Here is a 53,840-nt window from a genome sequence, read left to right as displayed (position 1 = left end):
TGAACGACGAGGCGCTGGTGAACTTCGCGCACGCCTCGTACAAGAAGGTGCGCGACGTCGCGGTGGCGGTGATGAAGCGGGCCTACGGCCACGCACCGCGCAGGATGTACTTCGTCGGCAGCTCCGAGGGCGGGCGCGAGGGCCTGACCATGGCGCAGCGCTACCCGCGCGACTTCGACGGCATCTTCGCCCGCGTGCCGGTGATCCACTGGACCGCGCTGCAGCATGCGGGCCTGCGCGACGGGCTGGCGCTCACCAACGGCGGCTGGCTGAACCCGGCGCGGGTGAAGCTGGTGCACGACGCGGTGCTGGCCGCCTGCGACGCCGCGGACGGGGCGGTCGACGGCATCGTCTCCGACCCGGTCGGTTGCCGCGGCCGCTTCGACGTGACCAAGCTGCGCTGCGGTGCGGTGGTCAGCGACGGCTGCCTCACCGATCCGCAGATCCAGGCGGTGCGCACGCTGCACTCGTCGCTGGACATGGGCGTGGAACTGGCCCATGGCCAGCGCATCTACCCGGGCCGCGGCCCGAGCGGCGAGAACACGCCGTCCTCCGGTCCCACCGGCGGCTGGCAGGCCTGGTGGACCGTCACGCAGGAGCCGGCCTTCCCGCCGGTGCAGGAGAACGGCATCGCGTGGTTCTACGGCGCGGGAGCGATCCAGTACTTCTACGCCCGCAATCCGCAGGCCGACCTGCGCACCTACAAGGTCGCGGACCACGTGGCGCGCATCCGCGAGGTGTCGGAGCTGATGGATTCGACCAACCCCGATCTGTCGGCCTTCCGCGAAGCGGGCGGCAAGCTGATCCTGCTGGAGAACATGGGCGACTACGCGCAGAGCCCTTACGCCGGCATCCTGTACCACGAGACCGTGGTGAACCGCCTGGGCCAGCCCGCGGTCGATTCCTTCTTCAAGCTGTTCACCGCGCCCAACGTGGACCACGTGGGCACCGGCGCGCCGTCCAATGCCGACCTGTTCGGCGCGCTGGTGGCCTGGGTGGAAGAGGGCCGCCCGCCCGCCAAGCTGACGCTGGTCGAACAGGAAGTGAGGCCGCCCTTTGCGGTCAAGCGCAGCCGGCCGCTGTGCGAATGGCCGCAGGTGCCGCACTACCGTGCCGGCGACATGAACGCCGCGCTCAGCTATGCCTGCGCGCGACTCGAGAGAAAAGGAGGCTGACATGCCTTTGGACAAGCCCTACGCCGGCATCCCCGGCACGACCATCTTCGACGCCGACCAGAGCCGAAAGGGCTACTGGCTCAACCAGTTCTGCATGTCGCTGATGAAGGCGGAGAACCGCGAGAAGTTCAAGGCCGACGAGCGCGGCTACCTGGACCAGTGGGCGATGACCGAGGACCAGAAGCAGGCCGTGATGGCGCGTGACCTGAACCGCTGCATCGCGCTGGGCGGCAACATCTACTTCCTGGCCAAGATCGGCGCCACCGACGGCAAGAGCTTCCAGCAGATGGCGGGCTCCATGACCGGCATGAGTGAAGAGGCCTACCGCGACATGATGATCGGCGGCGGCCGCCCGGCCACCTGGACCGGCAAGGATGGAAAGAAGTAAATGGCCCGCATCACCGCATCCGTCTACACCTCGCACGTGCCCGCCATCGGCGCGGCCATGGACCTGGGCAAGGACAAGGAGCCGTACTGGCAGAAGGTCTTTGCCGGCTACGACTTCTCGCGCCAGTGGATCAAGGACAACAAGCCCGACGTGGTGTTCCTGGTCTTCAACGACCACGCCACGGCGTTCAGCCTCGACATCATCCCGACCTTCGCGATCGGCACGGCCGCCGGCTACAAGGTCGCCGACGAAGGCTGGGGCCCGCGCCCCGTGCCCGACGTCGAGGGCGCGCCGGACCTCGCCGCGCACATCGCCCACTCGGTGATCCAGCAGGACTTCGACCTGACCATCGTCAACAAGATGGACGTGGACCACGGCCTGACCGTGCCGCTGTCGCTGATGTGCGGCCAGCCCAAGGAATGGCCGTTCAAGGTGATCCCCTTCGCCGTCAACGTGGTGCAGTACCCGGTGCCCAGCGGCATGCGCTGCTTCCGCCTGGGGCAGGCGATCCGCAAGGCGGTGGAGAGCTTCGATGAAGACCTCAACGTGCAGATCTGGGGCACCGGCGGCATGAGCCACCAGCTGCAGGGCCCGCGCGCCGGCCTGATCAACAAGGAGTGGGACAACCGCTTCCTCGACCGCCTGATCGCCGACCCGGAGGGCCTGGCGGGCATGAACCACATCGAGTACGTCAAGGAAGCCGGCAGCGAAGGCATCGAGCTGGTGATGTGGCTGATCGCGCGCGGCGCGATGGCCGACGTCGCCGGCGGCCCCAAGCCCACCGTGAAGCACCGCTTCTATCACGTGCCCGCGTCGAACACGGCCGTCGGCCACCTGATCCTGGAGAACAACAAATGACGAAACCCGTCCGCATCGCACTGGCCGGGCCCGGCGCCTTCGGCATCAAGCACCTCGACGCCCTCAAGCTGATCGACGGCGTGGAGATCACCTCCATCATCGGCCGCGAACTGCCGAAAGCAGAGGAGGTCGCCAAGAAGTACGGCGCCAAGCACGTCACTACCGAACTGGGCGAAGCACTGGCCCGCCCCGACGTGGACGCCGTGATCCTGTGCACGCCCACGCAGATGCACGCCGAGCAATCGATCGCCGCGCTGAAGGCCGGCAAGCACGTGCAGGTGGAGATCCCGCTGTGCGACCGGCTGGAAGACGGCAAGGCGGTGGTGGAAGCGCAGAAGAAGTCTGGCCGCGTGGCCATGGTTGGCCACACCCGCCGCTTCAACCCCAGCCACCAGTACGTGCACAAGAAGATCGAGGCCGGCGAGTTCCACATCCAGCAGATGGACGTGCAGACCTACTTCTTCCGCCGCACCAACATGAACGCGCTGGGCCAGCCGCGCAGCTGGACCGACCACCTGCTGTGGCACCACGCCGCGCACACGGTGGACCTGTTCGCCTACCAGTGCGGCAGCCCGATCGTGAAGGCCAATGCGGTGCAAGGCCCGATCCACCCGAACCTGGGCATCGCGATGGACATGAGCATCCAGCTGAAGGCGGCCAATGGCGCGATCTGCACGCTCAGCCTGTCCTTCAACAACGACGGCCCGCTGGGCACCTTCTTCCGCTACATCGGCGACACCGCAACCTACATCGCGCGCTACGACGACCTGTTCAACGGGAAGGAAGAGAAGATCGACGTGAGCAAGGTCGACGTGTCGATGAACGGGATCGAACTGCAGGACCGCGAGTTCATCGCCGCGATCCGGGAGGGGAGGGAGCCGAATTCGAGCGTCGCGAAGGTGCTGGCTTGCTATGAGGTGCTCGACCGGCTGGAGAAGCAGCTCCAGTAACACGCGGCGCAGGTGACCTGCGCGGCCTCCAGCAGCCCGCCCCATGAAAGACCTGCACCCGAGCACCGGCGACTCACCGGCAGGAGCGCCGGGTCCAGTCACGGCTGACTCGGAGCCGGTCGGCTTTCCGAGGGTCTACGCCGTGGTCAAGTGGGCGGTGATCGTTGGCCTGACCCTCATGGCGATCGTGGCCGCGGCATTCTGGGCCATGATCCTGGGCGGATTCGCTGCCTCCGGATTCCGTGCAACCGACCCGGCCGGTGAACGGAGTGAGACCTTGGTGATGCGTTAACGACCACAACGCCAAGGCCATGTGCCGGATGTTCTACCACCTGACGCCGGAGCAACGTGCCCAGGTGGTGAGGTCACGCAAGTGAGCCCACTCGCACCGTGCTGCCCGATGGTCGGCCACATCTCCGCTTCGACCCCAGCCACCAGTACGTGCACGACAGTGTGCCGAAGCTACTTGCCGCTGCGCCTTTGCGTCAGGGTGAAGCCGAAGTGGTTCTTGTGCCAGCGCGAGAATGCGCTGAGCGCCGAGAACCCGAGCAGGTCCGCAACTTCGGTGCAGGGGCGCTTGCTTCCTTCGAGGTAGCTTTCGGCAAGCTCGCTGCGCACTTCGTCCAGGAGCGACGAAAACGTCTTGCCGTTCTGAGCAAGATGCCTGTGCACCGTCCGGCGATCGACACCCAGGTGCTGCGCCACCTTGTCCACGCTGCAGCGGCCCAGCGGAAGCGTCTCGCGCACGAGCCAGCCGACCTTGTCCGCGAGCGTCATGTCCGGCCGCGAGGTCATTGAATCCAGATACTGGCGTGCATAGCGGGCCATGACCGGATCGGCGGACGGGAGCTGCCCGGCCAGGTCCTCCGCCGCGCAGGCGATGCCATTGAATTCGGCGTCGAAGTCGACGATGCGCCCGAACATGGCGATGTGTCCGGACTGGATCGCAGGCGGCGAGTGCATGAACAGCACGCGCCGCGGCTTCCATGACGGGCCCAGCAACTCCTGCAAGATGCGGAACAGGTAACCCACGAAGAGCTCGATCCCCTGTCGGCGAGGCATCCGCGTACCCGGAACGATGTCGACCCGCAGCATCACGAGCTCGCCCGCGTCCTCGATGCGGATCGATAGCAGTTCGCTGTGCAACTGCAAATAGCGGCCGAGCGTTTCGATGGCGCGCCGTGCCGTGATTTCCTCTCGCACGACCAGGCTGAACGGACCCAGGTTCGACAGGCGTCGCGCCTTGGAAAGCCGCAACCCGAAGTCTTCGACCTGGCTCTCCGCGGCCGAGGTCTCCAGCAGCTTGGCCACCGCTGCCGCATCGATCCGCACGTCGGGGTCCGAAAGGCACGAAGGATCCAGGCCGCACCGGCGCATCAGGCGATTTGGATCGAGTCCCACCGAGCGCGCCAGTTCGGCGTACCCGATCAAGGTTGCACTGCGAATGGTGGAGCGCATTTTTCGGGCTTTCCGGCGTGTCTCGAACGGTAAAGAGAATGTCCCGTCAGGTCAAGCGTCGACGCTGGGTCCACGAAACAATTCTTCCCATGGTGCCTCGCTTCGCGGCCACCGACACAAGGAGACAAATCTTGATCATTCATTCCCTTCGGATCGGCGTGGCGGCCTGCCTGTGCGCGGCAGCCACCCTCGCAGCCGCCCAGACCTGGCCCGACAAACCCATCCGCATCGTCGTGCCCGCACCTGCGGGCGGCAGCATGGACGTGATCGCGCGCACCCTGGGCGAGGCAATGCAGCGCGACCTCGGGCAGCCGCTGATCGTCGACAACAAGCCCGGCGGGATGGGAATGCTCGGCGCCAACGAGATGCTGGCGGCGCCGCACGACGGCTACACCGTGATGGTGCACCTGAACGGCGTCGTGTCCGAGATTCCGTACCTGGGCAAGCCACGCTTCGACCCGTTCAAGGACATCAAGCCGCTCGCGGAACTTGCGCGCAGCGGGCTGTTGTTCGTTGGCGGACCGCAGCTGCCGGCCAGGACGCTCAAGGACGTGATCTCGTACGTGAAGTCCAACCCCGGCAAGGTCAGCGTCGCCTCGTACAGCGCCGGCACGGTGTCGCACACGCTGGGCGCGGAGCTCAACGCGTTGGCAGGCCTCGACATGCAGCACGTGGGCTACAAGGGCTCCGCCCCGGCACTGCAGGACGTCATGGGTGGCCATGTGCCGCTGATGTTCGACGGCCCCGCAACCTCGGTGCCCATGGCCAAGGCCGGCAAAGTCAAGGTCTTCGCGGTCACCTCGGCACAGCGCATGCCGGCGCTGCCCGACGTGCCGACCTTTGCCGAGCAGGGCTTCCCCGGCATGACGCAGGTCGTCTGGGTCGGCCTGTGGACCGCCAGCGACGTGCCGGCCCCGGTCCAGGTCCGACTGCGCGACGCAGCGCTCAAGGCGCTGCAGCAGCCCGCGGTGCGCGAGCGCCTGGCGGCCCAGGGCATGGAGCCCGGCCAGCCTGCCACCCCCGACGAACTCGCCAAGTCGCTGCGTGAGGCCTCCGAGCGCCAGGGCGCGCTCCTGAAATCCATCAACTTCAAGCCGGAATAACCACCATGCAATTCCTCGACGACTCCCTCCTTCCCGAAAACCAGCAGCCCCTGGTCATCCAGGTCGCGCCTTACGGCCCCGAGTGGATTCCCGCCGACTCCAGCGACATTCCGGTGTCGATGGACGAGCAGGTCCAGAAGGCGGTCGACTGCTACAACGCCGGCGCGACGCTGCTGCACATCCATGTGCGCGAAGCGGACGGAAAGGGCTCCAAGCGCCTGTCGATGTTCAACGAACTGATTGCCCGCCTGCGCGTTGCGGTGCCGGACATGATCCTGCAGGTCGGCGGCTCGATCTCCTTCGCGCCGGAGAGCGAGAGCGAAGCAGCCGAGTGGCTCAGCGACGACACGCGCCACATGCTCGCGGAGCTGTCGCCCAAACCCGACCAGGTGACCATCGCGATCAACACCAACCAGATGAACATCTGCGAGCTGTTGACCGCGGACGACGTCGCAGGGACTTCCCTCGCGAATCCGGCCTACCAGCAGGCCTACCGCGAAATGACGATTCCCTCGGGCCCCGGCTTCGTCGAGGAACACCTGCGCCGGCTGCAGGCCAATGGCATCCAGCCGCTGTTCATGCTCGGCGACGTGGGGCAGCTCGAGTCCGTCGAGCGCCTGATCCGGCGCGGCATCTACACCGGTCCCCTGACCATGAACTGGGCGGCGATCGGCGGCGGCATGGACGGTCCCAACCCCTACAACCTGATGGAGTTCATCCGCCGCGTGCCCGATGGCGCCGTGCTGACGATCGAAAGCATCATGCGCAGCGTGCTGCCCCTGAATGCGATGGCGATCGCCATGGGACTGCACGTACGCGTGGGCATCGAGGACAACCTGTGGGGCCGCAAGGGCGAACGCATGACTTCGGTGCAGCAGGTCGAGCAGATGGTGCGGCTGGCGCGCGAACTGCATCGCGAAGTGGCCACCGGCAAGCAGGCCAAGGCCATCCACAAGATCGGCGAGCACTACCAGAGCGTCGACGAAACGCTGGCGAAGATCGGCTACGCGCCGAACCGCCAGACCGGCGAACGCGGCGCTCCGCTGCGCCGCGTGGCCTGAGACAGGAAGACCCATCATGGCGAATTCCCATCGACCGCTCGCAGGACGCGTCGCGCTCGTCACGGGCGCAGGCCCGGGCCTCGGCCGCACACTGGCAACCGCCCTGGCGGAAGCAGGCGCCAATCTGGTCGTCTGCGACATCAATGAGCAGAACCTGGCCGATGCGCGCACCGCCGTCGAGAAGACCGGCGCGCAATGCCTGACCGTGCGTTGCGATGTCTCGGACAGCGCCTCCGTGCAGCGCATGTTCGCCCAGGCGGCGGAACGCTTCGGCACCGTGCACATCCTGGTGAACAACGCAGCGCTGACGCCCAACCGCAAGAGCGACGACGTGCGGCGCAATCGCCACTACACCTACCTCACGACGCCCGTGCCGCGGCAGTCGCTGGAGTTCACCAGCAACATCACCGACGAGGAATGGCACCGCTGGTGGGGCGTCAACGTACACGGAACCTTCTACTGCACGCGGGAAGCGCTCAAGCTGATGGAGCCGCAGAAGTACGGCCGCATCATCAACATCGCCTCGCTGTCCGGCATGTCGGGCCTGTCCGCGCACAGCCCGCACTACAGCGCGACCAAGGGGGCGGTGATCGCCTTCACCAAGGCGGTCGCCGCGGAAGTGGCCGGCAGCAACATCTACGCGAACGTGATGGCGCCGGGCCTGGTCCACACGCAGGAGGTCGACGCGATCCTGCAGACGATGGGCGAGGAAGGCCGCAATCGCTTCATGCAGCTCGTTCCCTCCGGACGGATGGGAACCCCCGAAGAGTATGCCGCCACGGTGGTGCACCTGGCGGGCGAGCACTACCTCGTGGGGCAGGTCATCTCGCCCAACGGCGGCATGTTGATCTGAGCACCCCGAAGGACAAGGAGACAAGCATGGACCAAGTGAAAGTATTGAAGGGCATTGCCCGCGCCAAGGGCTGGGCCTGCGGCGAAGCGCTCGTCAGCGAGATGCGATTCGGTTGGGGCTACAACACCGTCGCCAACGAAAGCGGAATCATCGGCGCGTACGAGAACCCGCTCAATGGCCAGTGCGTGAAGGGCAGGATCGTGGTGTACCCGACCGTGTCGGGCACGACGCTGGGCTCGGTGGGCCTGTACTACAAGTGCCAGGTGTCCAAGGTCGGGCCGACCGGGATCATCTGTCGCAACGTGCACGACATCGACATCGCGGGCGCCATCGCCGGCGAGATCCCCGCGGTGGACTGCCTCGACGGCGATCCCCTCGAGGAAATCCGCACAGGGGACTGGGTGGAGATCCGCGCCGACGAGGTCGGCAAGGAAGCCACCGTCACCATCACGCGCAAAGCCGCAACCCCCCGTTTGACCGCAAAGGCACTCACATGAAGCTCGATAGAACGCAGCAGGAAATGCTGGATGGCAAGCACGGCGAGGAGCGCCGCTTTGCACTGGAAAAACTGGTGGACTTCGGCAACGCCGTCGGCGCCGAGGAGATGGTGCCGCTGTCCTTCGTCCTCAACGTCTGCCCGATCGAAATGAAGGACCGGTCGCATCCCGACCTCTCCACCTTCGACATGGGGCACAGCCCGCTGTACGACAAGTTCATCGCGATCAAGGATGCCCGCGTCGCCGACGAGAGCAAGACCATCTGCCTGAACGACCCGTACCTGGTCCAGATCGACAAGTACGAGGAACCCGGCTACCCGTGGAACTTCTCGTGGGGCGACGGCAGCTACAAGCTGCCCAAGGACATCTACGACGGCTACGTGCGCGGCCATGACGCGCTGAAGAAGCACGGCTGGGTCATGTCGCAGTCGTGCAATTCGCACCTCACCACCCGCACGCCGCGCTACGGCGAATACTGCGCCTCCTCCGAATCCAGCGTCGCCGCCTACCTGAACACCTTCGTCGGCGCGCGCAGCAACCGGGAGAGCACGGTCAACACCGTGTACGCCGGCTATACCGGCTATCTGCCCAAGTACGGCATGCTGCTCGATGAAAACCGGCTCGCGAAGGTGATCGTCGAACTGACCGACGAGGTCAAGGAAAAGATGACCGATCCGGCGGACTGGGCGGCCCTGGGCGCCGTCATCGCCGACAAGAGCGGCAACCGCATCCCGGCCGTCGTCAACATGCCCGAGCTGCTGAGCCCGACTGCGGGCAAGTGCCTGTCGGGTTGCGTCTCCGCCGGCATGAACGACCCGATGCTGCACATCATCGGATCCGGACTGCCGGAGTCGCGCACGCTGGAAGCCGCTTTCGGTGGCAAGGTCCCCGCGAACGTCGAGCGGCAGATCGTCACGCTGGACGACGTGCGGGACTACTACCGCAAGCTCGACTCCGCCAAGAGCGACAAGGTGGACATCGTCGTCTTCGGCTGCCCGCACCTGACGTACGACGAGATCCGCCAGATCGCCCGCCTGGTCGAAGGCCGCAAGGTGAGCCCGAACGTGCACATGTGGGTCCAGACCGATACGCCTTCCTACCAGATGGCGAAGCACAACGGAGAGGCCGCGATCATCGAAGCCGCCGGCGGCAAGATCTACCACTCCACGTGCATGGGCATGAACCCGGTGCGCACCTGGAGCCACGACCTGAACATCGCGACCAACAGCTTCAAGTACGTCAAGCTCGGTGGCGGCTTCGGACAGGGCTGGCACTTCGGCGCGGTTCCCGATCTCATCGACGCTGCCGTCACCGGCCGTTTTGTTTCCACCCGCTGGTAAGGAGCCACCATGAACGCAATCATGATGCAGCAGCCGCTGCTGATCTCGACGCTCCTCACCCATGCGGAGCGTCACCACGGCGAGCAGGAAATCGTCTCGCGCCGGGTCGAGGGCGACCTGCATCGCCAGACCTACAAGGACCTCGCCCAGCGCGCGCGCCGCATGGCCAACGCGCTAGCCGCCAAGGGCGTAGGCTTCGGCGACCGCGTCGCGACGCTCGCATGGAACGGCCACCGCCACATGGAGCTGTATTACGCGGTGTCCGGATCGGGCGCGGTGCTGCACACGCTCAATCCGCGCTTGCATCCGGACCAGGTCGTGTGGATCGCCGATCACGCGGAAGACACCGTCCTGTTCTTCGACCTCACGTTCCTGCCGCTGGTCGAGGCGATCGCACCGCGCGTGAAGACCATCAAGACCTTCGTCGCCATGACCAGCCGCGATCGCATGCCGCAGGCGACCACGATGAAGAACCTGCTGTGCTACGAGGACCTGGTCGAAGCGCATGCGCCGGAATTCACCTGGCCGGTGTTCGACGAGAACACCGCCTCGTCGCTTTGCTACACGTCAGGCACCACCGGCAACCCCAAGGGCGCGCTGTACAGCCACCGCTCCACGGTGCTGCACACCTACGCCACGGCCATGCCGGATGCACTGGACTGCTCTTCGAGCGACACCATCCTGCCGGTCGTGCCGATGTTCCACGTCAACGCCTGGGGCCTGCCGTATGTGGCCTGCATGGTGGGCGCCAAGCTGGTGTTCCCCGGCCCGTGGCTCGATGGCAAGTCGCTGCACGACCTGTTCGAAGGCGAAGGCGTGACCATGTCGGCGGGCGTGCCCACCGTGTGGCAAGGCTTGCTGACCCATGTCGACGCGAACAACTTGCGGTTCAGCACCATGAGGCGCACCGTGATCGGCGGATCGACATGCCCGCCGGCCATGATGGACGCCTTCGAGGACAAGTACGGCGTGCAGGTGATCCACGCCTGGGGCATGACCGAGCTGAGCCCGCTCGGCACCGTGGGCAAGCTCAAGGGCAAGCACGCGGGGCTGGACGCGCCGCAACGCCGCGCACTGCAGGCCAAGCAGGGGCGGTCGCTGTTCGGCATCGACATGAAGATCGTGGGCGAGAACGGGGAAGAACTGCCCCGCGACGGCCAGGTCTCGGGCGAGCTGATGGTGCGCGGGCCGTGGGTCATTTCCGCGTACTTCCGCGGCGACGGCGGCGATCCGCTGATCGACCGCTGGTTTCCGACGGGCGACGTCGCGACGATCGATGCCGACGGCTTCATGCAGATCACGGACCGCAGCAAGGACGTCATCAAGTCCGGCGGTGAGTGGATCGGGTCGATCGACCTCGAAAACATCGCGATGGCCCACCCGGCCGTGGCGATGGCCGCATGCATCGGCGTGAAGCACCCGAAGTGGGACGAGCGCCCGCTGCTGGTGGTGGCCAGGAAGCCCGGTGCCGAGGTGACGCGCCAGGAACTTCTCGCCTTCTTCGACGGCAAGATCGCCAAGTGGTGGACGCCGGACGACGTGGCTTTCGTCGACAGCATTCCTCTGGGCGCGACGGGGAAGATGCTGAAGAACCGGCTGCGCGAGACGTTCCGGGATCACCGGTTGCCGACAGCCTGAGGCCGGCAGATGCCCACCATCCCTTCCATGGCCGTCTGGCCGGCACGCGGCCGCCTGCTGTTTCCCGGCCTGCTCGCCTGCGGTGTGGTCACCGCCGCGGCCGGCTTCCTGTCTGAGCACTACGGCGCGCCGGAGATACTGTTTGCGCTGCTGCTCGGGATGGCGATGAACTACCTGGCCACCCAGGGGCCGTGCGCGCCGGGCATCGAGTTCACGGCGCGCACGCTGTCGCGGGTCGGTATCGCGCTGCTGGGCCTGCGGATCACCCTGGACGAAATCGGCGGGCTCGGCTGGCCGCCGGTCTTGCTCGCGATGGTCGCCGTCGTTGCCACGATCTCGGTGTCGATCCTCGCTGCGCGGGCATTGGGCTTCACGCACCTGTTCGGGCTGTTGAGCGGAGGCGCGACTGCGATCTGCGGCGGTTCGGCGGCGTTGGCGCTGGTGGCCGCGCTGCCACCGCATCCGCAGAAGGATCGCGCGCTGATGTTCACCGTCGTGAGCGTGGCCATGCTGTCGACGCTGGCCATGCTGGTCTACCCGCTGCTCGCGACCGCCCTCGGGCTGGACGCACGACTGGCCGGCGTCTTTCTCGGTGCATCGATCCACGATATTCCGCAGGCGGTCGGGGCCGGCTACGGCATGTCGAAGGAAACCGGCGACATCGCCACCCTCGTCAAGCTTGCGCGGGTCACGATGTTGATGCCCGTGATCCTGCTCACCGTGCTGCTGACCCGCTCGCGCGGTGCCGCGGCAAAAGGGCAGCGCACTTCGCTGCTGCCGTGGTTCATCGTCGCCTTCGCGCTGATGGTCGTCGTCAACAGCACCGGCTGGGTGCCGCATGCGGTCATCGCGTCCGGCGGCACCCTTTCGCGCGCATGCCTGGTGGCGGCGATCGCCGCGATCGGCATGAAGACGCAGTTGCGCGAATTCATCAACGTGGGCCTGAAGCCCATCCTGCTGATGGTCGGCGAAACCATCTTCCTCGCGGGCCTCGTGCTTGCGATGGTGCGTTGGGCAGCCTAAGCGCCGGTGCTTGAACTATTCGAATGAAGGAGACAAACCCATGAATTTCCCAGCTGCCGGCGCCAGGCCGAACGACGGTTACCTGCTCGGGCCGCGCCAGGCGTGGTTCGCCTACGCGATGACCATCGGCCTGATGCTCTTCGACTACATCGATCGCCAGGTCATCGTTTCTCTGTTCCCGTACATGAAGACGGATTGGGGCCTGTCGGACAAGCAGCTCGGCGCCCTGGTCTCAGTCCTTTCGATCTCCCTTGCCGCCTGCGTGCTTCCGGTGTCGCTCGTGGCCGACCGCGTGAGCCGCGTCAAGAGCATCGTGACGATGGCCACCGTCTGGAGCATTGCCTCGATCTCGTGCATGTTCACGCGCAACTACAGCGCGCTGTTGGCGGCGCGCGCCGTGGTCGGCGTCGGCGAGGCCGGTTACGGCCCGGTGGGCGCCGCACTGATCGCGACCCACTTCCCCGATCGGTTGCGGAGTGCGCTGCTGGGCGGCTTCATGGCCGCGGCTTCCGTGGGGTCTGTGCTGGGTGTCGCGCTCGGCGGCGTCATCGCGGCGCGCTGGGGCTGGCATGCAGCCTTCGGAGTGGTCGGCATTCCTGGCCTCGTGCTGAGCCTGCTCTACTTCAAGGTGCGCGACTACCAGACGGTCGACGTCGGCACGCCATCCCAGGGAGCCACGCGCTCGGCCACCGGCGTCGCCCGCGCGGCCTTCGGTGCACTGAAGCGGTCGCCGACGCTGCTGTGGGTGGGCCTCGGCAGCGCACTGCAACTGATCGTCCTGTCGTCGATGTGGGCCTGGCTGCCGAGTTTCCTGAATCGCGTGCACGGGTTCGCGCCCGACCAGGCCGGAGTGCGTGCCGCGCTCTTCGTGCTGTGCGGTGCAATTGGCAGCGTGGCCTGGGGCGTCGTGTGCGACCAGGCCGCAAAGCGGTATCCGCGCGGCCGGGTGCTTGTGATGGGCGTACTGTGCCTGATGTCGACCGCCGTCCTTGGCGCCGCGTTCGGGCTGCCGCTGCTGGGCGTGCAGCTCTCCAACCAGGCGCAGTTCGGACTGTTTTGCCTCGGCGGCTTCTTCGCAACCTGTACCGCCGGCCCTTCCGCCGCCATCATCATCAATGTCATCCACCCTGGCTTCCGCGCCACGGGCGCGGCGATCCTGGGCCTGGCCCAGAACCTGTTCGGCCTGGCGATGGGACCTTTCATTGCGGGTGTGCTGTCCGACGCTTACGGGCTGCAAGCGGCATTGGCAGTGACCCCGGTGTTCGGGATCGCTGCGGCCTGGTTGCTGGTGATCGGTTCCCGTACCTATGAGCGTGATGTCGAGCGGTCCGCCAACCCGCTGGTCGACGACGCAGACCTGGTTGCCCCAGAACTTGCAGCAGCTTGCCGTTGAACGGTTTCCAACACGGCTTCCCCAGGAGGATTGAAGTGAAAGACACGAACAGCACCGTATCCGTCGAACCCATCGTTCACGAGGTCATCGCGCCGCACTTCGGCGCGGCCATCGGCGGCCCGACCGACAGGAAGGCCGCGCCCGCGGCGCCCTTCGTGCACATCCCGGAATGGGTGTCCCCGCAGATGCGGGCATTCATGCGCATGCTGGAGGACCCTGCGAATACGCTTCCGCCCTTTCCTGCGCCGGACGACATCGAGGCATGGGATCAGACGGCCGCCCGGATGGAGGAGCAGTGGATCCAGAAGTACGCGCCGTACATCAAGTCGGTGGATGCAGCCATCAAGGAGATCTCCCTGGGCGGGGTGCCCTGCTACGACATCCGTCCGAAGAACCTGGTGGATGACAGCAAGGTGCTGGTCTACATGCACGGCGGCGCCTATGTGGTCTATCGCGCCGGCGGATCGATGCTCGGGCGCGGAGTCACGGCGGCCGACAAGTGGAATGTGCGCGTCGTCTCCATCGACTTCTCGCTTGCGCCGCGGCGCAAGTTCGACCAGATCACCGATGAGTGCGTCGCCGCAGTCAGCGCGCTGGTCGATCAGGGCGTTCCCTTGAAGAACATCGCCTTCTATGGCGATTCCGCCGGCGGCAGCCTGGCGGCGGCCGTCGTCCTCAAGATGCGCGACCGCGGGCTCGGCATGCCGGCCGCATTGGCGATGGTCTCGCCCTGGCTGGACGTGACCCTCGACCCCGACTCGCTCGTGTCGCTGCAGAACCAGGAGACGAGCTATGTGATGCAGCACGTCAGGGCGGCGGGCGCCGCGTGGGCGGCGCCGGAGGACCAGAAGAACCCCTATGCCTCCCCGGTGTACGGCGATTTCACGAAGGGCTATGTCCCGACGATGATCCAGGGCGGGCTGAAGGAAATCCTCCTGAGCGGCATGGTGCGCATGTACGAAAAGCTGGAAGACGCGGAGATCCCGGTCAAGCTCGACCTGTGGGAGGCCATGCCGCACAACTTCCCCGACCGGGTGCCAGATGCGCCCGAATCCATCCGGGCTCGCAAACGGATGGGAGCGTTCCTGCGCGGGCATCTCGGATTGAGCTGATTCTGCTGGCCGACGAGCCGTTCACGCGCGCCGGCGTGTACGCCAGCACGGCGATCCATGCCTTCCAGAACCTCTGGGCGCAGAAGACCGGATTTCCTCCTGCGTCTTGAATGGGCTGGCGCACCGGTCTGGCGCCGCGTCGCTCACCCGGACGGTCTCCTGGCCCGCTGGCCTTTCGCCGCCCCAGTCGCTACAGTGCGGGCCAGCCGGGCACCGCCCGACGCTGCAGCCTTCCATGAGGAGACACGATGCGCGCACTGCTCGCTGCGTTATGCCTGACCGCCCTCGCCGGGTGTGCCCAGATGCCGGCCGGCTCCGCGGGGGCCGAAGCCTTGAACATGCGCCTGGTCGGGACCAGCGATCTGCAGGGGCGCACGGCCTACCAGCCCACGATCCAGCGGCAAGGCGACCGCTGGATCGCGTACGTCGGCCACCACGGCGACCGCAGGCCCAATCCGGTGTCTGGCCGGATCGAGGACAACGGCACCTCCATTGTCGACGTCACGGATCCGGCGCGCCCCCGTTACCTGGCGCACATCCCGGGCGAGGAGGGCAAGGCCGAGCAAGGGGGCGCGCAGATGGTGCGCATCTGCCCCGGCGCCACGCTGCCCAGGGCCGACCCGTCCAAGTTCTACATGCTCCGCGTCTTCGGCAACCAGGCGCACGAGATCTGGGACGTGACCGCGCCGGAGCGGCCGTCGCTCCTCACGCGCATCGGCGGCAATCTGAAGGGCACGCACAAGAACTGGTGGGAATGCGATACCGGCATCGCTTACCTCGTGGGCGGCAACCCGCAGTGGCGCACCACGCGCATGACGCAGATCTACGACCTGTCCGATCCTGCCAGGCCCGTCTTCATCCGCGATTTCGGCCTGGTGGGACAGCAGCCCGGGGCGACGGGCCCGGTGCCGATCTCGGTGCACGGCCCGATCTCCACGGGGCCGAAGGGCAATCGGGTGTACTTCGGCTACGGCACGAGCACCGACGGCGTGCTGCAGATCGTGGACCGGGAGAAGCTGCTGAACGGGCCGAAGGAAGCCACGCCGGAGAACCTGCTGGCGCCGCAGGTGGCGCGCATCGACCTGCCGCCGATGCACGGAGCGCACACCGTGTTCCCGCTGCTGCAGGTGGACGTGCCGGAGTTCGCGCGGAACCTGCTCGGGCGGGTGCGGGACTTCATCGTGGTGACCGACGAGGCGATCCAGAAGGAGTGCCTCGAAGGGCGGCAGATGGTGTGGGTGGTGGACATCACCACGGAAACGAAGCCGTTCGGGGTTTCCAACTTCACCGTTGCGGAGGCCAGCGGCAATTTCTGCTCGCGCGGCGGCCGTTTCGGCACGCACTCGTCCAACGAAAACATGACGCCGCTGTACTACCGGCGGCTGATGTTCTTCGCCCACTTCAACGCCGGCGTGCGCGTGCTGGACGTGCGCAACCCGTTTGCGCTGAAGGAAGTCGCGTACTACATCCCGGCAATGACGGAGAACACCGTCGTGCTCGAAACCCCGGCCAGCCAGCGCGCGAGTGGACTGCCGTTCACCGCCGTCTCCGAGCGGCGCGCCATCCAGACCAACAACGTCGAGGTGGACGACCGCGGCTACATCTACATCGTGGACCGCGCCAACACCGGGATGCACATTCTGGAACTGACGGGCGCGGCGCGCGAGATCGCGGACTGGGGCAAGGCGGCGAAGTGAGCGCCTGGCGGCCTCGCTTCGTCGCCGCCAGTTTCACTTGCCGAACCACTTGGCCACGTGCTGCCACGCGCACAGCATGAAGCCCGCGCACGCCGAGCAGTCGACCGCCGCGCTGAAGGCCGGCAAGCACGTGCAGGTGGAGATCCCGCTGTGCGACCGGCTGGAAGACGGCAAGGCCGTGGTCGAGGCGCAAAAGAAGTCCGGGCGCGTGGCCATGGTCGGCCACACCCGCCGCTTCAACCCCAGCCACCAGTACGTGCACAAGAACATCGCCGCGATCCGGGAGGGGAGGGAGCCGAATTCGAGCGTCGCGAAGGTGCTGGCTTGTTATGAGGTGCTGGATGGGTTGGAGAGGCAGTTGGAAGGGTGAACTCCGCTATCTCTCTAAGGTGCTTTCTGACTGGACAATCGCTGCATGTTGGACGCCAGGAAATGAGTGGCAAGAAGACCTGGGCGCGCCCTCTGGGCTTTGGTTGGCGATCAAGCCATGGTCACATCTGCGCGCCGATCATCCAGGGGACGGTTTCTTCATTCCCGATGCCGAGTACCTCGCTCCTGGACTTCTCGCCCGATGCGACGCGAAGCATCAGCGCGAAGATGTCCCGGCCTTTCGATTCGAGCGTCGCACTCCCGTCCATGACATCGCCACAGTTGATGTCCATGTCATCCTTCATCCGCATGTACATCTTCGTGTTTGTGGCCAGTTTGATGGACGGCGCTGGCTTGGCTCCGAAGCATGACCCCCGGCCAGTGGTGAAGGCGACGAGGTTCGCACCGCTTGCAATCTGGCCCGTGGCTCCCATGGGGTCGTAGCCAGGTGCGTCCATGAAAACCAGGCCATGGGCCTTGATGGGCTCAGCGTAGCGATACACGCCCATCAGAGCGGAGGAGCCGCTCTTGGCGACCGCCCCGAGCGACTTCTCGAGGATGGTCGTCAAGCCGCCCGCCTTGTTGCCGGGGGTCGGATTGTTGTCGATGCTGCCCGCCTCCCTTTCCGCGTATTCCTCCCACCACTTGATCAGGTCCACGATCCCTTGACCTACTTCGGGTGACACCGCGCGCCGCGTCAGGAGGTGTTCCGCGCCATAGATCTCGGGCGTTTCGCTGAGGATGGCAGTGCCACCCTGGGCGACCAGCAGGTCGACCGCAATACCGAGAGCCGGGTTCGCCGTGATGCCCGAGTAGCCGTCCGAGCCCCCGCACTGGAGTGCAACCGTCAGGTGGGATGCGGGTACCTCTTCGCGCCGGCACTGGTTCGCAAGCGGAAGCATGGACTCGACCGCAGCAATGGCCGCTTCCACCGTATTGCGCGTGCCGCCCTTCTCCTGAATCACCAGCGGGGTGACCAGTTTTCCGGCCTCGATTCCCTCGGAGAGGAACATCGCGTCCATCTGGTTTGCTTCGCAACCCAGACCGATCACGACCACGCCGGCAAAGTTGGGGTGCTTCACGAACCCTCCGAGCGTGCGCCGCAGTTGCTGCACACCCTTTCCCTTGTGGTCGATACAGCAGCCAAAGCCGTGAGTGATCGGCACGACACCGTCGACATTGGGAAAGTGCTTCAGCGCATCGCCCTTCGAGAAATGCTGCACCACGAGTTTGGTTACCGTGGCGGAGCAGTTCACGGTGCTCACGATGCCTATGTAGTTCCGTGTTGCGACGCGGCCGTCGGCACGGAGGAAACCGCGGAACGTGGCCGGATTCGCGGCGGGCACCGCAACCTTCGCGTCCACGCCAAAATCGCGATCGCGGCTGAACGTGCCGATCGCCAGGTTGTGCACGTGGACATGCTCTCCGCGTTCAATCGGTCTGGTGGCGAACCCGATGATTTGCCCGTAACGCAAGACGGGATCGCCGGCAGCGAAATCCGAAAGCGCCAGCTTGTGTGCCGCCGGCACGTCGGATTGCGCGACAAGATCATCGAATTCGGCGAGCACGGTGCCCAGGTCGATCGCGTCGCGGGCGATCGCAACGTTGTCGTCTGGATGAAGCTTCAGTGCGAGCGAGCCGGCGTCCATGGTTGCTTTAGCCCGCCTTGATGTTGTTGCGTCGGGCCACTTCACCCCAAAGCTTGTAGTTCTCTCGCGTTAGCGCGGCGAGTTGTTCGGGGCTTCCGCCGGCAACGATGTCGCCGTTCTTCCTGATCGTGTTGACCACTGCAGGGTCGGTGAGCGCAGCATTCAATGCAGCATTCGCCTTCTGGACGATCTCGGCCGGAAGCTTGGGCGGGCCATACAGACCGACGAACACGGTCACGACGAAGTCCTTGACGCCGAGTTCGGCTGCGGTCGGCACATCCGGCAAGGCCGGAAGGCGAGACTTTCCGGCGACCAGGATGGGGCGCAGCTTGCCCGATGCGATGAACGGAATGAGCAGCGAGGCCGCATCGATCATGCAGGGCACCTGGTTGCCGATCAGATCCTGGATGGCCGGCGCGCTGCCCTTGTAGGGCACATGGGTCATGGGCGGAAGTCCGGCGCGCTCGCGCAGGTACTCCATGGCAAGGTGCGTGTTGCCGCCGTTGCCTGAAGATGCGTAGCTGAATCCCTTGCCGGCGCTCTCAGACTTCGACCAGGCCACGAACTCCCGCAGGTTGTGGACAGGCGTAGCTGCACTGACGCACAAGACCAGCACCGACTCGAGGATGGTCCCGATCGGCGTGAACTCCGTGGGGTCGGGTGAAGGAGTCGGGAACGTGTGGGGATTGATCGTGAAGCTGGTGTTGGCGACCAGCAGCTTGTAACCGTCCGCCGTCGACCGCTGCACTTCGGAAGCAGCAAGGTTGCCGCCCGCGCCAGCCTTGTTTTCGACGATGACCGATTGCCCGAGGGAAGTTCTCATCGTCGCCTGAATGTGTCGCGCTCCGGCGTCGGTCAGCCCGCCCGGTGGGTAGCCGACGAGAAGAGAGATGGGCTTGGTGGGCCATTGAGGACCCTGCGCAAGCACCGCCGCAGGGGCAAAGGTCGAGATTGCCGCGCCAGCTGCGGTCAGCTTCAGGGCTTCGCGTCGGGACATGAGTTTCATGGGGTACCTTTCAGTGAGGAACGACTAGAAAGAGACGTTCTCCGCTCCCTTGAGTTGCAGGATCTGCCGCGCGTCCGCGGGGGTGGCTACCGAGAGAGACATCCCCTCGAGAATGCTTCGCATGCGGCGGACCTGGTCGGCGTTCGTCATCGCCAACTTGCCGGGACCGTCCCAGAGAGAGTCCTCCAGCCCCACCCGTACGTGGCCTCCCATGGCCGCGGCCTGCGCCCCGATGGTCATCTGCGCGCGACCTGCGGGAAGGACTGACCACTGATACGTGTCGCCGAAGAGCCGGTCGGCCGTGCGTCGCATGTGAAGCACGTCTTCGGGATGCGCGCCGATGCCTCCGAGGATGCCGAACACCGACTGGATCAGGAAAGGCGGTTTGATCAGGCCGCGATCGATGAAATGCGCAGCGGTGTAGAGATGGCCGATGTCGTAGCACTCGATCTCGAAGCGCGTTCCGTTGTCGCTGCACGATTGAAGGATGTGCGCGATGTCGGTGAAGGTGTTCTTGAAGATGCGGTCGTGGCTTCCGGCGAGGTAGGGCTTCTCCCATGCATGGCTGAACTCCTTGAAGCGCTGAAGCATCGGGAACAGGCCCATGTTCATGGTGCCCATGTTCAGGGACGCCACTTCCGGCTTGAACTCGTGTGCGGGCCGCAGCCTGTCTTCGAGCGACATCGTCGGAGCGCCTCCCGTAGTCAGGTTGATCACCACGTTGCTGGCGGCCTTGATACGAGGCAGGAACTGCCTGAAAAGCGCGGGGTCCTGCGACGGGCTTCCGTCGGTGGGGTTCCGGGCATGCAGGTGAACGATGGCGGCGCCGGCCTCGGCGGCACCGACTGCAGCCTGCGTGATCTGTTCGGGTGTCACCGGCAGGTAGGGCGACATCGACGGTGTGTGGATCGCGCCAGTGACGGCGCAGGTGATGATGACTTTCCGGGGCATGGAGTTCTCCGAGTGATCGATGCTGCGTTTTGCTCAGGCTTTCGGGGCCTTGCGCTTGTGGACGGCCAGCGCCATCAGCCGCCGGTCTCGCCAGGCTGAGCGCGTGCTGATCTCCGACGCTGCCAGTTGCTTGCGCCGCTCGACGTCGACGCGTGCGACAGTGCTTTCGGACCAATCGAACGGCCTGCTGCCGACCATGGTCTCGCGGTTCTGCGGCCCATAGCGTCTTGCGTAGTCGGTCACGCCGGCGGGCGCATTGAGGTCGATCGTCTCGAACGGTCCCATGAACGACCAACGCAGTGCGAGTCCGTCCTTCAGGACCTTGTCGATGTCGTCCGAGCTGGCCAGCCCGGCCTCGAACAGCGAGAAGCACTCATTGAGCACTGCTGCCTGCACGCGATTGAGCAGGAAGCCCTGGATCTCGCGCGACAGCGTCACCGGCGTCTGACCTGCGGCGGCGTACAGGGCGTGCGCCCGTGCCATCGCGCTCGGGTCGGTCCACGGGGCCGGACACAGTTCAACCAGCGGGACCAGGTAAGGCGGGTTTGTCGGGTGGCCGACGAGACAGCGCGCGCGCCCGGCCAGGCCGGCGGTGAAGGTGGAGGCGGGCAGCCAGGAAGTGGAACTGGCGAGCACGGCGTCGGGTGGCGCCAAGGCATCGAGCTGGGCGAAGATCGCAGTCTTGGCCTCGACGGTTTCGCGGATGTTCTCCTGCACCATCACCACATCGCGCAGCGCCTCGGCCAGGTCCGGTACGCAGTGAATCCGCGCGAGCACCAGCTCCGGAGCATCGTCGAGCAGTTCAAAGCCGGCTAGTTCGTCCAGCCGTTCCTTGATGTACGCGAGGCTGCTGGCCATCGTGCCGGCGTCTGCGTCGTGCAGCCGGACCGAATGACCGGCCCGCGCGAACACGATGGCCCACGCGCGACCGATGAGGCCCGCACCCACGACAGCGACCGGACCACGACGATGCATATGTTTCTCCAGGATTGAGTGCCCCGGCGGGGCGGTTGGGCTGCCGCGTTTTCCGACAGCGAAGCAATCATACATCTGTGATCACAGATCTGGCTAGTGGAAAATGCCGATGCCTCGTGGGCGTTGCCTGTGCTCAGTGATCACAGGAAGCCATGGTGTCTATACTGGCCGGATGGACTTCGCCGGACTCGTCACGCCGCTGACTCGCCAGACCTTGAGCGGCGACGTCTATCAGCAACTGCGCGACCTCCTGCTCTACGGACGCGCCATGCCCGGCGAGCAACTGTCCTTTCGCAGCATCGCGGAGGCACTTGGGGTCAGCGTGATGCCGGTGCGCGAAGCGGTGCATCGCCTGGTGGCGGAGCAGGCTCTGGAGCTGTCGGCAAACCGGACGCTCCGGGTTCCGGTGATGACGGTGAGCCAGTTCCGCGAGATCACCAGGATCCGCATCAACCTGGAGGGGCTTGCCACGTCCGAGGCCGCGACCCGGCTGGACGAGGACACCTATCGGGCGATCGACGCGCTGAATGAGCGCTTTTCCCGCGAGCTTTCCGCAAAGCGGCCCGACAAGACGCGCCTGGTGGCCTTCAACAAGGAATTGCACTTCGCCATCTACCGGCAGGCCGGCATGCCCGTGCTGCTTCAGATGATCGAGTCGCTGTGGCTTCGGATCGGCCCGATCCTGAACTACGATTTGCGTTCGGGTTCAGCCAGGGTGACGCATCGGGAGCAAGCCGACCACCACGGTCGGCTGATGGATGCCCTCAGGAAGCGCGATGCAAGGGCAGCAGCCGAGGCGCTCCGTGGTGACATCCAGTCGGCTGCGGACTTCATCATTTCCCAAGGTGTTCTCGTCTCCGCGGATGTCACTCCTGACCATCCGCCGGTCAGCGCCGAGGCAGCGAAGGCCGCCAAGCGCCTGCGTGCGGCGCTTGCGTCGACGTAAGTCACCAGGACAGACAGGTCCTCATCGCCGGGACGCGTCCCTGGAGCAGGGCAGCACGGGTGCGGTGCCCGCGCTTCTACGAGCGATCAATAGCGGTCGTCAGCCACCAGCGCCGCGAACATCCGGTAGTCCGCCGTGTACGGCACGCGCACCGTTTGGCTCGCGTTGGCCTGTGTGCAGGCGCTGTCCGGCGCGGCGCCACCGTGCGTGTTCAGGCGCTGGACCGCGACCACGTTGCTGAAGCGGCCGCCCGGACCCTCGGCGTGCGTCGCGAGCAGCAGCTGCGGGATCGCGCCCGGCTCGCTCGCATCGGCGCGCTGGCGCACAGTGCCGACGATGCGGCTGCCATCGGGCGCTTGCCAGGACGGTCCCGCGCCATGCAGGCCGCTGGGACGCTGGGCGGCATCGAAGAGTTCGGCTTCGGGGGCTATGAACGCCCAGGCGAATGCGCCCGCCGCGTCCTTGGCTTCGCGGCACTCGTAGACCTGCACGCCGCGTGCATGCAGCGTGGTGACGACGCGGTGGCCGGGTCCGGGATCGAGCTGCGCGGGAACGGATGCGTCGGGCGCCGGCGCGGAGAGCGAAGCGCAGCCGGCCAGCAGGGCGGCGATCGGCCACGCGAGGGCGTGCAGACGGCGCAGGGTTCGGGTGGGGTTGCGGATCGCGCGCGTTGGCGCGGTCGCGGCATGGATGGTCGGCATCGTTGGTTCTCCGGCTTGGCAAGGGAGCAGGCCTTTCGGCGCTGCGGGCGGAGGACCAGTCTGCGATGCCGGTGTATCGGCGTTGCTGCGAAGTGCGCGCGGTTTGTAGCCGGGACGTATCGTGGCGCGGCTCATGCCGCCGCAACGGCGACCGGCACGGGATTCACCTGCACCATACGCGCTCGCTGCGCACCGCCCGCAAGCTCTCACCGACGCGGGCGATCTTTCTGTGTCGGGGTCGTCCGCTTGCGCACGGCTCCCGTCGCTTTCCGAGGCGATGTGCTGCGGTCCCAGGGCGCGGCATCGCCCGCGAAGCGCTCCCCCAGGAAGTCGAGCATCGCGCGCAGCAGCAGCGGCTGGTGCTGGCGCGAGAGGTAGACGGCATGGATGCCCAGTGCCTCGGGCTCGTACTTGGGCAACACGCGCACCAGCCTGCCCTGCGCCAGGTCGTCGGCGATGAAGTAGGTGGGCAGCAAGCCGATGCCCAGGCCTTCCAGCACCGCCTGGCGCACCACGGCCACTTCGTTGCTTTGCAGGGGACCGGTCACGGGGACCTTCACGGTCTGGCCGTCGCGCTGCAGGCGCCACTCGGTGCGCCCCACGCGCGAGTGCGTGATGCAGCGGTGCAGGCGCAGCTGCTCCGGCGCACGGGGCGCGCCGTGCGCCGCGAGGTAGCCTGGCGCGGCGCACACCGCGGAACGGCAGGTTGCGATGCGCCGCGCCACCAGCGTGTCGTCCAGCTGGTTGCTGATGCGGATGGCGAGGTCGATGCGATCTTCCACCAGGTTCACCGCACGCTCCAGTGCGATCAGTTCGACCTCCGTGTCGGGATGCTGCTTCAGGAAGTCGGACACCGCGGCGGCGAGGTGCGCCTGCGCGAAGGAATTGCTGGTGGTGATGCGCAGCCGGCCGCGCGGCGCGGTGCTGCGCGCGCCGGCTGCGGCCTGCACGTCCTGCGTCAGTTCCAGCACCAGGCGGCAGCGCTGCAGGGCCTCGGCGCCCGCATCAGTCAGGCTCACGCGGCGCGTGGTTCGGTGCAGGAGCCGCGCGCCCAGCCAGCTCTCCAGCCCTTCGACGTAGCGCGACACCATCGCGCGCGAGATGTCGAGCACCTGGCCTGCCTCGGTCAGGCTGCCGCGGTCCGCGACCTCCGCAAACACCTGCATCGCGCGAATCCGGTCCATGGCGTGTCCGGCCGCTTGAGCCGTTCCGGTTGACAAACTGATGACGAGTCTAATGTTTATCTCCTGAAACGGAGCCAATACAGTTCGCCCACCTTCAACGCACCGAAAGACCGGCATGCAAACGTTCCGATCCATGGCCCTGTGGTTGGCTCCCGTCGCGATGACGCTGGGCGTGGTCGCCACCGATGCCGCAGCGCAGGCGCCCACGGCGCCCCTGACCTTGCAGGTCTACAACGCGGACGCCAACAGCTTCCACGTCAACGCGGTGTTGGTCGCGGGGCGCACGGATGCCGTGCTGCTTGACACCGGCTTCACCCGCGCCGATGCGATGCGCATCGCGGCCATGGTGCTGGACAGCAAGAAGACGCTCAAGACGATCTTCATCAGCCAGGCCGACCCCGACTACTACTTCGGGACCCAGGTGCTGCAGCAGGTCTTTCCGGGGGCAAAGATCGTCACCACCGCGCCCACGCTCAAGAAGATGCAGGCCACGCTGGCCACCAAGCTGCAGGTGTGGGGACCGCGCATGGGCCCCAACGCACCCGTGAACGTGCCGATGCCCGAAGTGCTGGCGGGCAACGTCATCACGCTGGAAGGACAGGCGCTGGAAGTGCGCGGCCTCGAGGACGGCCTGCCGCATCGCAGCTACGTGTGGATCCCTTCGCTGAAGGCGGTCGTCGGCGGCGTCAACGTGTTCGGCGGACTGCACCTGTGGACCGCCGACACGCAAAGCGTGCAGGAGCGCGCGGAGTGGGCGAAGAAGCTGTCGTTGATGGCGGCGCTGCAGCCGGTGGTCGTGATCCCCGGTCACAGCGCGCCCGGTGCCCGGCAGGACGTGTCGCAGATCACGTGGAGCCAGGCCTACCTGGCGCGCTACGAGCAGGAGCTGCCGAAGGCCACCGACAGCGGCGCCCTGGTCGGCGCCATGAAGCAGGCCTATCCGGACGCCGGCCTGGGCATCGCGCTGGACATCGGCGCCAAGGTGAACAAGGGCGAGATGAAGTGGTAGGCCGGGCACGGGCAGCGGCCAGATCTTCCCGCAGGTCGTCAACGCTCTCCAGTCCGATGGCGAAGCGCAGGAGATGTCCAGGGTAGCTTTGCCTGCCGCTGCGGATACTTGCCATGTCATAGGGCATCACCAGACTCATGGGGCCACCCCAGAAGGCCGATCCCGAGCAACTGCAGACGGTCGCAGAAGGCATGCCTCCGCCGGCACTCCCCCGTGGCGCTGATGTACACCCATCAGGGGCAGGACGTGACCAGAATCACTTTCTGACGGGGTCCTGGACAGCGGCACCGGGCAGGGCAGACTGCACATCGACAGGCGGGCTCGTGCCGGCGGGAGCACCGGGGCCCCAGATACGAACCGCGCAGCAGGACTCCATTCGAAAAGTGGTCAGGCGAGCCTGCCACGGACCCAAAACCGAGTTCACCTGCTGCCGGTCTGACCTGTGGTGAGCATCTGCAATGGCACGTCTGGGGTGACGTTGGGGAGAGGTGGCGCCGTCGGTCTAGTGATGCCCGAGGCATTGCCGGCGGTCACCGTGCCGTTTTCCTTTGGCGAACACCGGCTTGAGCTGGGACATGTCCTCCGCCTTGCAGGCGGCACGGGCATGCAAGCGCCCTTCGCCGAAACAAAACGAAATGAACCGCGACAGCCGCGAGAAGCACGCCCCGCTTTGCACCGGCACGATGTCCTCCTCACCACCGGAGGACCCACCCGATGCGAACCTGGATCAAGCGAACCTTCATCGGCGTTTTCGGCGCCACCCTGGCCCTGGGGCTCACGGCCTGCGGCCACCGCTACGCGCACGAGCGCTACGCCAACATGAGCCCCGAGGAGAAGACGCAAGTCCGAAACCGCGCAGTGGACCGCGTCGCGTCGCGGCTGGACCTGAACGCGGAGCAGAAGGCGCGGCTGGAAGCGCTGGCCGCCAAACTGCAGCAGCAGGGTGCGGCGCTGCGCGGCACCGGCGATCCGCGCGCCGAGGTGCGGGCGCTCGTGGCCGGCGAGAAGTTCGACCGAACCAGGGCGCAGGCGCTGGTCGGAGAAAAGATGGCGGCCGTCAACGCCGGCAGCCCCGAGGTGATTGCCGCCTTCGGCGATTTCTACGACAGCCTGTCGCCAGGGCAGCAGGCGAAGGTGCGTGACTTCATGGATCGCCGTCGCCATGGCTGGTGGCACCGCGGCTGACCCGGCGCAGGCCCTGCGCGGCTGGATCGTCGCGATCGGCGCGGTCAGCGACGACCCGGCCAGCGAAGTGCTGGCGCTCGTGTGGGGGCCGCGCTTCGACCGCGTGCACGCGCTGTCCCTGATGGCCCGGCTGCCGTGGGCCGACGGTGCCTGGCTGCACGCGCTGCATGCCTTCGGCGAGCGCTTCGACGCGCTGCCGCCGCCTGCGCAGCGCACGCTGCGGCGGCAATTGCTGCGCATCGCCGACAATGCCGCATGCAGCGCATCCTGCTGATCGACGACGATGCCCGGATGGGCGAGCCGCTCGCGGCCTACTTCCGGCGCTTCGACCTCGACCTGCAGCAGGCCACGCGTCCAAGCGAAGGCCTGGCGCTGCTGCGGCGGGGTGGCTTCGATGCGGTGATCCTCGACGTGATGCTGCCGGAGCAGGATGGCTTTGCGGTGTGCCGCGCGATCCGCGCCGAGAGCGATGTTCCCGTGGTCATGCTCACGGCGCGCGGCGAGGTGACGGACCGCGTGGTGGGGCTGGAACTGGGCGCCGACGACTACCTGCCCAAGCCCTTCGATCCGCGCGAGCTGGTCGCGCGGATCACCACCGTGCTCAGGCGCCGGCGGACCGCCGCGCCGGACGCGCTGCTGCGCTTCGACGGCCTCGCGATCGACCCGGTCACGCGCAGCGTCGAGCGGCAAGGTGCGCCGGTGGAGCTGACCGGCACCGAGTTCGAGCTGCTGCTGCTGCTCGCCCGCGAGCCGGGCCGCGTGTTCAGCCGCGACGACATCCTCAACCAGCTGCGCGGCCACGAGGCCGAGCTGGCCACGCGCGCCGTCGACATCGTCGTCAGCCGTCTGCGCCGCAAGCTGGAGCCGCTGCCCGCGATCAAGACGCTGCGCAACGCGGGCTACGCGCTGGCGCTGCGGCCGCACGGCCATGGCTAGGCGCTGGCACCAGCGCGCGCGGCGGCACCTGCGCCATTCGCTGAAGGCGCGGCTGGTCGCGCTGTTCCTGGTGCTCGCCATCGCGCTCAGCGGCGCCTTCCTCTTCGGCATGCAGAAGGCGCTGGGCATCGGCTGGCGCGACGCGGCCCGGCCGCTCGTGACCGACTACGTGGACCGGCTCGCCGCGGAGATCGGGTCGCCGCCGGACGTGGAACGCGCCCGCGCCCTGACGCAGCGGCTGCCCATCACCGTGCGCATCCGCGGCCCGCAGGTGAACTGGGACAGCCATCCGGCGGACGAAGGCGCGCGGCACTGGCGCATGCCGGAGCACGGGTCCGGCGAGGGCGAGCTGCTGGCGCGTGCCAGCGCCGACGGGCACCGCATCGCCTTCGGCCTGCAGGTGCAGCCCTGGCGCGACCGGCCGCGCCAGTGGGGCTGGGTCACGCTGCTCGTGCTGCTGCTGCTCACCCTGGTGGCCTACAAGTTCGTGCGGCAGCTGCTGCGGCCGCTGGACGACATCCGCGCCGGGGCACAGCGCTTCGGGCGCGGCCAGTTCGACGAGCCGATCCCGGTACGCCGGCAGGACGAGCTGGGCGAGCTGGCCGGCGACGTGAACACGATGGCGCGCAGCATCCACCAGATGCTGGAAGCCAAGCGCGCGCTGCTGCTCGCCATCAGCCACGAGCTGCGCAGCCCCATCACGCGGGCCCGCTTGCACGTGGAGCTGTTGCCGGAGCAGGGCGCTCAGGCGCCGCGCCGCGAAGCGCTGCTGCGGGACCTGCAGGAGATGGCGGACCTGGTGACGGAGCTGCTGGAAAGCGAGCGCCTGGGGCAGGGCCATGCCGCGCTGCAGCGCGAGGCGACCGACCTCGGCGAGCTGGTGCGCGAGGCATGCCGCGGCACGCCGGCGGAAACGGACATCGAAGCGGGCCTGCCGCTGCTGTCCGTGGACCGCACACGCATGCGCCTGCTGCTGCGCAACCTGCTGGACAACGCGGTGCGCCATGGCCAGGGAGCGCAGGCCCCGCTGGTGCGGCTGGCGCGGGAAGGGGCCGGCCGCCTGGTCCTGTCCGTGCGCGACCACGGGCCCGGCGTGGAGGAGGCGGTGCTGCCGCAACTGGCGGAACCCTTCTACCGGACCGACAGCTCGCGCGAGCGCGCCACCGGCGGCGTGGGGCTGGGCTTGTACCTGTGCCGGCTGATCGCGCAGGCGCATGGCGCCGCGTTCTCGGTGCGCAATGCGAAGCCGGGGTTGGAGGTGCGGGTGGAGTTTCGGGAGCCAGGCGACGCCCAGCTCAATCCGCCGTGATCTTCCGGCTCTCGATCAGCTTCTTCCAGCGCAGGTTCTCGCGCGCCTGGAACTCGGTGAATTCGGCCGGCGCGTTGCCCACCACTTCCATGCCCTGGTCGGTGAACTGCTTGGCCACCGCCGGATCGCGCACGGCCGCGATCGCCGCGGCGGCGAGCTTGTCCTTGACCGCCGGCGGCAGCCCCTTGGGCGCGGCCAGCCCCTGCCAGGAATAGACCTCGGCGCCCTGCACGCCGGCCTCGGCCAGGGTCGGCACGTTGGGCAGCACCGGCGAACGCTTGCTGCCCGTGACTGCGATGGCGTGCAGCTTGCCGGCGCGGATGTGCTGCAGCACCGCGTTGACGTTGGGGAAGGAGTAGTCCACCTGGCCGCCCAGCAGGTCGTTGATGGCCGGCGCGCCGCCCTTGTAGGGAACGTGCAGGCCCTCGGTGCCGCTCTGCTGCCAGAACATCTCGGCCGAGAGATGGTCCGAGGCGCCATTGCCGGAACTGGCGAACGGCACCTTGCCCGGGTTCGCCTTCAGCTCCGCGATCACTTCCGCCACCGTGCGGGCCTTCTTGTTCGCGCCGGCGACCAGCACATTGGGCGCCTGCACGGGGATGGTGATGTAGTCGAAGTCGCGGCCGGCGTCGTAGCCGACGCTTTTCTGCAGGTGCGGCGCGATCACGTAGGTCGCCAGCGAGGACACCATCAGCGTGTAGCCGTCCGGCGCCGCGCGCTTGACCTGGGCGGCGCCGATCGCACCGGTGGCGCCCGGGCGGTTGTCCACCACGAAGGATTGGCCCAGCCTCTGCGTGAGCTGCTGCGCCAGCGCGCGCGCCACCGCATCGGTGGAGCCGCCCGCGGGGAAAGGCACGACGATGGTCACCGGTTTGACGGGCCACGCGGTCTGGGCCCCGCATGCGAAGGCAGCGCCCAACGCCAGTGCGGCCAAGAGCCTGTTGAAGGTCATGCGTTCACTCCGCCTTGATGTTGTTGTCCTTGACCACCTTGGCCCAGCGCACGGTTTCGGTCTGCATCCACTCGGCCATCTGCTGACGGCTCATGTCCGAGGGTTCGGAGCCCAATTCCTGCAGGCGCTTGGCAACGTCCGGGCGTGCAACGATGCGCTGAACGGCCGACTGCAGTTTGTCCAGCACGGCAGGAGGCGTTCCCGCGGGCGCCAGCAGGCCCTGCCAGGAGCCCGTCACGAATCCCGGAATCTGCGACGCCACCGTCGGCATGCCGGGCGTGGCGGCAAACGGCTTGGCGCTGGTCACGGCGATCGCCTTGATCTTGCCGCCCTGCACCAGGGCGTTGGTGGCCAGCACACTGGCCATGGCGGAGTCGATCTGGCCGCCAGCGAGGTCGGCCAGCGCCTGGGCGCCGCCCTTGTAGCCGATCACATTCAACGCGATGCCCCGGTCCTGTGCCAGCAGGATGCCCGCCAGCTGGCTGATGGAGGCCAGCGGCGTCCCGAAGCTGATCGGCTTGCCGGATTTCTTGGCGTAGGCGGCCAACTCGTCAATGTTCTTCACTGGAAGGTCATTGCGGACCACCAGCAGGTGCGGCGAGTACGCCGGCATGGTGATGGGCGTCAATTCCTTGAGCGGGCTGTAGCTCAGGTTCGGCGTGACGCTGGGGCCGATGGTCAGGTTGCTCATGTCCAGCAGCAGCAGGCTGTAGCCATCCGGCGCCGACTTGGCAACGAAAGCTGCACCGATGTGGCCGTTGCCACCGGCCTTGTTCTCGACGATGACGGGTTGCTTGAGCGCTTCGGCGAGTTCCTTGGCCAGCAGGCGGCCCAGGATGTCGGAGGTTCCCCCCGCAGGGTTGGGCACGACGATGCGGATCATCTTGCTGGGATAGTTGCCGGCGTCCTGCGCCAGGGCCGGCAGCGTGGCGCCAGCCAGCAGTGCCGTGACTCCCAGGCCCACGGTAACGGCGAGCGCGCGGCGGCGACGAGACAGTGTGAACAGGCGGGCGTTGCAGGGTTGCATGGTGGTCTCCGGTGGTTCGGTGGATGCGCTCAGGGCGCCTGGAAAATCACGTTGTCGAGTGGCTCGCCGCGCTGCAGGCGCTCGATGTTGCGGGCCATGAAGGCGTAGCGGCGCGCCAGCAGGCCATGGGTCCAGCCCGAGATGTGCGGCGTGCAGCGCGCATTGGGCAGCGTGTGGAAGGGCAGCGCCGAGGGCGCAAGCTCGGCGTGCCCGGCGGCCGGATAGTGGTACCAGACGTCGAGCACCGCGCGGCCGATGCGCCCTTCGCGCAGGGCGTCGAACAGGGGCTGTTCCTGCACCAGGGGCGCGCGGCCGACATTGACCAGGAGCGCGGTGCGCTTCATGGCGCCGAGTTCGCGCGCACCGATCATTCCGCGGGTCTGGTCGTTGAGCGGGCAGCACAGGACCAGCACGTCGACGTCGGGCAGCAGGGCGACCAGGTCGGCCACTGCATGGACGGCGTCCGCGCCCTCCGCGGGTTCGGCGCGCCGCGTCACCGCCGTCACGTGCAACCCCAGCGCGCGCAGGCGCGCGGCGGTGGCGCGGCCGATGGCGCCGAAGCCGACGATTGCGGCGCGGCGGCCCTGGGCCTCGTCGTGGAAAGGCCGCTCGAGGTAGGCGCGCGGCCAGTGCGCGGCGTCCAGCGGCACGGGCGGCGCATCGCCGAAGATGGCTTGGTCCAGCACCGCGTGGCAGACGAACTCCGCGATGGGGATCTCGTGCTCGTAGACGTTGCACACGCGGCAGTCCGGGGGCACAGCGGCGAGCGCGATGGCGTCCATGCCGGCGCCAGGTGCCTGCAGCAGGCGGCATTGCAGGCGCGCGGCCTCCTGCGGGCTCAGGCGCGTGGTGACGAGCACATCGGTCGCTATAGGTCCGTCCGCGGGCAGCGCGGCGACACCCGTCACGCTGTATGCGTCGCCCAGCAGGCGCTGCAGCAAGGGCACGTGAGGTACGTGCTGGCCGACGATGGTGACCTGCATGACGGGCCTCACCGCGCCTTGCCGCTGACGCGCACCGTGGCGTCCGCGCGGGTGCGCACCGCGGGCTGCAGCTGCGTGCCCAGGCCGGCGCCCTGCGGTGCCAGCACCATGCCGTCACGGATGACCGGCAGCTCGGTGACGAGGTCGCGGTACCAGGTGCTGAGCGTCGCCCGCACCACCTCCTGGAAGATGGCGGTCGGCGCGTGCAGCGCCAGGTGAAGGCCCGCGATCAGCGCCACCGGGCCGGTGCAGTCGTGCGGCGCGAGCGGCCTGGCGTAGGCCTCGGCGAGCGCGGCGATCTTGCGCCCCTCCGTGAGGCCGCCGCACCAGGCCAGATCGAGCATCACCATGTCGAGCGCGTCGGCGGCCAGGAGGTCGCGGAAAGGCACCGTGCCGGCCAGCGTCTCGCTGCCGCAGATGGGCGTGCGCGTCTGCCGGCGCAGGTCGGCCAGCGCGCGCGCATCGTCCATCTTGTTGATCGGGTCCTCGGCCCAGAAAACGCCCACGTCCTCCAGCGCGCGGCAGATGCGCGCGGCGGCATGGCTGCTCCAGAGGCTGTGCAATTCCGCCATCACCTCGATGCGGTCGCCCACGGCCTTGCGCACCTTGATGAAGGGCTCCAGCCCCGCCTTCAGGTCGGTGAGCGAGATCATGTGGCCCCCGGTGGCGGCAGCGTAATCGTCGAAGGGCCAGATCTTCATCGCGCCGTAGCCCTCCGACAGCAGGCTCTCGGCCAGCGCACCGGCGTCGCGCATGAAGGCGACTTGGTCATCGTAGGGACCCACGGCGGCGTCGGCGCCGCCTATGGAGCGGCGCACGCCGCCGGCGGTGTTGTAGGCATAGCCGGCGCAGGTGTTGTAGGCGCGGATGCGGTCCCGCATGCCGCCACCCAGCGCCACGTACACCGGCTCGCCCTGGCGCTGGCCGGCCAGGTCCCACAGCGCGATGTCGACGGCACTGGCCGCCCGCACTTCGGCGCCGGCGCTGTGGAAGCCGAGGTAGGGCGTCAGCAGGTGGCGCGAGGCCGCTTCGATGTGCCGGGCATCGCGCCCGACCAGGAAGGGCGCGACCTGTTCGTGCAGCACCGCTTCGACGGCCTGGGCGCCGCGGAAGGATTCGCCGAGGCCGGTGCGCCCGTCGTCGGTCTCGATCTCGACCCAGATGAGGTTGGGCCGTTCGGCGATGCGGATGGTGCGCAATGCGGTGACGAGTGACATGAGGCATTGTCCGGACCGCTTGGCAAACCTGTCAACGAAATGAGAAACTTGTCAAACAACTTGGTTTCGCCTGTCCCCATGACCACTTCCAGCCTCCCCGACCAGGTCTACGAGCAGATCGTCGCCTTCATCGCCCGCGACGGGCTTGCGCCGCAAAGCCGCCTGCCGAGCGAGAGCGCCCTGGGCGAGCGCTTCGGCGCCTCGCGGCCGGTGGTGCGGCAGGCGCTGGCGCGCCTGCGGGCCGAGGGCCGCGTCTATGCGCGCCAGGGCGCGGGCAACTTCGTCGGCGAGCCGGCGCCGCTATCCGGCGTCACCTTCGGTTCGTTGCAGAGCATCCCCGACATTCGCGCCCTGCTGGACTTCCGCGGCGTGCTGGAAGGCGAAACCGCGGCGCGCGCCGCGCTCTGCAAGGACAGGCACCTGCTGCACGCCATCACGGCCAAGCGGCGCCTGTTCGACGCCGCGCTGGGGCAGGGCAAGCCCGCCATCGACGAGGACATCGCGTTCCACCGCGCGATCGCGGAGGCCGGCGGCAACCGCTTCTTCGTGCTGACGATGGCTGCGTTGGAGGAGCAGTTCCGCTACGCCGTCAAGCTCGTGCGCGAGTTGTCGCCCCAGCAAAAGCAGGGCCGGGCCCGCGACGTCCGCGACGAGCACCGGGCGATCGACGAGGCCATCGCCGCGGGCGACCCGAAGGCGGCGCGGGCGGCGATGGACAGGCATTTGCGCGGCGGGGTGGCGCGGTTGTTCGGAGGCCGGTGACGTGAGTGGGGCAAGGGGGTAACGCAGGCCGGCATTCCCGTTCAGTGAGGCTTCCAGCGCATGGCTGGGACTCCAGCCGAATTGCGCATCTGCGGCCAGAACGAATTCGCGGGTTGCGGGAGGGAACTCCGAGACTTCGGAGCTCCCGTTCCGTCAGCTCCGCTCGAAGATCGCCGCAATCCCCTGCCCACCGCCGATGCACATCGTCACCAGCGCATAACGCCCGCCGATGCGATTGAGTTCGTGCAGCGCCTTCACCGTGATCAGCGCGCCGGTGGCGCCGATCGGGTGGCCCAGCGAGATGCCGGAGCCGTTGGGGTTGACCTTGGCCGGGTCGAGCTGCAGGTCCTTGAGCACCGCGCAGGCCTGCGCCGCGAAGGCCTCGTTGGCTTCGATCACGTCAAGGTCGCCGGCCTTCAGGTTCGCCCTTTCCAGCACCTTGCGCGTGGCCGGCACCGGGCCGATGCCCATGTACTTGGGGTCCACGCCGGCATGCGCCCAGGCCACCAGCCGCGCCAGGGGCTTCAGGCCGCGCTTCTCGGCGACGCTGCGCTCCATCAGCACCACGGCAGCGGCGGCGTCGTTGATGCCCGAGGCGTTCCCGGCCGTCACCGTGCCGTTCTCCTTGGCGAACACCGGCTTGAGCTTGGACATGTCCTCCGGCTTGCAGCCGGCACGGAAGTGCTCGTCCACCGTGAACAGGGTGTCGCCCTTGCGGGACTTCAGCGTGACGGGAACGATCTGGTCCTTGAAGTAGCCGGCCGCGGTCGCCCTTTCGGCGCGGTTGTGGCTCTCCACGGCCAGGCGGTCCTGGTCCTCGCGGCTGATGTTCCACTTGGTGGCGACGTTCTCGGCCGTCACGCCCATGTGGATGTTGTGGAAGGGGTCGTGCAGCGCGCCGACCATCATGTCGACCAGCTTGGCGTCGCCCATGCGCGCGCCCCAGCGCGCGGTGAGGTTCGCGTACGGCGCGCGGCTCATGTTCTCGGCGCCGCCGCCGATGGCGATGTCGGTGTCGCCCAGCAGGATGCTCTGCGCGGCCGAGATGATGGCTTGCAGGCCGGAGCCGCACAGGCGATTGACGTTGAAGGCGGGCGTGCCTTCGCCGCAGCCGCCGTTGATGGCGGCCACGCGCGACAGGTACATGTCCTTGGGCTCGGTGTTCACCACATGGCCGAACACCACGTGCCCGACGTCGGTGCCGGCAACCTGGCTGCGCGCCAGCGACTCGCGCACGACCAGCGCGCCGAGGTCGGTGGGGGGAATGTCCTTCAGGCTGCCGCCGAAGGTGCCGATGGCCGTGCGCACTGCGCTGACGGCGACGACTTCACGGGTCATGTGGGTCTCCTGGGTTCGAATGGTCCAGAACTCTATCTCCCTGACCCTTCCGAATCCCTTACGCCGTCAGCCGCCGGCGCCCTCAGGCAGCCAAGGCAACTCGACAGCCTCTTGACGCCGCCGCCTGGCGCAGTAGTCTCCGCCTGCTTCCCAGGAGATCCTCCATGCACACGCGACGCTCCCTTGTCCTTGCCGCAACTCTCGTCCTGGCAGGCTGCGCCACTCCGGCGCCCACTGGAGGCGAGGGCGACGTGATCGCCGCCGCCGAGGCCTGGAAGGCCGCCTACGACTCCCGCGACCCGGCCAGGATCGCCGGAACGTACGCGAAGGACGCAACGTTCTGGGGAACGACCATGAAGGGCATTGCCACCGATCCCGCCGCCGTTTTCGCCTACTTCAAGGACGCGGGGTCCAGGCCCAACGCGCGCGTGCGCTTCGACTCGCACAACGTGCGCGTGCTGGGCGACGTGGCGACCGACAGCGGCGGCTACACGTTCACGGACCAGCGTGACGGGGCCGCGGTGTCCAATCCGTCGCGCTACACCATGGTGTTCCAGCGGCGCGAGGGCAAGTGGGTTCTGGTGCACCATCACTCCTCGCGCATGCCCTGAGGCGCCGACACCAAGCGCTGCGAACTCGCACAGTGAGCCCCATGAAAACCGGTGCCACGCCCCTGCGCATCAGCCTCCCCACGGGCGCGTCGGTCTCGGCCGTGCTGCTGAAACCGGCGGCGGTGTCGTCGGTCTTCGTGTTCGGCCACGGCGCGGGCGCCGGCATGGACCATCCCTTCATGGCCAACCTGGCCGCGGCGCTGGGTGACCGCGACATCGCCACGCTGCGCTACCAGTTCCCCTTCATGGAGGCCGGCAGCAAGCGGCCGGACGCTCCCGCCACCGCGCAGATGGCCGTGCGGGCCGCCGTGGCCGAGGCGGCTACGCGCCTGCCTGGGCTGCCCCTTTACGCGGGCGGAAAGTCGTTCGGCGGCCGCATGACGTCGCAGGCGCAGGCGGCGCAGCCCCTCGATGGCGTGCGGGGCCTGGTGTTCGTCGGATTTCCGCTGCATCCGGCGGGCAAGCCGGGCACCCAGCGCGCTGCGCACCTTGCCGACGTGAAGGTGCCGATGCTGTTCCTGCAGGGAACGCGCGATGCCCTGGCCGACCTGGACCTGATCCGAACGACGACGTCGCAACTGGGTCGGCTCGCGACGCTGCATGTCGTGGAGGGGGCGGACCACGCGTTCCATGTCCTGGTGCGCTCGGGCCGCTCGGATGCGCAGGTGCTGGAGGAACTGGCCGCGACGACGGCCACGTGGATGGGGCGCCATCGCCAGGCGGACCCGAGACCCTGGGGTTAACGCCTAGGACCTTGACCTCATATCGGCGGACGCGGGTTCAGCACGTCCAGTACCTGCGCGGCCGCCTGCAACAGATGATGCAAACGAGCCGCAGGAAGCCCACCCGTTCCGGCTTCGATCAGCTGGTTCCCGCAGCGCGGTGACCACGCTTGCCGCCCCGATGGGGGCGGGTCGTTTCATCGCCTCTCGCCGAATCGCGCGACGGCACGCTCGCGCGCCCTGGCCGCCTCGGCCTCGCGCGTGCGGGGTTCGGCGCTGGTGACCAACGACTGGATCAAGGTCCGCGCCGACGCCGCAACCTCTTCCACCGCGCGCTCGAAAGCCGCTTCATTGGCCCTGGACGGGACATTGAAGCCACTGAGCTTGCGGACGAATTGCAGGGAGGCATCGCGGATTTCGAGCTCCGTCGCGGGCGGCTCGAAGTTGAAGAGGGTCTTGATGTTCCGGCACATGGATCTGCTCTCCGAATCTGCGGCTGATTCCATGGTACGCACCCAGGGGTGCATGCGTGAGAAAGGCGCAAGGCAGCCGGGGAGCCCGGCGGGGCTTCGACCGGTGCTTCGCCTCCGTTCGGCCGATGACAAGGCGACTTTTCGCGGTCACATCAGGGGGGAAGCATCCCGCTTAAGGGGCATTGGATGGGCCGAATTTTCCTGGTGGTTGCGCTGTTCGTCTCGGCCTGTGCCTCACCGACGCCCGGTGACCCTCCGGCGGACCGCGTTTCTTCACGACGCCGGGCAGCGCCAGTCCGCAATACTCGGAGGCGGTGGAAGCGATGGATGTGGTGGCAGTGAAGACGAAGTAGACCGGTACGCCCCTTGGGTCGCGCCGTCAAGGTCATGCGTCCGGCACGACCGCAGCGCCACCCCATTGCTGCAATACCGCTTCCCGGTCGGCGCCGGCCGATGGCGGGTGATGGTGGGCGCTGCGTGCCCCTGCCTCTCCCCAGAGGGGGGAGGGAGCCAGGCATCCATGGACAACTGCGGTGCTGGTTCATTGCACTTGCTCAATGCTTCCTCCAACAAGGGGGTCTTGCTCTCCTGCGTGAGGGTTCTCCCCGGGGCCGCGCCGTCCCTGCAGTCGCTAGATTCGCCGGGTTCCTGGGAGGGGATGTATGGCGTTGAAGTCGTGGGTCGCGGCAGGTCTTGCCGCTTGCCTCGTCGCGTGTGGCGGCGGTGGTGGTGGTGGTGGTGGCGGTACGGGTGCGGGGGGCGGAACGCCTGCCCCCGAACCGGCAGCCAGCAATCTTGCCTTGTCTGCGTCCTTCGGCGACGCATTGGTGCCGGCCGGCGGCACCACCACGCTGACCATCACGGTCACCAACAACGGTGCGGGCCCTGCGCGGGGCGTCGAGCTCTCCGCCGAATGGGCCGTGGGCTTCGCGGCCGATCCGGACTTCACGTGTTCCGCGACGGGGGGCGCCACGTGCCCACCTCCCATTGGCTCGGGCGAGGTCCCGGACATCCCGCCGGGCGGCCGCCTGGTCTTCGTCGCGCCGGTCACGCTGGCCGCGGACGCCCGCGGGGCGATCACCAGCACGCTCATGGCAGACGCGCTCAACGAGTCGCAGCCCGCCGACAACGTCACGTTGGCCATCGTCCACGCCTACCGGGCAGACGTCTCCGTCAGCGGCCGGGGCCCCAGCACGCCCGTGCAGGCCGGCACCACCGCGACCTACACGATGACGGTGCTGAATGCCGGCCCCGACGAGGCGCGCAACGTTTCGATCCAGAACACACTGGGTCCGTCGCAGATCGCCGGAACGATGTCCTGCGCGGCCGGCGGCGGCGCCGTGTGTCCGGCCGTGGGCGCCAGCATGGCCGTGCCGAGGCTGCCCGCCAATGGCAGCCTGGTCTTCACGTTGCCTGTGCAGGTGGCGGCGGGTACCAGCGGCAGCGTGCGCGACACGATGACGGTGAGCTCCGCCGGCGACGCGGTGCCCGGCAACAACACGGCGGCGGTGCAGATCTCGACCTACGTCGCGCCCAGGGCGGGGCAGACCTCGGTGCTGCTCCAGAGCGACGTCAACGACTACATCGGCGGCGGCCTCACCTATTCGTACACGCGCGCGGACTCGGTCCTCTCGTTCACGCCGAACGGGGGTTCCCTGGTCGTCACGGTGGCTGGGGACCAGCGCTGGGGGGGCGAGTTCCAGCTGCCCAGCGGCGTCACGCAGTTCGTGCCGGGCACGTACATGAACCTGACGCGCGCCGCGCTGCGGGACCCGGCGGTCGGTGGGCTCGATTGGGCGGGGGAGGGACGCGGCTGCAATACCCTGAGCGGCTCGATCACAGTCAACAGCGCTAGCTACAGCGCGGCCAACGTGCTGGACGCCCTCGACCTCAGCTTCGAGCAGCACTGCGAAGGCGTGAGCGCCGCCCTGCGCGGCCACGTGGTGTGGGTCGCGAGCGATGCGACCACGCCCCCGGGTCCCATCGATCCTCCACCCAGCACGCTGTGGGCGCCGGCGCCGACCGCGACGCCCTCCAGCGGCAGCTACGTCCACCTGCAAAGCGACGCGGGCGATTTCATCGGAAGCGGCCGCAGCTACACCTACACCAAGGCCGATGCGCTGCTCTCGGTGGCCGTGTCCGGCACCAAGGTCACCGTGAATGTCGGCGGTGACCAGAACTGGACCGGGGACTTCATCACGATGAACACCCTCACGCAGCTGCAGCCCGGGTACTACCCGGGCCTGATGCGCTATCCCTTCCACAACCCTGTGAAGGGCGGACTTTCCTGGGATGGCGAAGGTCGTGGCTGCAACAAGCTCACGGGCTGGATGGTCGTGGACGGCGTGACGTGGAACGGCTCCAGCCTTGCCACCCTGGACCTGCGCTTCGAGCAGCACTGCGAAGGGCTGGCGCCCGCGCTGCACGGCAAGATCCACTGGGACGCGAACGACACCACCGCGCCGCCGGGACCCGTGACGCCGATCCCTGCGACCCTGTGGGCACCGCCGTCCGGCGCCACGCCCGCGAGCGGGAACTACGTCTATCTCGCCTCCGATCCCGGTGACTACATCGGGCAGGGCGTGATCTCGACCACGACCACCCTGTCGACCTTCACCGGGCCGGGCCAAGTGAACGTGGCCGGCGGCGGATGGACCGGTGTCTTCCAGGCGATGGACAGCCTGGCGCAACTGCAGGTGGGCTACTACGGAAACCTGAGCCGCTATCCCTTCCACAACCATGTGCGCGGAGGCCTGGACTGGAGCGGCAACGGCCGCGGCTGCAACACCCTGCAAGGCTGGTTTGCCGTGGACAGCGTTTCGTACGACGCAAGCGGCCTGGCAGCGATCGACCTGAGGTTCGAACAGCATTGCGAGAGCGCCACCGCGGCGCTGCGCGGCAAGGTGCACTGGGTGCGCCCGTAGCGTGCCTCTCTTGCCTTGGCCAGTCCCGCGGTGCAGGCGTCCACGCTCCCCGCCTGCGGGTAGGCCACGGCGCACGCCAGCGCCGCGTCGGCCGCCTTGACGATCGCCGATCACTGCGCCTGTTCCACGCGCGCCTGCAGGCCGTGTCAAGCGCCGCAACCGCACGTTCGCGCACTGCGCTTGATACCGATCAATGATTGCGGCAGGCAGCGGAGCATTCTGGTCGACGGGCCGACTGCCCGCGAAAGGCTTCCCCATGGATAGAAGCAAGCTCGCCGTCCTCGCGCTGGCCGCCGGGATCACGTCGTTGACTGCAACGGCCCAAGCACAGACGCTGGAGAAGGTGGCGCGGGACCATGGCATCACGGTCTCGTACCGCGAATCGGCTGCTCCGTTCAGCTATCTCATCAGTCCGACCAAGCCGGTCGGGTTTTCCGTGGACCTCACGGAGCTGATCGTCGACGAGGTCCGCCGCGAGCTGAAGCAGCCTGCGCTGCAGGTGCGCTACGTGCCCGTGACCGGACAGACGCGCATCCCGCAGCTCGTCGCCGGGGCGTACGACCTCGAGTGCGGCTCGACCACCAACACCAGGGCGCGCGGCGCCGACGTCGCTTTCTCCACCAGTTTCTTCTATGCCGGAACGCGTGTCCTGGCCCGAACGGACTCGGGCGTGCGGCGGTACGAAGACCTGGCGGGCAAGGTGGTTGCCACCACCGCAGGCAGCACCAACGAGAAGGTGCTTCGCCAGCACACCGCCGCCCTGGCGCCCGCGGTGCAGTTCCTGCCGGCCAAGGACTACGGTGCAGCGTTCGACTCCCTGCGGGACGGGCGCGCGGCGGCGCTCGCGTCGGACGACGTGCTTTTGTACGGTATTCGCGCCAACGCCGAAGACCCGGCATCGCTTGTCGTCGTGGGCGAGACGCTCCAGGTGGAGCCCTACGGCTGCATGGTGCGCAAGGGCGACGCCCGCTTCAAGCAGGTCGTCGACCGCGCCATCGGCAAGGCGATGAAATCCGGTGAGTTCGCGCGCATGTACGCGCGCTGGTTCCAGTCGCCGATCCCGCCGAAGGGCGTGGTCCTGGACATGCCCATGAGCGCCGCGTTGAAGGCCAACCTGAAGGCTCTGAGCGACAAGCCAGCCTTCTGACTTCCTCGCCGGGCCTCGTGCGCTGGCCCGTCCTTCAATGGTGCGTGACGCTCGCCGCGGCCGCGCCAGCCAGCCCCATGGGGTCCACCATGGCCTGCCATGCGTTCATCATGGCGGGCAGCGGTTCGACCGTATCGCTGGCCGGCTCTGCCGGCCGGGCCGCACTGCGCGCCTGCATCGACGCCGTCATCTGCGCGAAGTCCTGCGCCAACCCCAGCACCTGCTGAACGGAATCCATCACCAGCTGGTTCTGGACACTGATCAGGTCCAGCGGGCTGGTGGCCGCGCGCAGGCGTTCCGCGGCATCGCTCCAGGTCTTGCCACTGCGCTGCACCGCCTGCAGCTGCCACTGGCTCCAGAGCTCCGCGCCACGGATCCAGGCCGACATCGTCTCGGTTGCGATGGCGATTTGCTGGTGGGCGCCTGGCTGGGCGGCTTGCTGATGCGGTGCGCGATCGACGTGGTGGGACGCCCGGGCCGTGGTTTGACGCGTGCTGTTCCTGCTCTTGCGGGTGGCCATGTTGCTGTACCTCCTGGGGTGAAGTGCTGCGCAGTACAGGGGGGTCCGGTGCGCAAGCGGTGCTGAACCGCTGCGGATTGCGATGCGTCCTGACAGCGCCGGCTGACACGAATGCTGGTGCGCGGGTGTCGGATTGACTGTAGGACGAGGGCCGTAGCGAAACGTGACTGTCGCCAGGAGTATCCCCGGACGCGCTACCTCCTCACGGTGCCGGCACGGCTTCAGCGCACGGCAGCGCTTGCCGGCAGCGAGACCGGTTCCGCCACCTGCGGATCGCCCCGGGCCGGCGCCTGTCCGGGTGAGTCGCTGGGACCCTTGCCCGGTGGGATGTACGGCAGGTATGCGCGATGCCCTCGTGGCAGTCGATGCAGGTCGATGCCGCCGATGAAGCCGCCGATGGTGAGGAAGCCCAGGCTGTAGTGCACGCTGGGCCGGCGGATGGTGGCCCAGTAGCGCCGCAACAGGTCCCTCATGGCTTCTTCTCCGGCTGCGCGGGCAGGCCCTGGAAGACGTTGCGCACGACAAGGCAGCGGGCGCGGCGCTCGACCTGCTGCAGGTGGGCGAAGCGCAGGTCGTGCTGCTGGTGCCCTGACCGGGAGCGCGTCCCTGCGCACATCGAAAGGGGAACATCCATGCTCTACACCTTCTTCCTGCTGGACAAGCCCGGTGCGCTGGTGCTGCGCACCGAGATCCGCCCCGAGCACAAGGCCTACCTTTCGGCCAAGGCCGACCAGATGGCGTTCGCGGGGCCGCTGCTCGCCGACGATGGCAAGACCATGGTGGGCAGCCTGCTGGTGATCGACTTTCCCTCGCGGGAAGAGGCCCGGCGCTGGCTGGACGACGAGCCCTTCACGCGCGCAGGCGTGTACGCGAGCACGGCGACCTACGCATTCCAGAACCGGTGGGCGCAGAAGATGAGGTTTCCTCCGGCGACTTGAAACGCCTTCGTTGGCAACATGGCCTTACGGGCTGTGGGGCGGCGAAGGAGCAGGGAAGTCAGGCGCAATGCATGCGCTGCGGCAGGGGCATTGCGCCCCTGCACAAGCCTGGCGCACGCGGCCTTCCGATCGCGCGTGCGCAGCCCCATTACTTGGGCAGGACGACGCTGTCGATGACGTGGATGACGCCGTTGTCGGCGACGATGTCCGTCTTCACCACGTTCGCTGCGTCGACCTTGACGCCGCCGGCGGTGCTGACGGTCAGGTCGCTGCCCTGCACCGTCTTCACCTTGCCCGCCTTGACGTCCTGCGCCATCACCTTGCCCGGCACGACGTGGTAGGTGAGCACGGCGGTGAGCTTCGCCTTGTCGGCGAGCAGCGCGTCGAGCTGGTCCTTGGGAATCTTGGCGAACGCCGCGTCCGTGGGCGCGAACACCGTGAAGGGACCCGGACCCTTGAGGGTCTGCACCAGGCCGGCCTTGTCCAAAGCCACGGCGAGGGTCTTGAAGTCACCCGCGGCGACCGCGGTATCGACGATGTCCTTGGCTTGCGCGGACACGGAAGCGGCCACGAGGGCGGCAACGAAAAGGGCTTTTTTCATGGGGATCTCCAGTAAGGGTCAAGGCAAGGGAAACAGGGGTTCAGGGGCGGGGAAGGACGACGCGGTCGATCACGTGCACCACGCCGTTGGTGGCGGCGATGTCGGACTGCACGATGCGGGCGGTGCGTGAGCGCTGGTCCGTGATCACGAACGCGCTGTTCACCGTGAGGGTCTGCCCCTGCAGGGTCGTGATAGGCGTGTTCAGCGGGATCTGCGCCTGCGTGACGCGGCCGGGCACCACGTGGTACGTCAGTACGGCGGTGAGCAGAGGCTTGTTCGCGATCAGCTGATCCTTGGTGACGCCGAGTTCCTGCAGCAGCGAAGCGAACGCGTCGTTGGTGGGGGCGAACACCGTGAACGGGCCGCTGCCGCTGAGGGTGGCGCCCAGGTCGGCCGCGGTGACGGCCTCCACCAGGATGGACAGGCGCGGGTCGGCTTGCGCCTGCTGCACGACGTTGCGCGAAACCTCGTCGCCGCCGCCGCCGCAGCCGGCGACGAAGGCCAGCAGGGCGAGAGCGACAAGGTGCCTGATGCGAGTGAGCATGATGGTCTCCGTGACGGGGTGGGTGATTTGTCCTGGACAAACTAGAATGAGGCCGAAAGATAACGGGCGGCTCGTACCCTGTCAAGGATTTGTCTTGGACAAAATTGCAACCAAAGAACCAGCGTTCAGCATCGCCGCGGTGGAGCGCGAGGTCGGGGTGTCGAAGGACGTGCTGCGGGTCTGGGAGCGCCGCTACGGCTTTCCCGCCCCGCACCGGGATTCACACGGCGAGCGCCTCTACCCGGCGGATCAGGTGCGCCGGCTGGCGCTGGTGAAACGGTTGATGGACCGGGGCTTGCGGGCCGGTCGGCTGCTGCCGGCGACCTGGAAGGAACTGCAGGCGCTCGCGAGCTCGCTGGAGCAGGGGCGCGCCGCGTCCCGCGAGCCGGCGCCCGAGCTGGACGGCTTCCTGCGGCACCTGCGGGCGCACGACGCGCAGGCACTCGCCGATGCGCTCCAGCATCGCGTCGCGCAGGACGGCCTCCAGCGATTTGTCCTGGACACCGTGAGTCCCATGACGGTCCTTGTGGGCGAGGCATGGGCAAAGGGCGAGTTGCAGATCCACGAGGAGCACCTGTTCACCGAAGTGGTGACGCGCGTGCTGCGGCAGTCGATCACGCAGCTTCCCGCCGGCCGCGCGCCCGTCGTGCTGCTCACGACCCTGCCCGACGAGCCGCACGCGATGGGATTGCTGATGGCGGAATGCCTGTTCACGCTGCACGGCGCGCGCTGCATCAACCTGGGCATGCAGATGCCGATCCTGGAGATCGTGCGCGCGGCACAGGCGCACGGCGTCGACATCGTCGCCCTATCGCTGTCGTCCGCCTTCCCTGCGCGATTCGCATCCCCGCTGGTGCGGCAGGTGCGCGCCGCGCTGCCGGCTGCGATGCAGCTCTGGGCCGGCGGTGCGGGTGCGGTCCACTTGTCGCGCATCTCGGGCGTGCAGGTGCTGGTGGGGCTCACCGAGATCGCTGCGCTGCTGACGGAACGACCGCAGCCTTGAGGGACGGCGTGTTATTGGGCAGAGCTTCGCCAGGCGCCCCAATGCAGCGACACACCACCACGACCTCCCACTTGCTTGCCCTTTCTGCGGCGCGCGTCAGCGCGCAGCGCTCGCCGGCAGCGACACCGGCTCCGCCACCTGCGGATCGCCGCGGGCCGGCGCCTGTCCGGGTGAGTCGCTGGGACCCTTGCCCGGTGGGATGTACGGCAGGGAATGCGCGATGCCCTTGTGGCAGTCGATGCAGGTCTTCTGCTGGTTGGCGAGGTGGGTCGAGTGCATGGCCTGGGCCCGAACGCTCTGCCGCGTGAAGTCCATGGCGTAGTTGTGGCAGTTGCGGCATTCGAGCGAATCGTTGGCCCTGGAGATCTGCTCGAGCCCCTTGCCGTTGCGGTCCATGTAGTGCGAGGCGCTGACCGGCACCGCGCCCGAGAACTCGGTGCGCGCGCGCATGGCAGTCGAGGCACTTGTTGAAGTTGCGGTCGACCTGGTAGCCGTCGGTGCGGTGCGGAATCACAGGCGGCTGCGCGGTGTAGTTGCGCGGCAGCCGGACGTCGTCGTTGACCTGGTTGCCCAGCCGGGGAGGTTGGGTCGATTCGGTGAGCGGCGTCGGGCCGCGCGCGGCGTCGACGAAGGAGGGCGGATCGGCCGCCCACGCTGTCGTGGCCACCAGCATGGCCAGCGCGCGATTCTCCGGACCTTTGGGTTGCTCTTTTTGTAAGTAAGAAGAAGGATTTCAGGTTTGGCGGTGGCTGTCTTACAGGAAGCATTGCCGCTGCGGGTCCGCCGGGGCACGCAGCTGGACCGCGTCAGTTCGCGATGCCATTCAGCAAGCGTTCATGCGCGCAAGCGCACGATCCCTCCCACCTGAAGGAGTGTTCCATGAACCTGAAGATTCACCCCCGAACGATCGCCGCGGCCACGCTTGGTTGCGCGCTGTTTGCCGCCGGTTCCGCGGCACAGGCGGATGTCTACTTCTCGGCAGGCGTGCCGATCTACAACTCGCCCGTTCCAAACTACGTGCAATCTCAACCGGTGTTCGTCAATCCCGAGCCTGCCGTCGTCGCCCCCTATGGCCCCGTCTACGTGACTCCGCAGTATTCATGGGAGCAGCGCCAGGAATGGCGCCGGCGCTATTGGGAGCACCGGCGCTGGGAGCGGGAGCGCTGGGAGCGTGAGCAGTGGGCGCGGCGCCACCATCGTCACTGGGGCAACGAGGATGATTGAACGGATGGGGCGCGGGAGAGCGATGTCGGCGGCACGAAACTGTCGTCGCCTTTGCCTGCTGATCGAGGAAACCTGAAGCGGGCCGAGACGCGCAGGCCGCGCCCCGCCCGCTTTGCATCAACGGTTGTAGCCGCCGCGGTCCAGGTGCGCCACGACGCGCTGGTCGCCCGTGCGCAGCACCGCGGCCGCGTCGGCGAAGGCGTTGATGTCATCCTGGCGGCGGATCGTGTAGCTGCCCACGTACATGCCGGGGCGTTCCTCGCGCAGCTCGAGTCGGTCGATCACGCCCGGCACGCGCACGGCTGCACGCGCATTCGGCGTGCCTTCGACGCGGAAGTGCACCACGCGCCCGGGTTCCATGCGGTCGCCACGCGGCCACATGGCGAAGTTGCTCACTTCGGCATTCGCGGTCGCCGGCGCATTGCCCATGGCCTGGGTCCGGAATGCGGGCGGATAGTTGTACGCGACCGCCACAGGTCCCTCGCCCCATCCCGCACGCAGCATCATTTGGCGCGTCGGGTCGATGCGGTCTCTTTGTCGGATCACGTAAGAGCCCACGTACTCGCCCGGCGCGCGCTCGCGCAGCGGGACGCGCACGTCGTCGCTCAACGCAAGATTCGCCCAGCGCGCGCCTGGCGTCGCGCGAACCGAGATGCGCAGCGTGGACCCGGGCCGCAGACCGGAGTCGGAGTCGATGGTCATGCCGTTGATCGTGCCCTGGCGGCTTTCCGCCACGCGGTACTGAGGCTGCTGCGCGGCCGCCGGTTGAGCCACCGTGGCCACAACGAGCGGTGCCAGCAGCAACACTGCAGTGGCGACCTTGCCCTGAAGAGTTCGTTTCATGCGCTGTCTCCTTGGGTTGCTATGGAGACAAGGCTAAGGGCGTCTGCAAGAACAGGGGCTGAACCTGCAATGGCAGTTGCGGTAGGACGGGGGCGACAGCGGGTGAGAGACGAAAACGGCTGGTCCAGTGCCGAGTCAGGTGGTCCGGGCAGCGTTTCCCCAACTATTGCGATGGATGTGGTGGCAGTGAAGACGAGGTAGACCGGCGCGCCCCTGGGTGGCGCCGTCAAGGTCATGCGTCCGGCACGAACCGCAGCGCCACCCCATTGCTGCAATACCGCTTCCCGGTCGGCGCCGGCCCGTCGCCGAACACATGGCCGTGGTGCCCGCCGCAGCGCGCGCAGTGGTACTCGGTCCTCGGGATGATCAGCAGGAAGTCGGTCTTCGTGCCCAGCGCATCCGGCAGCGGCGCATGGAAGCTGGGCCAGCCCGTGCCGCTCTCGAACTTGGTGGCGGACGAGAACAGCGGCAAGTCGCAACCCGCGCAGCGGAAGATGCCTGCGCGCTTCTCGGCGTTCAAGGGGCTGCTCCCCGCGCGCTCGGTGCCGGCTTCGCGCAGCACGTGGTATTGCGCAGGACTCAGGCGCTCGCGCCATTGCGCGTCACTCAGCACGAAGGGCGCCGGGACGGCCGCGGTGGAGGGCAGGGTGGAGGCCCCAAGCCCGGCGGATGCCAGCAGCCGGAGCACGCGGCGGCGCAGGAGGTCGATCGCTTTCATGGGCGTCGCACCTCAGGGCGCGCGTCCCTGCGCGAGTCCTGCCGTGAACGCGTCCACGCCGCCTGCCTGCAGGTAGGCCACCGCGCAGGCAAGCGCCGCATCGGCGGCCTTGACGATCGCCGAGCACTGCGCCTGTTCCACGCGCGCCATCGGCGTGCCGGGGGGCGCCGCCTCGGGCTCGCTGCGCACGGCCTTCTGCTCCGAAGGCGGCAGCAGCAGCTCGATGTCGGGCGCCACGCCGACCTTCTGCACGGACCGCCCCGAGGGGCCCAAGTAGAAGGCCGACGTCAGCTTGAGCGCGCCCTTGCCCTCCTCGTTCAGGGAATAGGTGGTCTGCACCGTGCCCTTGCCGAAGCTGCGCTGTCCCATCACCGTCGCGCGGCCGTTGTCCTGCAGGGCGGCCGCGACCAGCTCCGACGCCGAGGCGGAGCGGCGGTCCACCAGCACCACCATCGGCAGTCCAGCGAGCAGTTCTTCGGGGTCCGCCTGCCAGCGGCGCTGGTTGCCGGGGGTGCGGCCGCGCAGCGACACGATGTCGCCCTGGCTCAGGAAGAGGTCAGCCGTCCGCACCGCTTCACGCAGCAGGCCTCCTGGATTGCCGCGCAGGTCGAGGACGAAGGCGCGCGGTGCCTGCGCGGCGGTCGCTTCCACGATGGCCTGCCGCAGGGCCACGCTCACCGCGGTGCCGAAGCCGGGCAGGCGCAGCACCAGCACGTCGCCCTCCATGTGCCAGCGCACCGGCTGCCGGCGGATCGTGTCGCGGGTGAGGGACACGGTGAAATCGTCGCCCGCGCCGGTTCTCCGCACCGTGATCGCCACCGCCGTGCCCGGTGCGCCGCGCATGCGCGCGATGGCCTCGGACAGCGGCACGCCCTGCAGCGGCCGGTCGTCGATGCGCACGATCAGGTCGCCCGCCTTCAGGCCGGCGTGGGCCGCCGGGGTGCCGGGGATCGGCGAGATGACGCGCACCACGCCGTCGCCGGGTTCGACCTCCAGCCCCAGGCCGCCGAAGCTTCCGCCGCCGTCGCCGCCACCGCGTTCGCTGCCTGCGCCCTGCGTGTCGATGTAGCGGGAATACGGGTCCAGCGTGGCCAGGGCCGAATTGACGGCCTTGGAGAACGCCTGGCGCGGCTCCGCGCTGCCAGGCTGCAGCGGCTCCAGCACCTTGATCGCCTCGGCGGCCAGGGCGGTCAGGTCGACCTCGGTCGCGTAGCTGCGCTGGATCCGCTGGAACACGGGGGCGAACAGTTCGCGGTAGAGGTCGGCCTGCTCGCCAGGCGGCACGGCGCGCGCGTACGCCGATTGCAGCGCGGGAAGCGGGTCGGTGTCCGTCCCCGGGGTGGCGCCCAGGGACGCAGCGGCTGCGAACAGCAGGCCGGTTGCCAGCGATGCGCGGAGCGTGGGGAGCAGGCGTCTCATGGGTGGTGCAGGAGAGGCTCGGAGCGGCCCAGTATGCACCCGCGGGACGGAGCTTGCGGGGCGGGTTCGCCCCCCTGGGTCCCCCGACAGCGCAGCCTGCGGCCGAGGGCAAGCTCGAGCAAGCCGCCGTCTGCCTCCTTCGCGACTTGGCGGCAGGGTGAGTTCTCTTGACGGCAGGCGGAGCGGCTGGCACAAGCCATCACGCGATCTGTTCGCGATCTGCGTTCCCAGTCCATAACGAAAGGCCAACATGACCGGATTGCCATCCAAAGCGTCGTCTCGCGGCTCCCCTCCGTCACTCGCCCGCTGGCTGAGCCCGCTGCTGCTGGGCTTGCTCGTGGCCGGCCCGTTGCAGGCGCAGCAGCCGGCACCACCAGCTGCACAGGTCCAGAAGTCAGAGCCGGCGCTGGCGCCCCCTGGCGCCGAAGTGAAGCCGCCGCCGCCCGCGCCCTCGTGGCAGCAGGGACGTTCTTCCGCGCAGGAAAAGTCCACCCTGCACCCGATCGCGCCCATCCTCACCGGCCGCCCCGCGAGCGAGCTGCCGCTGGACAAGCTGAAGGTGCCCGCCGGCTTCAAGGTGGAGGTGTGGGCCGACGGCGTGCCCGAGGCGCGCTCGATGGCGCTGGGCGACAAGGGCACCGTGTTCATCAGCAACCGCAACCTGTCGGACGTCTATGCGATCACCGACAAGGGCGGCAAGCGCGAAGTGAAGAAGGTGCTGAGCGGCCTGAAGTCGCCCAATGGCGTGGCCTTCAGCAAGGGCACGCTGTTCGTCGCCGAGCGGCACCGCATCACGCGCTACGACGGCATCGAGGACCGCCTGGACAGCCCGCCGGCGCCCAAGGTCGTGGTCGACAACCTGGACCCGTCCAGCCAGCCCGGCCACTTCTGGAAGTACCTGGCGATGGGCCCGGACGGCAAGCTGTACTTCAACATCGGCGCGCCGGGCAACATCGTGATGCCCAACTACATGCAGGCCACCGTGAACCGCGTCGACCCGAACACCGGCGTGATCGAGCGCGTGGCGATGGGCGTGCGCAACTCGGTGGGCTTTGCGTTCCACCCGAAGACCAAGGAGCTGTGGTTCACCAACCATGCGCGTGACTGGATCGACGACGACAACCCGAACGACACGCTGCACCGCGTGACGCGCACGGGCATGAACTTCGGCTATCCGTTCTGCCACCAGGGCGAGATCGCGGACCCCGAGTTCGGCGCCAACCGTTCCTGCAAGGAGTTCGACAAGCCCTTCATGAAGCTCGGTGCGCACATCGCGCCGCTCGGCCTGCGCTTCTACGACGGCAAGATGTTCCCGGCCGAGTACCGCGACAACATGTTCATCGCGATGCACGGTTCCTGGAACCGCAGCACCAAGCAGGGCTACAACGTGATGCGCGTGGTGCTCGACGGCAAGGGCGGGGCCAAGATGACGCCGTTCCTGGAAGGCTTCCTGACCGATCCCAAGGCCGACCCGCCGATGTGGGGCCGCCCGGTGGACGTGCTGGTGATGCGCGACGGGTCCATGCTCGTCTCCGACGACTACAACGGAGTGATCTACCGCGTCAGTCATGGGAAGTAAGGTCCGCGCAGTAGCGCGGCGTGTCATGGGGGGCGCGGTGGCCGTGGCGGCCGCCGCCGCCCACGCCGCGGTCGAACCCCAGTTGTGCGTCGCGTGCCATGGAGAGAACGGCAACTCCACGAACCCTGCCGTTCCCTCCATCTCGGCGCAGCCCGCGCAGTTCATTTCCACCCAGCTGGTCATGTTCCGCGAGAAGCGGCGCAACGATCCGCTGATGTCACCCATCGCCGCGCCGCTGACCAATGCGGAGATCAACGCCCTGGCCAAGTTCTTCTCGGCGCAGCCACGGGCGACGCCGGCGAAGAAGCCCACGGAGCAGACCCTGGCGGCCGGCAAGCGCATCACCGAGCAGTACAACTGCGTCGCCTGCCACGGTGCCGCGCTCAAGGGCCAGCAGCACATCCCGCGGCTGGCAGGACAGCAGGCCGACTACCTGCGCACGCAACTGCGCGGCTTCAAGGCCGGCACGCGCTTCGACATGGACGGCAACATGACCGCCGCCGCACAGCCCCTGGCTGCCGGCGACATCGACGTGCTGGCCGAGTACCTCTCCACGCTCGAGTAGGCCCCTGCCGCCGGCCGGGGCCACAATGGGCCACCCCGGCTCCAGGAGGCCCCATGTCCAGCCACGTGTACAAGACCCTCGAACTCACGGGTTCGTCGAGCAGCGGCATCGAGGAGGCGGTGAACACCGCGATCGCCAAGGCGAGCGAGACCGTGCGCAACATGCAGTGGTTCGAGGTCACCGAAACGCGCGGGCACATCCGCGACGGCAAGGTGGCCTACTGGCAGGTGACGGTGAAGGTGGGCTTCACGCTCGAATAGACCGGCTGCGGCTGCGGCTGCGGCCGCGTCGAGTGCGGTCGCCCTCTCGGCCACGCCGTCTCAGCGGCGCGGCTTTTCCCTGAACTCGACGAACAGGCCATCGTCCACGACGGTGAGCCGGTCCGGCTCGAATCCCATCGTGTCCGGGAGCGCGAGGTCCCGCGGCGCGAACTGGTGCAGCACCACCTCGCCCACCGCCTCGCGCGCCACGTCCGGCAGCACGCGCCGCAGGGCCTGCACGGCCTCCGGGGTCAGGCCGGGGATGCGCAGGTCCAGCAGCTCCAGCCCATGGGCGCGCACGCTTCGATCGGTGGCCTCGTAACGCAAGCCGAATGCGAGGTCGACTTCGCCCGTGCGCGTGCGGTGCAGCGCCTGCCCGCTGGCCTGCGCCTGCAAGGTGGCGCCGAGCTGGTTGCGGGCGGACAGCAGCAGGAGCCGGGGCGCGGTGAACTGCAGGTCCAGCAGGCCCGGCAGCCCCACGCGCAGGGGGAAGCGGGCGGACATCGCCTGGTGCAGCTGCGCCGCGGAGATCTTCTGGCGCGGCCGTGGCGCCTCCTCCTGCGCGAGCAGGCGGGCGCCTGGCCAGCAGGCAAGGGCGGAAAGCAGCAGGCGGCGATGCATGGTGCGGTCGATTGTGGCGCGGTCGCGTGTCGCGCAGGACAAGCGAAGGTCCCCCTCGCGTGAAGGATCGCGACGGACCCCGGCGAGCCTGTGATCTGCGGGGCCGAACTCAGCGGGGCGCTGCAGCCAGGTCCTCTTCCACGAAGCGCAGCAGCGCCTCCAGCAAGGCTTCGCGCGGGTAGGCGTTCTGGGTCACGAACAGCGAGCTGATGGTGTCGTGCTTGCGGGCGATCGGCACGGCGAGCGCCCAGTGGTCGGCGTTGAGGTAGCCGACCAGCGTGCTGCCGGGGATCACCTGGTCGTAGAAGATCACCTGGCTGTCGTTGCGCGCGTCGATGCGGGCCAGCTTGTCGTAGCTGCCCGTGAGGATGGAGGAGATCCGCTCCGGCTTCGGCAAGGTCGCCAGCGAGTAGAAGTGCACGTCGCGCGGCAGCGGATGGCTGGCCATCCAGGCCCGGCGCGTGCCGGTGCGCAGGCTCGCGACGCCGCCGCCGTCGCCGGACCCGCAGGTGGCGCCCGGGAAGTGGCGCAGCATGTCGGCCTGGTACTGCTGGGCATCGTCGGCCAGCGCGGAGCCTCCGACCGCTCCAGCCGTGCTGACCACCGCGGCGATGCGCGGCCGGATTTCCGGGTAGGCGACGACGGCCTCCAGGATGTCGGGGGCGCCCTTGGAGTAGCCCACCAGCACCAGCCGCGGTGCGCCCGGTTCGGCCGGCATCGCCATGATCGCGTCCCGGATCTGGCGTGCGTTGTGCCCGGAACTCGACAGCGCATCGACCGGCATCAGGGCCATGTCGTAGCCGAACTGGCGCACGTGCTGGGTCGAGGTGCCGGGCGCCTGCAGCCACTGCTGGAAGCATTCGTAGCCGATGCCGGCCACCACGGCGGCGACCAGCCGCCGCTTCGAGGGCCCGAGGTCCACGGGCCGGCCGGTGCCGGCAGGCTCGCTGCCGATGCGGTTCAGCGCGTCGTCGCAGGGGCGGTGGTCGGGCACGTCGCGGCGCGCGTCCAGCACTGCGCAGTAGATCTCGCGGAAGCGCCCGCGCTGGTCCTGCACGCCTGCCTGCGCGGCCGACACCAGCACCAGCGGCGGCGTGTCGACCGAATAGGGCACCAGCGGCTTGGATCCGCAGGCGGCGAGGACCAGGGTCGCTGTCGCGCCCGCGAGGAGGGGAAGGATCTTCATTGTGGTTTCTCCGTGCGTGCGGCCGGCTCCGGCAGGCCGAGGTAGGGCGCCCAGTCCAGGAACTCCACGTCCGCGAGGCTCAGGGGCCGGGTGGCCAGGAACAGCACCGCGCGCAGGCCGTCGGTGAGGTAGGGCGTGGCGCCCGCAGGGGGCTTCGCCGCACCGGTGGCGAAACCGAGCCGGGCCAGGCCGCCGGAATACATCATGTCCTGCACCAGCAGGTTCCTCGCCTCGTCCATGTCCTCGTGCAGCACGGTGTCGCTGGCGTCCCGCGGCGGGAAGCGGCCGCCCACGGGCCGGGACACCTGCACCAGGTAGACGGCCCGGCCTTCGAAGCGCAGGGGCGCAAGCCACAGGCGCAGCCGGGTGGCCGGCGCGCCGGCCTGCGCCTGCTTGCGCAGCACGACGTCCGGCCCGCGGCCGAAGACCTGCTGCACCGCATCGCCGGGGCGCGCGTCGCGCCGGTAGCCGCGGCGCACCAGGGCCGCGCCGATGTCGGCCAGCTCGCCGACGAACACGGCGTTGAGCGGCGCCACTTCGGCGGCCACCGCGCAGCAGGGCGACCGCTCCAGGGCGGCACGCAAGGCCGCCGGATTCGTGATGTCGCCGGCCTGCGGTGCGATGGGCGGCGGCGGGTCGGAGGGCGCGTCGACGGCGTCGTCCGGCACGCGCAGGAACAGCGTGAACGGGACCAGCCGCTCCTTCTGGAACAGGTCGATGTTGAGAAGCCGCGTGCGCCGTTCCGGGTTGATGAACAGCACGCCCTTGCGCGTCTCGCCCGCGGGCACGGGGCTGCTGAACCCGAGCCGGCGGAAGTGCTCGTCGATGCGCGCATTGGTCGCCGCGCCCAGCGGCCAGTGGATCGACCAGGCGACTTCCAGTGGCGAAAAGTAGTCG

At 68.0% G+C, this 53,840-nt stretch carries 55 protein-coding genes and 4 pseudogenes (2 of these 59 running past the window's edge); 33 read left to right on the top strand and 26 right to left on the bottom strand.

Annotated features, from left to right (window positions below):
- The 5 genes in view from AC1DSA_RS17900 to AC1DSA_RS17880 are tightly spaced (at most 43 nt apart) and all read left to right on the top strand, a layout consistent with a single transcriptional unit that may run on beyond the window.
- Positions 1 to 1,175 carry the 3' portion of a tannase/feruloyl esterase family alpha/beta hydrolase gene (locus tag AC1DSA_RS17900; RefSeq protein WP_477891610.1) on the top strand. It extends 571 nt beyond the left edge of the window, so only the last 1,175 of its 1,746 coding nucleotides appear in the window; its start codon lies off the left edge, out of view; the stop codon is at positions 1,173 to 1,175.
- A 1-nt stretch (position 1,176) separates the two neighbouring features.
- A complete protein-coding gene (gene ligA, locus AC1DSA_RS17895) occupies positions 1,177 to 1,563 on the top strand; it encodes a protocatechuate 4,5-dioxygenase subunit alpha (protein ID WP_477891608.1) in 387 nt (128 codons plus the stop codon).
- Positions 1,564 to 2,421 carry a class III extradiol dioxygenase subunit beta gene (locus tag AC1DSA_RS17890; protein ID WP_477891606.1) on the top strand — a complete coding sequence of 286 codons (858 nt, stop codon included), beginning with the start codon at positions 1,564 to 1,566 and terminating at the stop codon, positions 2,419 to 2,421.
- The gene (locus tag AC1DSA_RS17885; protein ID WP_477891604.1) at positions 2,418 to 3,371 is read left to right on the top strand and encodes a Gfo/Idh/MocA family oxidoreductase; all 954 of its coding nucleotides are present in this window, start codon (positions 2,418 to 2,420) and stop codon (positions 3,369 to 3,371) included. Before AC1DSA_RS17890 ends, AC1DSA_RS17885 begins: the two co-directional genes overlap by 4 nt.
- A 43-nt stretch (positions 3,372 to 3,414) precedes the next feature.
- A complete protein-coding gene (locus AC1DSA_RS17880; RefSeq protein ID WP_477891602.1) occupies positions 3,415 to 3,663 on the top strand; it encodes a hypothetical protein in 249 nt (82 codons plus the stop codon).
- Between the two features lie 170 nt (positions 3,664 to 3,833).
- Here AC1DSA_RS17880 and AC1DSA_RS17875 read toward each other — a convergent pair whose 3' ends face one another.
- Positions 3,834 to 4,829, bottom strand: a complete 996-nt coding sequence (locus tag AC1DSA_RS17875) for an AraC family transcriptional regulator (protein WP_477891600.1) — start codon at positions 4,827 to 4,829, stop codon at positions 3,834 to 3,836.
- Between the two features lie 131 nt (positions 4,830 to 4,960).
- On the opposite strand from AC1DSA_RS17875, the gene AC1DSA_RS17870 reads away from it, so the two are divergent.
- The 11 genes and pseudogenes from AC1DSA_RS17870 to AC1DSA_RS17820 form a co-directional block, all read left to right on the top strand.
- The gene (locus AC1DSA_RS17870) at positions 4,961 to 5,932 is read left to right on the top strand and encodes a tripartite tricarboxylate transporter substrate binding protein (protein WP_477891598.1); all 972 of its coding nucleotides are present in this window, start codon (positions 4,961 to 4,963) and stop codon (positions 5,930 to 5,932) included.
- A gap of 5 nt (positions 5,933 to 5,937) precedes the next feature.
- The gene (locus AC1DSA_RS17865) at positions 5,938 to 6,993 is read left to right on the top strand and encodes a beta-keto acid cleavage family enzyme (protein ID WP_477891596.1); all 1,056 of its coding nucleotides are present in this window, start codon (positions 5,938 to 5,940) and stop codon (positions 6,991 to 6,993) included.
- A 16-nt stretch (positions 6,994 to 7,009) separates the two neighbouring features.
- The gene (locus tag AC1DSA_RS17860; protein ID WP_477891594.1) at positions 7,010 to 7,846 is read left to right on the top strand and encodes an SDR family NAD(P)-dependent oxidoreductase; all 837 of its coding nucleotides are present in this window, start codon (positions 7,010 to 7,012) and stop codon (positions 7,844 to 7,846) included.
- A 26-nt stretch (positions 7,847 to 7,872) separates the two neighbouring features.
- Positions 7,873 to 8,343 carry an aconitase X swivel domain-containing protein gene (locus AC1DSA_RS17855; protein WP_477891592.1) on the top strand — a complete coding sequence of 157 codons (471 nt, stop codon included), beginning with the start codon at positions 7,873 to 7,875 and terminating at the stop codon, positions 8,341 to 8,343.
- Positions 8,340 to 9,683, top strand: coding sequence for an aconitase X (locus AC1DSA_RS17850; protein WP_477891590.1), 1,344 nt, complete (start codon positions 8,340 to 8,342; stop codon positions 9,681 to 9,683). Before AC1DSA_RS17855 ends, AC1DSA_RS17850 begins: the two co-directional genes overlap by 4 nt.
- Before the next feature lie 9 nt (positions 9,684 to 9,692).
- Positions 9,693 to 11,321, top strand: coding sequence for a 3-(methylthio)propionyl-CoA ligase (locus AC1DSA_RS17845; protein ID WP_477891588.1), 1,629 nt, complete (start codon positions 9,693 to 9,695; stop codon positions 11,319 to 11,321).
- Between the two features lie 27 nt (positions 11,322 to 11,348).
- Positions 11,349 to 12,344 (top strand): YeiH family protein, encoded by a 996-nt coding sequence (locus AC1DSA_RS17840; protein WP_477891586.1) that lies wholly within the window; start codon positions 11,349 to 11,351, stop codon positions 12,342 to 12,344.
- A gap of 40 nt (positions 12,345 to 12,384) precedes the next feature.
- A complete protein-coding gene (locus AC1DSA_RS17835; protein ID WP_477891584.1) occupies positions 12,385 to 13,737 on the top strand; it encodes an MFS transporter in 1,353 nt (450 codons plus the stop codon).
- Entirely contained in the window at positions 13,728 to 14,849 is a 1,122-nt protein-coding gene (locus tag AC1DSA_RS17830) for an alpha/beta hydrolase fold domain-containing protein (protein WP_477891582.1), read from the top strand. The genes AC1DSA_RS17835 and AC1DSA_RS17830 overlap by 10 nt, the downstream gene beginning before the upstream one ends.
- Before the next feature lie 248 nt (positions 14,850 to 15,097).
- Complete coding sequence (locus tag AC1DSA_RS17825; protein ID WP_477891580.1) at positions 15,098 to 16,546, top strand: LVIVD repeat-containing protein; 1,449 nt, start codon at positions 15,098 to 15,100, stop codon at positions 16,544 to 16,546.
- Positions 16,547 to 16,622: 76 nt separating this feature from the next.
- Positions 16,623 to 16,823 (top strand): annotated as a pseudogene (locus tag AC1DSA_RS17820) (Gfo/Idh/MocA family protein); the annotation flags it as partial.
- Between the two features lie 214 nt (positions 16,824 to 17,037).
- Here AC1DSA_RS17820 and AC1DSA_RS17815 read toward each other — a convergent pair.
- From AC1DSA_RS17815 to AC1DSA_RS17800, 4 genes are read right to left on the bottom strand one after another with little or no spacing between them, the layout of a single operon-like run.
- The gene (locus AC1DSA_RS17815; RefSeq protein WP_477891578.1) at positions 17,038 to 18,564 is read right to left on the bottom strand and encodes a UxaA family hydrolase; all 1,527 of its coding nucleotides are present in this window, start codon (positions 18,562 to 18,564) and stop codon (positions 17,038 to 17,040) included.
- Positions 18,565 to 18,571: 7 nt separating this feature from the next.
- Positions 18,572 to 19,570 carry a Bug family tripartite tricarboxylate transporter substrate binding protein gene (locus tag AC1DSA_RS17810; protein WP_477891576.1) on the bottom strand — a complete coding sequence of 333 codons (999 nt, stop codon included), beginning with the start codon at positions 19,568 to 19,570 and terminating at the stop codon, positions 18,572 to 18,574.
- A gap of 24 nt (positions 19,571 to 19,594) precedes the next feature.
- Complete coding sequence (kce, locus tag AC1DSA_RS17805; protein ID WP_477891574.1) at positions 19,595 to 20,521, bottom strand: 3,5-dioxohexanoate:acetyl-CoA acetone transferase; 927 nt, start codon at positions 20,519 to 20,521, stop codon at positions 19,595 to 19,597.
- A gap of 33 nt (positions 20,522 to 20,554) precedes the next feature.
- A complete protein-coding gene (locus AC1DSA_RS17800; protein WP_477891572.1) occupies positions 20,555 to 21,496 on the bottom strand; it encodes a 3-hydroxyacyl-CoA dehydrogenase in 942 nt (313 codons plus the stop codon).
- A gap of 172 nt (positions 21,497 to 21,668) precedes the next feature.
- On the opposite strand from AC1DSA_RS17800, the gene AC1DSA_RS17795 reads away from it, so the two are divergent.
- Entirely contained in the window at positions 21,669 to 22,442 is a 774-nt protein-coding gene (locus AC1DSA_RS17795; RefSeq protein ID WP_477891570.1) for a GntR family transcriptional regulator, read from the top strand.
- An 86-nt stretch (positions 22,443 to 22,528) separates the two neighbouring features.
- On the opposite strand, the gene AC1DSA_RS17790 is transcribed toward AC1DSA_RS17795, so the two are convergent.
- Positions 22,529 to 23,143, bottom strand: a complete 615-nt coding sequence (locus AC1DSA_RS17790; RefSeq protein ID WP_477891568.1) for a DUF3455 domain-containing protein — start codon at positions 23,141 to 23,143, stop codon at positions 22,529 to 22,531.
- A 206-nt stretch (positions 23,144 to 23,349) separates the two neighbouring features.
- Positions 23,350 to 24,327, bottom strand: a complete 978-nt coding sequence (locus AC1DSA_RS17785; RefSeq protein WP_477891566.1) for a LysR family transcriptional regulator — start codon at positions 24,325 to 24,327, stop codon at positions 23,350 to 23,352.
- A gap of 115 nt (positions 24,328 to 24,442) precedes the next feature.
- Here AC1DSA_RS17785 and AC1DSA_RS17780 point away from each other — a divergent pair, with 115 nt between their 5' ends.
- The 5 genes from AC1DSA_RS17780 to AC1DSA_RS17760 all read left to right on the top strand — a co-directional run bounded on the left by AC1DSA_RS17780 (position 24,443) and on the right by AC1DSA_RS17760 (position 28,766).
- Entirely contained in the window at positions 24,443 to 25,336 is an 894-nt protein-coding gene (locus AC1DSA_RS17780) for an MBL fold metallo-hydrolase (protein WP_477891564.1), read from the top strand.
- A 714-nt stretch (positions 25,337 to 26,050) separates the two neighbouring features.
- Positions 26,051 to 26,521: a Spy/CpxP family protein refolding chaperone gene (locus AC1DSA_RS17775; protein ID WP_477891562.1), complete on the top strand. Its 471-nt coding sequence runs from the start codon at positions 26,051 to 26,053 to the stop codon at positions 26,519 to 26,521.
- Positions 26,499 to 26,795: a hypothetical protein gene (locus AC1DSA_RS17770; protein WP_477891560.1), complete on the top strand. Its 297-nt coding sequence runs from the start codon at positions 26,499 to 26,501 to the stop codon at positions 26,793 to 26,795. The genes AC1DSA_RS17775 and AC1DSA_RS17770 overlap by 23 nt, the downstream gene beginning before the upstream one ends.
- Positions 26,777 to 27,457 carry a response regulator transcription factor gene (locus AC1DSA_RS17765; protein WP_477891558.1) on the top strand — a complete coding sequence of 227 codons (681 nt, stop codon included), beginning with the start codon at positions 26,777 to 26,779 and terminating at the stop codon, positions 27,455 to 27,457. Before AC1DSA_RS17770 ends, AC1DSA_RS17765 begins: the two co-directional genes overlap by 19 nt.
- Positions 27,450 to 28,766, top strand: coding sequence for a sensor histidine kinase (locus tag AC1DSA_RS17760; protein ID WP_477891556.1), 1,317 nt, complete (start codon positions 27,450 to 27,452; stop codon positions 28,764 to 28,766). Before AC1DSA_RS17765 ends, AC1DSA_RS17760 begins: the two co-directional genes overlap by 8 nt.
- Here AC1DSA_RS17760 and AC1DSA_RS17755 read toward each other — a convergent pair.
- Genes AC1DSA_RS17755 through AC1DSA_RS17740 form a run of 4 tightly spaced genes read right to left on the bottom strand, consistent with a single transcriptional unit; the run spans position 28,753 to position 32,945 of the window.
- On the bottom strand, positions 28,753 to 29,718 hold the full coding sequence (locus AC1DSA_RS17755) for a Bug family tripartite tricarboxylate transporter substrate binding protein (protein WP_477891554.1): 966 nt from the start codon (positions 29,716 to 29,718) through the stop codon (positions 28,753 to 28,755). The genes AC1DSA_RS17760 and AC1DSA_RS17755 overlap by 14 nt on opposite strands.
- A 4-nt stretch (positions 29,719 to 29,722) precedes the next feature.
- Positions 29,723 to 30,745, bottom strand: a complete 1,023-nt coding sequence (locus tag AC1DSA_RS17750) for a Bug family tripartite tricarboxylate transporter substrate binding protein (RefSeq protein WP_477891552.1) — start codon at positions 30,743 to 30,745, stop codon at positions 29,723 to 29,725.
- Positions 30,746 to 30,774: 29 nt separating this feature from the next.
- The gene (locus AC1DSA_RS17745) at positions 30,775 to 31,728 is read right to left on the bottom strand and encodes a 2-hydroxyacid dehydrogenase (RefSeq protein WP_477891550.1); all 954 of its coding nucleotides are present in this window, start codon (positions 31,726 to 31,728) and stop codon (positions 30,775 to 30,777) included.
- Positions 31,729 to 31,736: 8 nt separating this feature from the next.
- Positions 31,737 to 32,945 carry a mandelate racemase/muconate lactonizing enzyme family protein gene (locus AC1DSA_RS17740; RefSeq protein ID WP_477891548.1) on the bottom strand — a complete coding sequence of 403 codons (1,209 nt, stop codon included), beginning with the start codon at positions 32,943 to 32,945 and terminating at the stop codon, positions 31,737 to 31,739.
- Positions 32,946 to 33,023: 78 nt separating this feature from the next.
- Here AC1DSA_RS17740 and AC1DSA_RS17735 point away from each other — a divergent pair, with 78 nt between their 5' ends.
- The gene (locus AC1DSA_RS17735) at positions 33,024 to 33,707 is read left to right on the top strand and encodes a FadR/GntR family transcriptional regulator (RefSeq protein ID WP_477891546.1); all 684 of its coding nucleotides are present in this window, start codon (positions 33,024 to 33,026) and stop codon (positions 33,705 to 33,707) included.
- A 153-nt stretch (positions 33,708 to 33,860) separates the two neighbouring features.
- Here AC1DSA_RS17735 and bktB read toward each other — a convergent pair whose 3' ends face one another.
- Positions 33,861 to 35,045: a beta-ketothiolase BktB gene (gene bktB, locus AC1DSA_RS17730; RefSeq protein ID WP_477891544.1), complete on the bottom strand. Its 1,185-nt coding sequence runs from the start codon at positions 35,043 to 35,045 to the stop codon at positions 33,861 to 33,863.
- 164 nt (positions 35,046 to 35,209) lie between these two features.
- Here bktB and AC1DSA_RS17725 point away from each other — a divergent pair, with 164 nt between their 5' ends.
- Together AC1DSA_RS17725 and AC1DSA_RS17720 are read left to right on the top strand one after the other, a co-directional pair.
- Entirely contained in the window at positions 35,210 to 35,656 is a 447-nt protein-coding gene (locus tag AC1DSA_RS17725; protein WP_477891542.1) for an SgcJ/EcaC family oxidoreductase, read from the top strand.
- A gap of 41 nt (positions 35,657 to 35,697) precedes the next feature.
- Positions 35,698 to 36,399, top strand: a complete 702-nt coding sequence (locus AC1DSA_RS17720) for an alpha/beta hydrolase family protein (RefSeq protein WP_477891540.1) — start codon at positions 35,698 to 35,700, stop codon at positions 36,397 to 36,399.
- A 176-nt stretch (positions 36,400 to 36,575) separates the two neighbouring features.
- On the opposite strand, the gene AC1DSA_RS17715 is transcribed toward AC1DSA_RS17720, so the two are convergent.
- Positions 36,576 to 36,851 (bottom strand): DUF2277 domain-containing protein, encoded by a 276-nt coding sequence (locus AC1DSA_RS17715; RefSeq protein ID WP_477891538.1) that lies wholly within the window; start codon positions 36,849 to 36,851, stop codon positions 36,576 to 36,578.
- Between the two features lie 800 nt (positions 36,852 to 37,651).
- Between AC1DSA_RS17715 and AC1DSA_RS17710 the strand changes: the two genes are divergently transcribed.
- Positions 37,652 to 39,775: a DUF11 domain-containing protein gene (locus AC1DSA_RS17710; protein ID WP_477891536.1), complete on the top strand. Its 2,124-nt coding sequence runs from the start codon at positions 37,652 to 37,654 to the stop codon at positions 39,773 to 39,775.
- A 256-nt stretch (positions 39,776 to 40,031) separates the two neighbouring features.
- Positions 40,032 to 40,922, top strand: coding sequence for an amino acid ABC transporter substrate-binding protein (locus AC1DSA_RS17705; protein ID WP_477891534.1), 891 nt, complete (start codon positions 40,032 to 40,034; stop codon positions 40,920 to 40,922).
- 34 nt (positions 40,923 to 40,956) lie between these two features.
- Here AC1DSA_RS17705 and AC1DSA_RS17700 read toward each other — a convergent pair whose 3' ends face one another.
- The 3 genes and pseudogenes from AC1DSA_RS17700 to AC1DSA_RS17690 form a co-directional block, all read right to left on the bottom strand.
- On the bottom strand, positions 40,957 to 41,442 hold the full coding sequence (locus tag AC1DSA_RS17700) for a phasin family protein (protein WP_477891532.1): 486 nt from the start codon (positions 41,440 to 41,442) through the stop codon (positions 40,957 to 40,959).
- 374 nt (positions 41,443 to 41,816) lie between these two features.
- A pseudogene (locus AC1DSA_RS17695) lies at positions 41,817 to 41,915 on the bottom strand (cytochrome C); the annotation flags it as partial.
- Positions 41,912 to 42,076 (bottom strand): hypothetical protein, encoded by a 165-nt coding sequence (locus tag AC1DSA_RS17690; RefSeq protein ID WP_477891530.1) that lies wholly within the window; start codon positions 42,074 to 42,076, stop codon positions 41,912 to 41,914. The gene AC1DSA_RS17690 and the pseudogene AC1DSA_RS17695, both read right to left, overlap by 4 nt.
- Between AC1DSA_RS17690 and AC1DSA_RS17685 the strand changes: the two genes are divergently transcribed.
- Positions 42,075 to 42,380, top strand: a complete 306-nt coding sequence (locus tag AC1DSA_RS17685) for a YciI family protein (RefSeq protein WP_477891528.1) — start codon at positions 42,075 to 42,077, stop codon at positions 42,378 to 42,380. The two genes, AC1DSA_RS17690 and AC1DSA_RS17685, sit on opposite strands and share 2 nt — an antisense overlap.
- A gap of 148 nt (positions 42,381 to 42,528) precedes the next feature.
- Here AC1DSA_RS17685 and AC1DSA_RS17680 read toward each other — a convergent pair whose 3' ends face one another.
- Entirely contained in the window at positions 42,529 to 42,981 is a 453-nt protein-coding gene (locus AC1DSA_RS17680; RefSeq protein WP_477891526.1) for a fasciclin domain-containing protein, read from the bottom strand.
- A gap of 40 nt (positions 42,982 to 43,021) precedes the next feature.
- Positions 43,022 to 43,525, bottom strand: coding sequence for a fasciclin domain-containing protein (locus AC1DSA_RS17675; RefSeq protein ID WP_477891524.1), 504 nt, complete (start codon positions 43,523 to 43,525; stop codon positions 43,022 to 43,024).
- Between the two features lie 94 nt (positions 43,526 to 43,619).
- Here AC1DSA_RS17675 and AC1DSA_RS17670 point away from each other — a divergent pair, with 94 nt between their 5' ends.
- A complete protein-coding gene (locus AC1DSA_RS17670) occupies positions 43,620 to 44,528 on the top strand; it encodes a MerR family transcriptional regulator (RefSeq protein ID WP_477891522.1) in 909 nt (302 codons plus the stop codon).
- A gap of 96 nt (positions 44,529 to 44,624) precedes the next feature.
- On the opposite strand, the pseudogene AC1DSA_RS17665 reads toward AC1DSA_RS17670, so the two are convergent.
- Both AC1DSA_RS17665 and AC1DSA_RS17660 read right to left on the bottom strand, forming a co-directional pair.
- A pseudogene (locus tag AC1DSA_RS17665) lies at positions 44,625 to 44,888 on the bottom strand (NapC/NirT family cytochrome c); the annotation flags it as partial.
- Positions 44,889 to 44,915: 27 nt separating this feature from the next.
- Positions 44,916 to 45,201, bottom strand: a pseudogene (locus AC1DSA_RS17660) (nitrate reductase cytochrome c-type subunit); the annotation flags it as partial.
- Positions 45,202 to 45,407: 206 nt separating this feature from the next.
- On the opposite strand from AC1DSA_RS17660, the gene AC1DSA_RS17655 reads away from it, so the two are divergent.
- Positions 45,408 to 45,752 carry a hypothetical protein gene (locus AC1DSA_RS17655; RefSeq protein WP_477891520.1) on the top strand — a complete coding sequence of 115 codons (345 nt, stop codon included), beginning with the start codon at positions 45,408 to 45,410 and terminating at the stop codon, positions 45,750 to 45,752.
- Between the two features lie 117 nt (positions 45,753 to 45,869).
- Here the strand turns inward: AC1DSA_RS17655 and AC1DSA_RS17650 are convergent, their stop codons facing one another.
- The 3 genes from AC1DSA_RS17650 to AC1DSA_RS17640 form a co-directional block, all read right to left on the bottom strand.
- Positions 45,870 to 46,595, bottom strand: a complete 726-nt coding sequence (locus AC1DSA_RS17650; RefSeq protein ID WP_477891518.1) for a hypothetical protein — start codon at positions 46,593 to 46,595, stop codon at positions 45,870 to 45,872.
- A gap of 232 nt (positions 46,596 to 46,827) precedes the next feature.
- The gene (msrB, locus tag AC1DSA_RS17645; protein WP_477891516.1) at positions 46,828 to 47,313 is read right to left on the bottom strand and encodes a peptide-methionine (R)-S-oxide reductase MsrB; all 486 of its coding nucleotides are present in this window, start codon (positions 47,311 to 47,313) and stop codon (positions 46,828 to 46,830) included.
- Positions 47,314 to 47,325: 12 nt separating this feature from the next.
- The gene (locus AC1DSA_RS17640) at positions 47,326 to 48,732 is read right to left on the bottom strand and encodes a S41 family peptidase (RefSeq protein WP_477891514.1); all 1,407 of its coding nucleotides are present in this window, start codon (positions 48,730 to 48,732) and stop codon (positions 47,326 to 47,328) included.
- Positions 48,733 to 48,982: 250 nt separating this feature from the next.
- Between AC1DSA_RS17640 and AC1DSA_RS17635 the strand changes: the two genes are divergently transcribed.
- Genes AC1DSA_RS17635 through AC1DSA_RS17625 form a run of 3 tightly spaced genes read left to right on the top strand, consistent with a single transcriptional unit; the run spans position 48,983 to position 51,136 of the window.
- On the top strand, positions 48,983 to 50,311 hold the full coding sequence (locus AC1DSA_RS17635; RefSeq protein WP_477891512.1) for a PQQ-dependent sugar dehydrogenase: 1,329 nt from the start codon (positions 48,983 to 48,985) through the stop codon (positions 50,309 to 50,311).
- Positions 50,301 to 50,876, top strand: a complete 576-nt coding sequence (locus AC1DSA_RS17630; protein WP_477891510.1) for a c-type cytochrome — start codon at positions 50,301 to 50,303, stop codon at positions 50,874 to 50,876. Before AC1DSA_RS17635 ends, AC1DSA_RS17630 begins: the two co-directional genes overlap by 11 nt.
- A gap of 53 nt (positions 50,877 to 50,929) precedes the next feature.
- The gene (locus AC1DSA_RS17625; RefSeq protein WP_477891508.1) at positions 50,930 to 51,136 is read left to right on the top strand and encodes a dodecin; all 207 of its coding nucleotides are present in this window, start codon (positions 50,930 to 50,932) and stop codon (positions 51,134 to 51,136) included.
- 60 nt (positions 51,137 to 51,196) lie between these two features.
- Here the strand turns inward: AC1DSA_RS17625 and AC1DSA_RS17620 are convergent, their stop codons facing one another.
- The 3 genes from AC1DSA_RS17620 to AC1DSA_RS17610 form a co-directional block, all read right to left on the bottom strand.
- The gene (locus AC1DSA_RS17620; RefSeq protein ID WP_477891506.1) at positions 51,197 to 51,757 is read right to left on the bottom strand and encodes a DUF1439 domain-containing protein; all 561 of its coding nucleotides are present in this window, start codon (positions 51,755 to 51,757) and stop codon (positions 51,197 to 51,199) included.
- A 109-nt stretch (positions 51,758 to 51,866) separates the two neighbouring features.
- Positions 51,867 to 52,943: a hypothetical protein gene (locus AC1DSA_RS17615; protein WP_477891504.1), complete on the bottom strand. Its 1,077-nt coding sequence runs from the start codon at positions 52,941 to 52,943 to the stop codon at positions 51,867 to 51,869.
- A protein-coding gene (locus AC1DSA_RS17610) for an LssY C-terminal domain-containing protein (protein ID WP_477891502.1) crosses the window boundary here: on the bottom strand, positions 52,940 to 53,840 show its 3' portion. 284 nt of this gene lie beyond the right edge of the window; only the last 901 of its 1,185 coding nucleotides appear in the window; its start codon lies off the right edge, out of view — the gene reads right to left on this strand; the stop codon is at positions 52,940 to 52,942. Before AC1DSA_RS17610 ends, AC1DSA_RS17615 begins: the two co-directional genes overlap by 4 nt.

Source organism: Ramlibacter sp. P4_H7 (genome assembly GCF_056400765.1).
The sequence above is the reverse complement of the archived record's forward strand: the minus strand, read 5'-3'. Positions and strand labels throughout refer to the sequence as shown.

Bases quoted from the DNA above. Each gene is read 5' to 3' on its own strand.
- ligA (WP_477891608.1), top strand. From the start codon at position 1,177: ATGCCTTTGGACAAGCCCTACGCCGGCATCCCCGGCACGACCATCTTC.
- AC1DSA_RS17890 (WP_477891606.1), top strand. From the start codon at position 1,564: ATGGCCCGCATCACCGCATCCGTCTACACCTCGCACGTGCCCGCCATC.
- AC1DSA_RS17885 (WP_477891604.1), top strand. From the start codon at position 2,418: ATGACGAAACCCGTCCGCATCGCACTGGCCGGGCCCGGCGCCTTCGGC.
- AC1DSA_RS17880 (WP_477891602.1), top strand. From the start codon at position 3,415: ATGAAAGACCTGCACCCGAGCACCGGCGACTCACCGGCAGGAGCGCCG.
- AC1DSA_RS17875 (WP_477891600.1), bottom strand. From the start codon at position 4,829: ATGCGCTCCACCATTCGCAGTGCAACCTTGATCGGGTACGCCGAACTG.
- AC1DSA_RS17865 (WP_477891596.1), top strand. From the start codon at position 5,938: ATGCAATTCCTCGACGACTCCCTCCTTCCCGAAAACCAGCAGCCCCTG.
- AC1DSA_RS17860 (WP_477891594.1), top strand. From the start codon at position 7,010: ATGGCGAATTCCCATCGACCGCTCGCAGGACGCGTCGCGCTCGTCACG.
- AC1DSA_RS17855 (WP_477891592.1), top strand. From the start codon at position 7,873: ATGGACCAAGTGAAAGTATTGAAGGGCATTGCCCGCGCCAAGGGCTGG.
- AC1DSA_RS17850 (WP_477891590.1), top strand. From the start codon at position 8,340: ATGAAGCTCGATAGAACGCAGCAGGAAATGCTGGATGGCAAGCACGGC.
- AC1DSA_RS17845 (WP_477891588.1), top strand. From the start codon at position 9,693: ATGAACGCAATCATGATGCAGCAGCCGCTGCTGATCTCGACGCTCCTC.
- AC1DSA_RS17840 (WP_477891586.1), top strand. From the start codon at position 11,349: ATGGCCGTCTGGCCGGCACGCGGCCGCCTGCTGTTTCCCGGCCTGCTC.
- AC1DSA_RS17835 (WP_477891584.1), top strand. From the start codon at position 12,385: ATGAATTTCCCAGCTGCCGGCGCCAGGCCGAACGACGGTTACCTGCTC.
- AC1DSA_RS17825 (WP_477891580.1), top strand. From the start codon at position 15,098: ATGCGCGCACTGCTCGCTGCGTTATGCCTGACCGCCCTCGCCGGGTGT.
- AC1DSA_RS17815 (WP_477891578.1), bottom strand. From the start codon at position 18,564: ATGGACGCCGGCTCGCTCGCACTGAAGCTTCATCCAGACGACAACGTT.
- AC1DSA_RS17810 (WP_477891576.1), bottom strand. From the start codon at position 19,570: ATGAAACTCATGTCCCGACGCGAAGCCCTGAAGCTGACCGCAGCTGGC.
- kce (WP_477891574.1), bottom strand. From the start codon at position 20,521: ATGCCCCGGAAAGTCATCATCACCTGCGCCGTCACTGGCGCGATCCAC.
- AC1DSA_RS17800 (WP_477891572.1), bottom strand. From the start codon at position 21,496: ATGCATCGTCGTGGTCCGGTCGCTGTCGTGGGTGCGGGCCTCATCGGT.
- AC1DSA_RS17795 (WP_477891570.1), top strand. From the start codon at position 21,669: ATGGACTTCGCCGGACTCGTCACGCCGCTGACTCGCCAGACCTTGAGC.
- AC1DSA_RS17790 (WP_477891568.1), bottom strand. From the start codon at position 23,143: ATGCCGACCATCCATGCCGCGACCGCGCCAACGCGCGCGATCCGCAAC.
- AC1DSA_RS17785 (WP_477891566.1), bottom strand. From the start codon at position 24,327: ATGGACCGGATTCGCGCGATGCAGGTGTTTGCGGAGGTCGCGGACCGC.
- AC1DSA_RS17780 (WP_477891564.1), top strand. From the start codon at position 24,443: ATGCAAACGTTCCGATCCATGGCCCTGTGGTTGGCTCCCGTCGCGATG.
- AC1DSA_RS17775 (WP_477891562.1), top strand. From the start codon at position 26,051: ATGCGAACCTGGATCAAGCGAACCTTCATCGGCGTTTTCGGCGCCACC.
- AC1DSA_RS17770 (WP_477891560.1), top strand. From the start codon at position 26,499: ATGGCTGGTGGCACCGCGGCTGACCCGGCGCAGGCCCTGCGCGGCTGG.
- AC1DSA_RS17765 (WP_477891558.1), top strand. From the start codon at position 26,777: ATGCAGCGCATCCTGCTGATCGACGACGATGCCCGGATGGGCGAGCCG.
- AC1DSA_RS17760 (WP_477891556.1), top strand. From the start codon at position 27,450: ATGGCTAGGCGCTGGCACCAGCGCGCGCGGCGGCACCTGCGCCATTCG.
- AC1DSA_RS17755 (WP_477891554.1), bottom strand. From the start codon at position 29,718: ATGACCTTCAACAGGCTCTTGGCCGCACTGGCGTTGGGCGCTGCCTTC.
- AC1DSA_RS17750 (WP_477891552.1), bottom strand. From the start codon at position 30,745: ATGCAACCCTGCAACGCCCGCCTGTTCACACTGTCTCGTCGCCGCCGC.
- AC1DSA_RS17745 (WP_477891550.1), bottom strand. From the start codon at position 31,728: ATGCAGGTCACCATCGTCGGCCAGCACGTACCTCACGTGCCCTTGCTG.
- AC1DSA_RS17740 (WP_477891548.1), bottom strand. From the start codon at position 32,945: ATGTCACTCGTCACCGCATTGCGCACCATCCGCATCGCCGAACGGCCC.
- AC1DSA_RS17735 (WP_477891546.1), top strand. From the start codon at position 33,024: ATGACCACTTCCAGCCTCCCCGACCAGGTCTACGAGCAGATCGTCGCC.
- bktB (WP_477891544.1), bottom strand. From the start codon at position 35,045: ATGACCCGTGAAGTCGTCGCCGTCAGCGCAGTGCGCACGGCCATCGGC.
- AC1DSA_RS17725 (WP_477891542.1), top strand. From the start codon at position 35,210: ATGCACACGCGACGCTCCCTTGTCCTTGCCGCAACTCTCGTCCTGGCA.
- AC1DSA_RS17720 (WP_477891540.1), top strand. From the start codon at position 35,698: ATGAAAACCGGTGCCACGCCCCTGCGCATCAGCCTCCCCACGGGCGCG.
- AC1DSA_RS17715 (WP_477891538.1), bottom strand. From the start codon at position 36,851: ATGTGCCGGAACATCAAGACCCTCTTCAACTTCGAGCCGCCCGCGACG.
- AC1DSA_RS17705 (WP_477891534.1), top strand. From the start codon at position 40,032: ATGGATAGAAGCAAGCTCGCCGTCCTCGCGCTGGCCGCCGGGATCACG.
- AC1DSA_RS17700 (WP_477891532.1), bottom strand. From the start codon at position 41,442: ATGGCCACCCGCAAGAGCAGGAACAGCACGCGTCAAACCACGGCCCGG.
- AC1DSA_RS17685 (WP_477891528.1), top strand. From the start codon at position 42,075: ATGCTCTACACCTTCTTCCTGCTGGACAAGCCCGGTGCGCTGGTGCTG.
- AC1DSA_RS17690 (WP_477891530.1), bottom strand. From the start codon at position 42,076: ATGGATGTTCCCCTTTCGATGTGCGCAGGGACGCGCTCCCGGTCAGGG.
- AC1DSA_RS17680 (WP_477891526.1), bottom strand. From the start codon at position 42,981: ATGAAAAAAGCCCTTTTCGTTGCCGCCCTCGTGGCCGCTTCCGTGTCC.
- AC1DSA_RS17675 (WP_477891524.1), bottom strand. From the start codon at position 43,525: ATGCTCACTCGCATCAGGCACCTTGTCGCTCTCGCCCTGCTGGCCTTC.
- AC1DSA_RS17655 (WP_477891520.1), top strand. From the start codon at position 45,408: ATGAACCTGAAGATTCACCCCCGAACGATCGCCGCGGCCACGCTTGGT.
- AC1DSA_RS17650 (WP_477891518.1), bottom strand. From the start codon at position 46,595: ATGAAACGAACTCTTCAGGGCAAGGTCGCCACTGCAGTGTTGCTGCTG.
- msrB (WP_477891516.1), bottom strand. From the start codon at position 47,313: ATGAAAGCGATCGACCTCCTGCGCCGCCGCGTGCTCCGGCTGCTGGCA.
- AC1DSA_RS17640 (WP_477891514.1), bottom strand. From the start codon at position 48,732: ATGAGACGCCTGCTCCCCACGCTCCGCGCATCGCTGGCAACCGGCCTG.
- AC1DSA_RS17635 (WP_477891512.1), top strand. From the start codon at position 48,983: ATGACCGGATTGCCATCCAAAGCGTCGTCTCGCGGCTCCCCTCCGTCA.
- AC1DSA_RS17630 (WP_477891510.1), top strand. From the start codon at position 50,301: ATGGGAAGTAAGGTCCGCGCAGTAGCGCGGCGTGTCATGGGGGGCGCG.
- AC1DSA_RS17625 (WP_477891508.1), top strand. From the start codon at position 50,930: ATGTCCAGCCACGTGTACAAGACCCTCGAACTCACGGGTTCGTCGAGC.
- AC1DSA_RS17620 (WP_477891506.1), bottom strand. From the start codon at position 51,757: ATGCATCGCCGCCTGCTGCTTTCCGCCCTTGCCTGCTGGCCAGGCGCC.
- AC1DSA_RS17615 (WP_477891504.1), bottom strand. From the start codon at position 52,943: ATGAAGATCCTTCCCCTCCTCGCGGGCGCGACAGCGACCCTGGTCCTC.